At 70.1% G+C, this 56,123-nt stretch carries 48 protein-coding genes and 2 pseudogenes; 26 read left to right on the top strand and 24 right to left on the bottom strand.

Going from position 1 to position 56,123, the window contains the following annotated elements:
- Positions 1 to 146: 146 nt before the first annotated feature.
- Positions 147 to 977, bottom strand: coding sequence for a class I SAM-dependent methyltransferase (locus E2651_RS07655; protein WP_135330260.1), 831 nt, complete (start codon positions 975 to 977; stop codon positions 147 to 149).
- 53 nt (positions 978 to 1,030) lie between these two features.
- Here E2651_RS07655 and E2651_RS07650 point away from each other — a divergent pair, with 53 nt between their 5' ends.
- Both E2651_RS07650 and E2651_RS07645 read left to right on the top strand, forming a co-directional pair.
- Positions 1,031 to 1,636 carry a TetR/AcrR family transcriptional regulator gene (locus E2651_RS07650; protein WP_135330259.1) on the top strand — a complete coding sequence of 202 codons (606 nt, stop codon included), beginning with the start codon at positions 1,031 to 1,033 and terminating at the stop codon, positions 1,634 to 1,636.
- A 203-nt stretch (positions 1,637 to 1,839) separates the two neighbouring features.
- A complete protein-coding gene (locus E2651_RS07645; RefSeq protein WP_135330258.1) occupies positions 1,840 to 2,562 on the top strand; it encodes a helix-turn-helix transcriptional regulator in 723 nt (240 codons plus the stop codon).
- 60 nt (positions 2,563 to 2,622) lie between these two features.
- On the opposite strand, the gene E2651_RS07640 is transcribed toward E2651_RS07645, so the two are convergent.
- The gene (locus E2651_RS07640; RefSeq protein WP_135330257.1) at positions 2,623 to 3,648 is read right to left on the bottom strand and encodes a 6-phosphofructokinase; all 1,026 of its coding nucleotides are present in this window, start codon (positions 3,646 to 3,648) and stop codon (positions 2,623 to 2,625) included.
- Between the two features lie 270 nt (positions 3,649 to 3,918).
- Here E2651_RS07640 and pta point away from each other — a divergent pair, with 270 nt between their 5' ends.
- From pta to pyk, 3 genes are all read left to right on the top strand, one after another.
- Positions 3,919 to 6,003 carry a phosphate acetyltransferase gene (gene pta, locus E2651_RS07635; protein ID WP_135330256.1) on the top strand — a complete coding sequence of 695 codons (2,085 nt, stop codon included), beginning with the start codon at positions 3,919 to 3,921 and terminating at the stop codon, positions 6,001 to 6,003.
- 23 nt (positions 6,004 to 6,026) lie between these two features.
- Positions 6,027 to 7,265: an acetate kinase gene (locus E2651_RS07630; RefSeq protein WP_135330255.1), complete on the top strand. Its 1,239-nt coding sequence runs from the start codon at positions 6,027 to 6,029 to the stop codon at positions 7,263 to 7,265.
- Positions 7,266 to 7,351: 86 nt separating this feature from the next.
- Positions 7,352 to 8,782 carry a pyruvate kinase gene (pyk, locus tag E2651_RS07625; RefSeq protein WP_135330254.1) on the top strand — a complete coding sequence of 477 codons (1,431 nt, stop codon included), beginning with the start codon at positions 7,352 to 7,354 and terminating at the stop codon, positions 8,780 to 8,782.
- A 90-nt stretch (positions 8,783 to 8,872) separates the two neighbouring features.
- On the opposite strand, the gene E2651_RS07620 is transcribed toward pyk, so the two are convergent.
- The 4 genes from E2651_RS07620 to E2651_RS07600 all read right to left on the bottom strand — a co-directional run bounded on the left by E2651_RS07620 (position 8,873) and on the right by E2651_RS07600 (position 13,139).
- Positions 8,873 to 10,204: a hypothetical protein gene (locus tag E2651_RS07620; RefSeq protein WP_135330253.1), complete on the bottom strand. Its 1,332-nt coding sequence runs from the start codon at positions 10,202 to 10,204 to the stop codon at positions 8,873 to 8,875.
- The gene (locus E2651_RS07615; RefSeq protein WP_135330252.1) at positions 10,194 to 10,760 is read right to left on the bottom strand and encodes a DUF6114 domain-containing protein; all 567 of its coding nucleotides are present in this window, start codon (positions 10,758 to 10,760) and stop codon (positions 10,194 to 10,196) included. The genes E2651_RS07620 and E2651_RS07615 overlap by 11 nt, the downstream gene beginning before the upstream one ends.
- 132 nt (positions 10,761 to 10,892) lie before the next feature.
- Positions 10,893 to 11,510 carry a DUF6230 family protein gene (locus E2651_RS07610; RefSeq protein ID WP_135330251.1) on the bottom strand — a complete coding sequence of 206 codons (618 nt, stop codon included), beginning with the start codon at positions 11,508 to 11,510 and terminating at the stop codon, positions 10,893 to 10,895.
- 642 nt (positions 11,511 to 12,152) lie between these two features.
- Complete coding sequence (locus tag E2651_RS07600; RefSeq protein WP_135330250.1) at positions 12,153 to 13,139, bottom strand: tetratricopeptide repeat protein; 987 nt, start codon at positions 13,137 to 13,139, stop codon at positions 12,153 to 12,155.
- Between the two features lie 348 nt (positions 13,140 to 13,487).
- Here E2651_RS07600 and E2651_RS07595 point away from each other — a divergent pair, with 348 nt between their 5' ends.
- Positions 13,488 to 14,117, top strand: a complete 630-nt coding sequence (locus tag E2651_RS07595) for a TetR/AcrR family transcriptional regulator (protein ID WP_135330249.1) — start codon at positions 13,488 to 13,490, stop codon at positions 14,115 to 14,117.
- A 12-nt stretch (positions 14,118 to 14,129) separates the two neighbouring features.
- Here the strand turns inward: E2651_RS07595 and E2651_RS07590 are convergent, their stop codons facing one another.
- Both E2651_RS07590 and E2651_RS07585 read right to left on the bottom strand, forming a co-directional pair.
- On the bottom strand, positions 14,130 to 15,134 hold the full coding sequence (locus E2651_RS07590) for a GDP-mannose 4,6-dehydratase (protein WP_135330248.1): 1,005 nt from the start codon (positions 15,132 to 15,134) through the stop codon (positions 14,130 to 14,132).
- Positions 15,131 to 16,312: a UDP-N-acetylglucosamine--N-acetylmuramyl-(pentapeptide) pyrophosphoryl-undecaprenol N-acetylglucosamine transferase gene (locus E2651_RS07585; RefSeq protein WP_245238639.1), complete on the bottom strand. Its 1,182-nt coding sequence runs from the start codon at positions 16,310 to 16,312 to the stop codon at positions 15,131 to 15,133. The genes E2651_RS07590 and E2651_RS07585 overlap by 4 nt, the downstream gene beginning before the upstream one ends.
- 118 nt (positions 16,313 to 16,430) lie before the next feature.
- Between E2651_RS07585 and E2651_RS07580 the strand changes: the two genes are divergently transcribed.
- Both E2651_RS07580 and E2651_RS07575 read left to right on the top strand, forming a co-directional pair.
- The gene (locus E2651_RS07580) at positions 16,431 to 17,138 is read left to right on the top strand and encodes a response regulator transcription factor (RefSeq protein WP_135330247.1); all 708 of its coding nucleotides are present in this window, start codon (positions 16,431 to 16,433) and stop codon (positions 17,136 to 17,138) included.
- Positions 17,135 to 18,517 carry a HAMP domain-containing sensor histidine kinase gene (locus E2651_RS07575; RefSeq protein ID WP_135330246.1) on the top strand — a complete coding sequence of 461 codons (1,383 nt, stop codon included), beginning with the start codon at positions 17,135 to 17,137 and terminating at the stop codon, positions 18,515 to 18,517. The genes E2651_RS07580 and E2651_RS07575 overlap by 4 nt, the downstream gene beginning before the upstream one ends.
- Positions 18,518 to 18,553: 36 nt before the next feature.
- Here E2651_RS07575 and E2651_RS07570 read toward each other — a convergent pair whose 3' ends face one another.
- From E2651_RS07570 to E2651_RS07550, 5 genes and pseudogenes are all read right to left on the bottom strand, one after another.
- The gene (locus E2651_RS07570) at positions 18,554 to 19,651 is read right to left on the bottom strand and encodes an alpha/beta hydrolase (protein ID WP_245238637.1); all 1,098 of its coding nucleotides are present in this window, start codon (positions 19,649 to 19,651) and stop codon (positions 18,554 to 18,556) included.
- A 151-nt stretch (positions 19,652 to 19,802) separates the two neighbouring features.
- Positions 19,803 to 21,503 (bottom strand): methylmalonyl-CoA mutase family protein, encoded by a 1,701-nt coding sequence (locus E2651_RS07565; protein WP_135330245.1) that lies wholly within the window; start codon positions 21,501 to 21,503, stop codon positions 19,803 to 19,805.
- A 74-nt stretch (positions 21,504 to 21,577) separates the two neighbouring features.
- The gene (locus E2651_RS07560) at positions 21,578 to 21,910 is read right to left on the bottom strand and encodes a DUF3817 domain-containing protein (protein ID WP_135330244.1); all 333 of its coding nucleotides are present in this window, start codon (positions 21,908 to 21,910) and stop codon (positions 21,578 to 21,580) included.
- A gap of 67 nt (positions 21,911 to 21,977) precedes the next feature.
- Positions 21,978 to 22,487, bottom strand: coding sequence for a MarR family transcriptional regulator (locus E2651_RS07555; RefSeq protein ID WP_135330243.1), 510 nt, complete (start codon positions 22,485 to 22,487; stop codon positions 21,978 to 21,980).
- 10 nt (positions 22,488 to 22,497) lie between these two features.
- A pseudogene (locus E2651_RS07550) lies at positions 22,498 to 23,776 on the bottom strand (MFS transporter).
- Positions 23,777 to 23,888: 112 nt separating this feature from the next.
- Between E2651_RS07550 and E2651_RS07545 the strand changes: the two are divergent.
- Together E2651_RS07545 and E2651_RS07540 are read left to right on the top strand one after the other, a co-directional pair.
- Complete coding sequence (locus E2651_RS07545; protein WP_135330242.1) at positions 23,889 to 24,872, top strand: DUF5937 family protein; 984 nt, start codon at positions 23,889 to 23,891, stop codon at positions 24,870 to 24,872.
- 100 nt (positions 24,873 to 24,972) lie between these two features.
- A complete protein-coding gene (locus E2651_RS07540) occupies positions 24,973 to 26,010 on the top strand; it encodes a glycoside hydrolase family 6 protein (RefSeq protein WP_135330241.1) in 1,038 nt (345 codons plus the stop codon).
- 17 nt (positions 26,011 to 26,027) lie between these two features.
- Here E2651_RS07540 and E2651_RS07535 read toward each other — a convergent pair whose 3' ends face one another.
- The 3 genes from E2651_RS07535 to E2651_RS07525 all read right to left on the bottom strand — a co-directional run bounded on the left by E2651_RS07535 (position 26,028) and on the right by E2651_RS07525 (position 31,429).
- Entirely contained in the window at positions 26,028 to 27,992 is a 1,965-nt protein-coding gene (locus E2651_RS07535) for a kelch motif-containing protein (protein ID WP_135330240.1), read from the bottom strand.
- 3 nt (positions 27,993 to 27,995) lie between these two features.
- On the bottom strand, positions 27,996 to 29,801 hold the full coding sequence (locus E2651_RS07530) for a cellulose synthase catalytic subunit (RefSeq protein ID WP_135330239.1): 1,806 nt from the start codon (positions 29,799 to 29,801) through the stop codon (positions 27,996 to 27,998).
- 383 nt (positions 29,802 to 30,184) lie between these two features.
- Positions 30,185 to 31,429: a cytochrome P450 gene (locus E2651_RS07525; RefSeq protein WP_135330238.1), complete on the bottom strand. Its 1,245-nt coding sequence runs from the start codon at positions 31,427 to 31,429 to the stop codon at positions 30,185 to 30,187.
- A gap of 215 nt (positions 31,430 to 31,644) precedes the next feature.
- Here E2651_RS07525 and E2651_RS07520 point away from each other — a divergent pair, with 215 nt between their 5' ends.
- Genes E2651_RS07520 through E2651_RS07505 form a run of 4 tightly spaced genes read left to right on the top strand, consistent with a single transcriptional unit; the run spans position 31,645 to position 35,359 of the window.
- Entirely contained in the window at positions 31,645 to 32,706 is a 1,062-nt protein-coding gene (locus E2651_RS07520) for a type III polyketide synthase (protein WP_135330237.1), read from the top strand.
- A 46-nt stretch (positions 32,707 to 32,752) separates the two neighbouring features.
- Positions 32,753 to 33,970, top strand: coding sequence for a cytochrome P450 (locus E2651_RS07515; RefSeq protein WP_135330236.1), 1,218 nt, complete (start codon positions 32,753 to 32,755; stop codon positions 33,968 to 33,970).
- On the top strand, positions 33,967 to 34,503 hold the full coding sequence (locus E2651_RS07510; RefSeq protein WP_135330235.1) for a cupin domain-containing protein: 537 nt from the start codon (positions 33,967 to 33,969) through the stop codon (positions 34,501 to 34,503). The genes E2651_RS07515 and E2651_RS07510 overlap by 4 nt, the downstream gene beginning before the upstream one ends.
- 58 nt (positions 34,504 to 34,561) lie before the next feature.
- Positions 34,562 to 35,359, top strand: a complete 798-nt coding sequence (locus E2651_RS07505; protein ID WP_135330234.1) for a hypothetical protein — start codon at positions 34,562 to 34,564, stop codon at positions 35,357 to 35,359.
- Here E2651_RS07505 and E2651_RS07500 read toward each other — a convergent pair.
- From E2651_RS07500 to E2651_RS07485, 4 genes and pseudogenes are all read right to left on the bottom strand, one after another.
- A complete protein-coding gene (locus E2651_RS07500; protein ID WP_135330233.1) occupies positions 35,339 to 36,859 on the bottom strand; it encodes an MFS transporter in 1,521 nt (506 codons plus the stop codon). The genes E2651_RS07505 and E2651_RS07500 overlap by 21 nt on opposite strands.
- Before the next feature lie 134 nt (positions 36,860 to 36,993).
- Positions 36,994 to 37,377: pseudogene (locus E2651_RS07495) on the bottom strand (TetR/AcrR family transcriptional regulator); the annotation flags it as partial.
- 157 nt (positions 37,378 to 37,534) lie between these two features.
- Positions 37,535 to 37,828 (bottom strand): MTH1187 family thiamine-binding protein, encoded by a 294-nt coding sequence (locus E2651_RS07490; RefSeq protein ID WP_135330232.1) that lies wholly within the window; start codon positions 37,826 to 37,828, stop codon positions 37,535 to 37,537.
- Positions 37,825 to 38,169 (bottom strand): DUF3817 domain-containing protein, encoded by a 345-nt coding sequence (locus tag E2651_RS07485; RefSeq protein WP_135330231.1) that lies wholly within the window; start codon positions 38,167 to 38,169, stop codon positions 37,825 to 37,827. Before E2651_RS07485 ends, E2651_RS07490 begins: the two co-directional genes overlap by 4 nt.
- A gap of 165 nt (positions 38,170 to 38,334) precedes the next feature.
- Here E2651_RS07485 and E2651_RS07480 point away from each other — a divergent pair, with 165 nt between their 5' ends.
- The 4 genes from E2651_RS07480 to E2651_RS07465 all read left to right on the top strand — a co-directional run bounded on the left by E2651_RS07480 (position 38,335) and on the right by E2651_RS07465 (position 41,019).
- Positions 38,335 to 38,973, top strand: coding sequence for an AIM24 family protein (locus E2651_RS07480; RefSeq protein WP_135330230.1), 639 nt, complete (start codon positions 38,335 to 38,337; stop codon positions 38,971 to 38,973).
- 1 nt (position 38,974) lies between these two features.
- Positions 38,975 to 39,625: an AIM24 family protein gene (locus E2651_RS07475; RefSeq protein ID WP_135330229.1), complete on the top strand. Its 651-nt coding sequence runs from the start codon at positions 38,975 to 38,977 to the stop codon at positions 39,623 to 39,625.
- A gap of 8 nt (positions 39,626 to 39,633) precedes the next feature.
- Positions 39,634 to 40,422, top strand: coding sequence for an AIM24 family protein (locus E2651_RS07470; protein ID WP_135330261.1), 789 nt, complete (start codon positions 39,634 to 39,636; stop codon positions 40,420 to 40,422).
- Between the two features lie 120 nt (positions 40,423 to 40,542).
- A complete protein-coding gene (locus E2651_RS07465) occupies positions 40,543 to 41,019 on the top strand; it encodes a MarR family transcriptional regulator (RefSeq protein WP_135330228.1) in 477 nt (158 codons plus the stop codon).
- A gap of 3 nt (positions 41,020 to 41,022) precedes the next feature.
- Here E2651_RS07465 and E2651_RS07460 read toward each other — a convergent pair whose 3' ends face one another.
- A complete protein-coding gene (locus tag E2651_RS07460; protein ID WP_135330227.1) occupies positions 41,023 to 42,459 on the bottom strand; it encodes a HAMP domain-containing sensor histidine kinase in 1,437 nt (478 codons plus the stop codon).
- Complete coding sequence (locus E2651_RS07455) at positions 42,456 to 43,139, bottom strand: response regulator transcription factor (RefSeq protein WP_135330226.1); 684 nt, start codon at positions 43,137 to 43,139, stop codon at positions 42,456 to 42,458. Before E2651_RS07455 ends, E2651_RS07460 begins: the two co-directional genes overlap by 4 nt.
- A 259-nt stretch (positions 43,140 to 43,398) precedes the next feature.
- On the opposite strand from E2651_RS07455, the gene E2651_RS07450 reads away from it, so the two are divergent.
- Positions 43,399 to 44,037, top strand: a complete 639-nt coding sequence (locus E2651_RS07450) for a PepSY domain-containing protein (protein WP_135330225.1) — start codon at positions 43,399 to 43,401, stop codon at positions 44,035 to 44,037.
- A gap of 150 nt (positions 44,038 to 44,187) precedes the next feature.
- On the opposite strand, the gene meaB is transcribed toward E2651_RS07450, so the two are convergent.
- The gene (gene meaB, locus E2651_RS07445; protein WP_135330224.1) at positions 44,188 to 45,144 is read right to left on the bottom strand and encodes a methylmalonyl Co-A mutase-associated GTPase MeaB; all 957 of its coding nucleotides are present in this window, start codon (positions 45,142 to 45,144) and stop codon (positions 44,188 to 44,190) included.
- Between the two features lie 46 nt (positions 45,145 to 45,190).
- Positions 45,191 to 46,393: an acetyl-CoA C-acetyltransferase gene (locus tag E2651_RS07440; RefSeq protein ID WP_135330223.1), complete on the bottom strand. Its 1,203-nt coding sequence runs from the start codon at positions 46,391 to 46,393 to the stop codon at positions 45,191 to 45,193.
- Between the two features lie 136 nt (positions 46,394 to 46,529).
- On the opposite strand from E2651_RS07440, the gene mce reads away from it, so the two are divergent.
- The 7 genes from mce to E2651_RS07405 form a co-directional block, all read left to right on the top strand.
- A complete protein-coding gene (mce, locus tag E2651_RS07435; protein WP_135330222.1) occupies positions 46,530 to 46,970 on the top strand; it encodes a methylmalonyl-CoA epimerase in 441 nt (146 codons plus the stop codon).
- A gap of 232 nt (positions 46,971 to 47,202) precedes the next feature.
- Positions 47,203 to 51,075 carry a polarized growth protein Scy gene (gene scy / locus E2651_RS07430; RefSeq protein ID WP_135330221.1) on the top strand — a complete coding sequence of 1,291 codons (3,873 nt, stop codon included), beginning with the start codon at positions 47,203 to 47,205 and terminating at the stop codon, positions 51,073 to 51,075.
- Between the two features lie 182 nt (positions 51,076 to 51,257).
- The gene (locus E2651_RS07425; RefSeq protein ID WP_135330220.1) at positions 51,258 to 52,193 is read left to right on the top strand and encodes a cellulose-binding protein; all 936 of its coding nucleotides are present in this window, start codon (positions 51,258 to 51,260) and stop codon (positions 52,191 to 52,193) included.
- Positions 52,194 to 52,316: 123 nt separating this feature from the next.
- Positions 52,317 to 53,306, top strand: coding sequence for an ABC transporter ATP-binding protein (locus E2651_RS07420; protein WP_135330219.1), 990 nt, complete (start codon positions 52,317 to 52,319; stop codon positions 53,304 to 53,306).
- Between the two features lie 3 nt (positions 53,307 to 53,309).
- On the top strand, positions 53,310 to 54,080 hold the full coding sequence (locus E2651_RS07415; RefSeq protein WP_135330218.1) for an ABC transporter permease: 771 nt from the start codon (positions 53,310 to 53,312) through the stop codon (positions 54,078 to 54,080).
- Positions 54,073 to 54,861 carry a hypothetical protein gene (locus E2651_RS07410; protein WP_135330217.1) on the top strand — a complete coding sequence of 263 codons (789 nt, stop codon included), beginning with the start codon at positions 54,073 to 54,075 and terminating at the stop codon, positions 54,859 to 54,861. Before E2651_RS07415 ends, E2651_RS07410 begins: the two co-directional genes overlap by 8 nt.
- A gap of 108 nt (positions 54,862 to 54,969) precedes the next feature.
- On the top strand, positions 54,970 to 56,123 hold a 1,154-nt coding region (locus tag E2651_RS07405), incomplete at its 3' end, for an ABC transporter ATP-binding protein (protein WP_135330216.1).

Raw genomic sequence — 56,123 nt, 5'->3', positions numbered from 1 at the left:
CTCCGTCCTGGTCCGCGTCCTGCGACGCGGAGAGATCGCCAATCCTGCCTGTGCAGGCACGCCGAGACGATTACCTGCGAAGTAAGGCGAGCCCATCACCAAGATCTACTTTCGATACGCGCCCTAGGCCCTCAAGGTCCACGAAGTCACCCTGAGACAGGGCCAGTTCGTGTCGCGGTAACCGCCACCGTCGCGTACTCCATCGTGAATCCGCCGCCCATCGCGTCGATGGCGGACCCGACGCCCTCAAGGACCTGCGCCAGCTTGTCCGGCGGGAGCTGGGTGAGGTTGCCGTGGGTGGGCAGCTGGTCCAGCCACGCGTCCCGGCTGTAGGACCGCTCCCAGTCGAACCGCCACTGCTCCGGGGCGCTGAACCCACCCACGGCTCGCATCCCGTCGGCCGCCTTGGTGAACATGGCCTGATACACGTCCAGGGCTCGCTTCGGCAGCGCGTCGACGTTGAACGGGGAGTCCGGCATCACCCGCCGGTAGACCGCCGCCTGGGCTTGCGCCAGTTCGGGCGGAAGCTGGAACACGTGCCAGAACACCGCAAGGCGGCCGCCGGGCCGCAGCACCCGCGCCGCCACGGCCGCTCCCGCCACGGGGTCTATCCAATGCCAGGCCTGTCCCGCGACAACGGCATCGAATTCCCGCCCGGCGGGATCCCAGTCCTCGAACGTCGCCACCTCCGCCTCCACCCCGAACTGCCGCGCCAGTCCGGCCATCCGCGGATCGGGCTCGACGCCAAGGACCCGGCAGCCGGCGGCCTGGAGCTGCCGGGCGGCGATGCCGGTACCGGAGCCGACGTCGAGAACTTCAGGTCCCCCGGCGGCGATCCGGTCCACGAGAGCCTGGGGATACCGGGGCCGGGCCCGGTCATAGCGTTCGGCGTCCGAGCCGAACGACTCTGCGGTCTGCCGGTACTGATGAGGCTCGGACGCAGAGGGACGAGAGCCCTCCGAAGGTATAGTGGGCATGCGCCCACTATGAGTGGGCGCATGCCCACTCGTCAAGGAAAGTGAGACGCACGGTGCCGACAGGGGTAGCCATCCGCGACGCCCGCGAGCAGCTGTTCGAGGCCGCCGAGCGCATCCTGCTCCGCGACGGGCCGAGCGCGCTGACCAGCCGGGCGGTCACCACGGAGGCGGGCTGCGCCAAGGGCGTCCTGCACCGTCACTTCGCGGACTTCGACGCGTTCCTGGCCGAACTGGTCCTGGACCGCATCGCACAGATCGAGAGCCAGTCCGCCACCCTGCGCGAGACCGCGGGAACCGGCACGGTCACGGGCAACCTCACCACGGCCCTGACGACCCTCCTCAGCCCGGTGGCCGTGTCGATCGTCGCCCTGATCACCTTCCGGGACGACCTCCGCACCCGCCTCCGCGAAACCAGACCGGCCCCGGGCATCCCCCTCCTGACGGAGGCCTCAACGATGCTGGCCTCCTACCTGACCGCCGAGCGCGAACTGGGCCGCATCACCCCCGACGCGGACATCACCACCCTGGCCCCCACCCTGATCGGCGCCGGCCATCTCCTCTTCGCCGACCGAAAGGGCACCCCGCCGGAGGCCGAGGCGGTTCAGAAGATCGTGACCACCGTGCTGGCGGGCGCCGTACGAGGGCCGGCGGAAAGGTGAGGCCATGAATGATCTCGACCCGCTCCGTTCCTCCTCTGTTCCTCGGCCCCGGGTCCGCGGTACTTTTGCGGTGCCGATCTGGTCAACGGTGTCGCGCGTCCGGTATTCGGCGACTTCGGGCATGGTCCGACCCCGTAGCTTCCTACCAATCCGCAACCTCGTGTGAACGCACCGTAGTCACCGCCCCCGCGCGCACCTAGCGTGTGCCCGTGCAACCGAGCCAGCCCAACCAGCCCACGCCCCCGTTCAACTTCCCCGCCGCCCGTCGCCTCCGCGAGGCGCTGGGGATGGCGCACGGGCATGTCGCCTACGGGATGCGGGCGAGCTACGGGCTCGCGTACATCACGCCCGACACCATCGCCGCCTGGGAGCGCGGGCTAGCCGCGCCCACCGCCGCCGAGCTCACCGCCCTCGCCGGGACCCTGTGGTGCTCGCCCGGTGAGCTCATGGGCGCGGCGACGACCCTGCGGGAGCACCGGATCGCCCGCGGGCTCGCCCCGGAGGACGTCGCGCGGGGGTCCGGGGTCGAGATCCAGGCGTATCTGCACATGGAGGAGACCAACTCCTGGCGCGGCAACGACCGGCAGTCCGCCGCCCTGGCCGAGGTGCTGCAGCTCCCGCTGCCCGATTTCGTCACCGTCACCGGACGCGCCGACGCCCTCGCCGAGCTGTTGCGCAGCGCCGTCACCAGCCGCTGGCAGGGGTTCGTGCGGCCGGTGGGCAAGATACTGCCCGTGCAGAAGCGGCACCTGGAGGACGTGCTGCAGCAACTCCACGCCGACTATCAGTCGCGGATGGTGCGGACCCTGAGCTGGGGCGGCGGGACGGGCGCGGACGCCTCGGGAACCGCCGGGCGGGACTTCCTGGACCGGATCCTCGAGCATTTCTGGGCCCAGATCCGCGGGGCGGGGACCGGCGGGGGCTGACACACACCCCGGCGACCGGAAGACCGGCGGCCGGAAGACCGACAGCCAGAAGAGCAGAACCTAGAAGACCGACTCCGCCTCGTCCATCCGGTCCTTCGGCACCGTCTTCAGCTCCGTCACCGCGTCCGCCAGCGGCACCATCACGATGTCCGTGCCCCGCAGCGCCGTCATCCGGCCGTAGTCCTCGCGGTGCGCCGCCTCCACCGCGTGCCAGCCGAAGCGGGTCGCGAGGACGCGGTCGTACGCCGTCGGGGTGCCGCCGCGCTGCACATGGCCGAGGATGACCGGCTTGGCCTCCTTGCCGAGGCGGGTCTCGAGCTCGTACGCGAGTGCCGTACCGATGCCCTGGAAGCGCTCGTGGCCGAACTGGTCGATCTTGCCCTTGGTGTAGTCCATGGTGCCGTCGGCGGGGTGCGCGCCCTCGGCCACGCAGATCACCGCGAACTTCTTGCCGCGCGCGAAGCGCTCCTCGACCAACTTGACCAGGTCGGCGGGGTCGAAGGGGCGCTCGGGGAGGCAGATGCCGTGGGCGCCGCCCGCCATGCCCGACTCCAGGGCGATCCAGCCGGCGTGGCGGCCCATGACCTCGACCACCATCACGCGCTGGTGGGACTCGGCCGTCGTCTTGAGGCGGTCCATCGCCTCCGTCGCGACGCCCACCGCCGTGTCGAAGCCGAACGTGCGGTCCGTCGAGGAGATGTCGTTGTCGATCGTCTTCGGGACGCCCACCACCGGCAGGCCCGCGTCCGACAGCATCTTCGCGGCCGTGAGCGTGCCCTCGCCGCCGATGGGGATCAGGACGTCGAAGCCGATCTCCTTGGCGAGCGCCTGCGCGTCCTCGCAGGCCGCGCGGAACCGCGCGCGCTCCAGGCGGGACGAGCCGAGGATCGTTCCGCCACGGGCGAGGATGCCGCTGACCTCGTTGAGACCGAGGGTGCGGTAGCGGCCGTCGAGCAGGCCCGCGTAACCGTCCTCGAAGCCGATGACCTCATCGCCGAAGTGCGTCACGGCTCGGTGCACGACCGACCGGATCACTGCGTTGAGGCCGGGGCAGTCGCCGCCTGCGGTGAGAATTCCGATGCGCATCGTGCTGTGTCTCCTGCTCCCTGTTGATACTTGTGAGCCGGTCCGATTGTTCCACGGCCGAGAAGCGGTCGCCGTTCGCGGCTGCCCCGCCGGATCCTGGGGAGGAGGGCCCCGGGCCCGCCTGACAGGGCCTTTCGCCCGGCGGGCGACCTAGCCAGCCACGGAGGTATTGTCAAGGGGGCACGGCACCGTTATCGGGTCATTTGTACAACCTTGCCCGGTCTCGCCGGGACGGGTACCCAGACCGCAGCGAAGAAGGAGAGAGCACGCGTGACGCGCAGCGTGTACGTGACCGGGATCGACCGGGGCGACGGCCGCCAGGTCATCGAGCTGGGAGTCATGGAGCTCCTGACCCGTCAGGTCGACCGGGTGGGGGTCTTCCGGCCCCTCGTCCATGACGGGCCCGACCGCCTGTTCGACCTCCTCCGCGCCCGCTACCGGCTCGGACAGGACGCGGCCTCCGGGTACGGCATGGACTACCACGAGGCGTCCGCGATCCAGGCCGAGCAGGGCACCGACGAGCTGGTCTCCCAGCTCGTCGACCGTTTTCACCGGGTGGCGCGGGACTATGAGGTCGTCCTCGTCCTCGGCACCGACTTCGCGGACACCCAGCTCCCCGACGAGCTGTCCCTCAACGCCCGCCTCGCCAACGAGTTCGGCGCCGCGGTCATACCCGTCGTCGGCGGCAAGAACCAGACCGCCGAATCGGTGCGCGCCGAGACGCGCAACGCCTATCGCGCGTACGAGTCGCTCGGCTGCGACGTCCTGGCGATGGTCACCAACCGGGTCGCCCCCGCCGACCGCGCGGAGATCCACGAGCGGCTCGACGCCCGACTCCCCGTGCCCTGCTACGTCCTGCCGGACGAGGCCGCACTCGCCGCCCCCACGGTCGCCCAGATCACCCACGCGCTCGACGGCCGGGTCGTGCTCGGCGACGACGCGGGGCTCGCCCGTGACGCGCTCGACTTCGTCTTCGGCGGCGCGATGCTGCCGAACTTCCTGAACGCCCTGACCCCGGGCTGCCTCGTGGTCACCCCCGGCGACCGCGCCGACCTCGTCGTCGGCTCGCTCGCCGCGCACAGCGCGGGTACGCCGCCCATAGCGGGCGTCCTGCTGACCCTGAACGAGCAGCCCGGCGAGGAGATCCTCAAGCTCGCCGACCGTCTCGCGCCCGGCACCCCGGTCATCGCCGTCTCCGGCGGCTCCTTCCCCACAGCGGCCGAACTCTTCGCCCTGGAAGGGAAGTTGAACGCCGCCACGCCCCGCAAGGCGGAGACGGCCCTCGGCCTCTTCGAGCGGTACGTGGACACCGGCGGCCTCCTCAAGCGCGTCTCGGCGCCCAGCAGCGACCGCGTCACGCCGATGATGTTCGAGCACAAGCTCCTGGAGACGGCCCGCTCGGACAAGCGCCGCGTCGTGCTGCCCGAAGGCACCGAGGAGCGCGTGCTGCGCGCCGCCGACGTCCTCCTGCGCCGCGGCGTCTGCGACCTCACCCTCCTCGGCCCGGTCGAGCAGATCCGCAAGAAGGCCGCGGACCTCGGCGTCGACCTCACCGACGCACAGCTCATCGACCCGCAGACCTCCGAGCTGCGCGACGCGTTCGCCACCAAGTACGCCGAGCTGCGCGCCCACAAGGGCGTCACGGTGGAACTCGCGTACGACGTCGTCGCGGACGTGAACTACTTCGGCACGCTGATGGTGCAGGAGGGGTTCGCCGACGGCATGGTTTCGGGTTCTGTTCACTCCACGGCCGCCACCATCCGGCCCGCCTTCGAGATCATCAAGACCAAGCCCGATGCCTCGATCGTCTCGTCCGTCTTCTTCATGTGCCTCGCCGACAAGGTCCTCGTGTACGGCGACTGCGCCGTGAACCCGGATCCGAACGCCGAGCAGCTCGCCGACATCGCCGTCCAGGCGGCCGCCACCGCCGAGCAGTTCGGGGTGGAGCCGCGGATCGCGATGCTCTCGTACTCGACGGGCACGTCGGGTTCGGGCGCCGACGTCGACAAGGTGCGCGAGGCGACCGAGCTGGTGCGGGAGAGTCGGAGCGATCTGAAGATCGAGGGGCCGATCCAGTACGACGCCGCCGTCGAGCCCTCGGTCGCGGCGACGAAGCTGCCGGAGTCCGAGGTCGCGGGCCAGGCCAGCGTGCTGATCTTCCCGGACCTCAACACCGGCAACAACACCTACAAGGCGGTGCAGCGTTCGGCCGGCGCCATCGCCGTCGGCCCGGTCCTGCAGGGTCTGCGCAAGCCGGTCAACGACCTGTCCCGCGGCGCGCTCGTCCAGGACATCGTCAACACCGTCGCCATCACCGCGATCCAGGCCCAGGGCCCGGCCACCGCCGCCATATGACGTCTATAGAAAGCGCCGCACCCGTGACAGCCACCCGCGTCCTCGTCCTCAACTCCGGCTCCTCGTCGGTGAAGTACCAGCTGCTCGACATGCGCGACACGCAGTCGATCAGCGGCTCCGCCGCGGGGCGTCTCGCGGTCGGCCTGGTCGAGCGCATCGGCGAGGAGACCTCGCGGATCAAGCACACCCCGCTGACCGGCGGCGGCGCCGAGGAGCGGGAGCGCGAGGAGCCGATCGCCGACCACGAGGCCGCCCTGAAGGCGGTCTCCGCCGAACTGGCCGCCGACGGGCTCGGCCTGGACTCCCCCGAGCTGGCCGCGATCGGCCACCGCGTGGTGCACGGCGGCCTGAAGTTCAGCGCGCCCACCGTCATCACGGACGAGGTGCTCGCCGAGATCCAGCGGCTCGTCCCGGTGGCGCCGCTGCACAACCCGGCCAACATCACCGGCATCCGCACCGCCCAGGCGCTGCGCCCGGACCTCCCCCAAGTCGCGGTCTTCGACACGGCGTTCCACACGACGATGCCGGAGTCGGCGGCCCGCTACGCGATCGACGTGGCCACCGCCGACCAGCACCGCGTGCGGCGCTACGGCTTCCACGGAACCTCGCACGCGTACGTATCCCGCGCGACCGCCAAGCTGCTCGGCAAGGCGCCCGAGGACGTGAACGTCATCGTGCTGCACCTGGGCAACGGCGCATCGGCGAGCGCTGTGCGGGGCGGCAGGTGCGTCGATACGTCGATGGGGCTCACGCCGCTCGAAGGGCTCGTGATGGGTACCCGTTCCGGTGACGTGGATCCGGCGGTCGTCTTCCATCTGGCCCGCGTCGGCGGGATGTCCATCGACGAGGTCGACGCCCTGCTCAACAAGAAGAGCGGCCTGGTCGGGCTCTGCGGCGACAACGACATGCGGGTCATCCGGCGCCGTATCGACGAGGGCGACGAGGCGGCCGCGCTGGCCTTCGAGATCTACATCCACCGTCTGAAGAAGTACATCGGCGCCTACTACGCGGTGCTCGGCCGGGTGGACGCCATCGCGTTCACGGCGGGGGTCGGCGAGAACGCGGCGCCCGTGCGGGAGGCTGCCGTAGCGGGCCTGGAGGAGCTGGGGCTCGCGGTCGACGGAGAGCTGAACGCTGTACGTTCCGACGAGGCACGGCTCATCTCGCCGGAGTACGCACGGGTCGCCGTGGCTGTTGTCCCGACGGACGAGGAGCTGGAGATCGCGCAGCAGACCTACGCACTGGTCGGGAATCGGCCATGACCGCAACGCCTGAGCGCGCCTCCGCCCATTTGTAGTTTCCACCAGACGGAATATTCCGTAGCGAAACAAACCGATAGGATCGCCCCATGCGCCGTTCCAAAATCGTCTGCACTCTGGGCCCAGCCGTCGACTCCGAAGCACAGCTCGTCTCGCTGATCGAAGCCGGCATGAACGTGGCCCGATTCAATTTCAGCCACGGCACGCACGCCGAGCACCAGGGGCGGTACGACCGCGTCCGGGCCGCTGCCGCGAAGACCGGCCGTGCGGTGGGCGTCCTCGCCGACCTGCAGGGGCCGAAGATCCGTCTGGAGACCTTCGCCGAGGGACCCGTCGAGCTGGTGCGGGGTGACGAGTTCACCATCACCACCGAGGACGTGCCCGGTGACAAGTCGATCTGCGGCACCACCTACAAGGGCCTGCCGGGCGACGTCTCGCGCGGCGACCAGATCCTCATCAACGACGGCAACGTCGAGCTGAAGGTCATGGACGTCGAGGGCCCCCAGGTCAAGACCATCGTCATCGAGGGCGGTGTCATCTCCGACCACAAGGGCATCAACCTGCCCGGCGCGGCCGTGAACGTGCCCGCGCTCTCGGAGAAGGACGTCGAGGACCTCCGCTTCGCCCTGAAGATGGGCTGCGACATGGTCGCCCTGTCCTTCGTGCGCGACGCCGACGACGTCAAGGACGTCCACAAGGTGATGGACGAGGAGGGCCGCCGGGTCCCCGTCATCGCCAAGGTGGAGAAGCCGCAGGCCGTCGAGAACATGGAGGGCGTCGTCGCGGCGTTCGACGCCGTGATGGTGGCCCGTGGCGACCTGGCCGTCGAGTACCCGCTCGAGAAGGTCCCGATGGTGCAGAAGCGCCTCGTGGAGATGTGCCGCCGCAACGCCAAGCCGGTGATCGTCGCGACCCAGATGATGGAGTCGATGATCACCAACTCGCGCCCCACGCGCGCCGAGGCGTCCGATGTCGCCAACGCGATCCTGGACGGCGCCGACGCGGTCATGCTGTCCGCCGAGTCGAGCGTGGGCGCGTACCCCATCGAGACCGTGAAGACGATGTCGAAGATCGTCACCGCGGCCGAGGAGGAGCTGCTCTCCAAGGGCCTGCAGCCGCTCGTGCCCGGCAAGAAGCCCCGTACGCAGGGTGGTTCGGTCGCCCGTGCCGCCTGTGAGATCGCGGACTTCCTCGGCGGCAAGGCGCTGATCGCCTTCACGCAGTCCGGCGACACGGCCCGCCGGCTCTCGCGCTATCGCGCCGCGCAGCCGATCCTGGCGTTCACCACGGACGAGTCGACCCGCAACCAGCTGGCCCTGAGCTGGGGCGTCGACACCTACGTCGTCCCGCACGTGGACAACACCGACGCGATGGTCGAGCTGGTCGACGCCGAGCTGATCAAGCTGCAGAAGTTCAACGACGGCGACACGGTCGTCATCACCGCGGGCTCGCCCCCCGGTGTCCCCGGCACCACCAACATGGTCCGGGTGCACCACCTGGGCGGCGGCGACCGCGACTGACCCGCCCGTCCCGTACGCCACTGAGGGCGCCCCCTGTGAAGGGGGGCGCCCTCAGTGGTGTTGCGGCTCCCGAACGGGTCCGGTGGGAGATCAGTCGGTGATCGACTGGTGCAGGCCGGGAACCGTCAGGGTTCCGTCGAACTGTGCGGCCTGCTTGACCTTCACGTCCGTGAAGTAGATCAGCGGGAGGTTCAGCGGCGGCGGGTGCTCGGGGTCGAAGGTGATCGGGATGAGCCCGAACAGCTTCCCCGAGATGCTCTCCGTCAGCATCGTCACCGGGTTGCCGCGCATCGTGGACGTCGAGCCCTTGTCGGCGTACAGGTGGAACTTCCTGCCGCCGGGGCCCTCGGTGATCTGGTGCAGATCACCGATGTCCACGCCCTTGCTGACGACGTACTTCAGGGCCTGCTTCTTCTTGCCGCCGGCCGTCGTCAGGTTCACGACGCCCTGGTAGTCCGCGCCCTTGAGCGTCAGGGAGCTGGCTTCCAGGTCCCAGGACGCGTCGGGGATCGGCGCGGGCGTCTGCTCGTCCTTGCCGTCGACCTTCTTCTCGACGACGCACGGGAACGGCTTCTTGCCGTTCTCGTCCGGCGCCATCGGGTCCTTGGCCTCGGCGCCCTCGCCGGTGGCGTCGTCCGCCGCCTTCTCGGCCTCTTCCTTGGCCTTGTCGACGGTGTCCCCGGCCTTGTCCGCACCCTCCTTGGCGCCGTCGGCGACCTTGTCGACGCCATCTTTCAAACCATCAGATGCAGTCTCGACGGGCTTGGTGACGTCCTCGACGGTGTCCTTCGCCGTGCCCTCGGAGGACTTGCTCTCCTCCGAGGCGGAGGGCGTCGGCGTCGGCTCGGCGGACTCCTTCTCGTCGGGCGTGAAGAGGTCCTTGAGCGCGGGGCCGACACCCAGCGGGTCCAGTGGGTTGCTGGTCTCGGAGGGCTCCGGAGCGGGCTCCGTCTCCTCCTTGCCGGCGTCGTCGGACGCGGACGGCGCCGGAGTGGGCTCCGCCTTGTCCGCGCTGTCGCCGTCACCGGTCTTGGCACCGTCGGAGGTCGAAGGAGTCGGCTCGGCGGTGTCCTTGCCGGCCTCGTCCTTCTTGGCCGCTTCCTTCTCGGCCTTCTCCTTCGCCGCCTTCTCCTCGGCCGCCTTGTCGGCTTCCTTCTCGGCGTCCTTGGACGCCTCGTCCGGCGCCGTGACACACGGGCCGTCCTGGAAGGGGTTCTTCGGCAGCGGCTTGGCCTGCGCGAGCTGGGGGGTCAGTCCCATGCCCATCAGGACAGCGGTCGGCATGGCCGCGATGGCTATCGCCTTGCCCGCCGGAACGTGCAGGCGGGTGAGGAGCGGCTTTCTGGGTGCCGCGTGGCGCGGCCCGGATCTCGCGCGGGACTGGCCCGCGGAGTCCTCATGGTGCACCTCGTCAGCCGGCACGGTGCCTCCCGTTCGTCCCGTTGTCCGGGCTCGTTCCTGACAGATCGTCCGTAGTGCCGCTCACCCCGTTCGCGGCCCCCGCGGCCGCGGGCTCCGGCGCCCCGTCGTCGGAGCCGTCGCCGTCCCGTTCGGCACGTCCCTTCGCGGGCTTGGCATCGGGCTTGGCCGCCGCCCAGGAGACGCCGAGGGCGCCGCCGATCAGGGCGAGCAGGAAGCCGATGACGAAGCCGCCGAAGTTGGAGACCACCAGGGAGACCAGGGCGAGCAGAATCGCCGCGACACCCGCGAACACCCGGGAATGCGGCTGGAACCACATGGTCAGGCCGAGCACGACAAGCAGGACACCGATGATCAGTGAACCGGCACCGGCGGTCGTCGCCATCCGGATCGTCATCGTGCCGAGCGTGAGGTTCGCGTACGGGAAGTACATGATCGGGATGCCGCCGAGCAACGTCAGCAGACCACCCCAGAACGGGCGCTGACCGCGCCACCCTCGGAACGATCGGCGCATCCGGCCGAGCTTGATGCCAAGGCCCACTTGCGCTTCGGCGCTCATGTCGTACAGCTCCTCGGGGAATGGCGTTGGTTCTGTGTGTCCTGCGGATTCGGGCACGGGGACGGCAAATCCGTCGCGTCCCCGCGCCCGGCCGTTCTTCGCAACAAGTACTGAATTAAGGCGTCAATTGCCTCAGTAGCACTCGTGCTTGCCCTTCTTGACCGACATGGCCAGACCGGAGAGCTTGAAGGTGCCGGCGGTGGTCGCCCACGCACGCTGCTTGACGTCGGTGAACTTCACCGAGTCAGCCTGCTGCGCGAACGAGTCCGGGGCGTACTTGTCGCCCTTCGCCGGGCCGGGGCCCTTGGTGGTCTGGTCGACCGATACGCCGATGTCGACGTTGGTGAACGTCGCGTCGGCCTTCAGGTCATCGGCGTCGATGTAGAGCTTCTTCGCCTCGACCCTCGGGCCGCCCTTGCCGCCGGCCTTGAGGGTCATCGACACATCGCCGAAAACCGGGACCGGAACAACGACGGACTGGCAGAGGTTGGTGATCTTGGCCGATTCGAGGCCGACGACGGCGACCGGGTGGTTACCCGACTTACCGCTGTCAAGCGCCCCGTACTGGACGAATCCCTCACCGTCGAGCTGGTCGGCAGTCACCTTGAACTGCTGACCGGACACACTGAACGATGCCGCGAGCGCACCCTGGGACAGGGCGACGCCTATCGCGGCAGTAGCCGCGACGCTCGGCACCATGACTACGGCGAACCGCTTCCATCTGGTTCCGCCACGAGCCACGGACTCCATGACTTTCCTCCTTCTCGGACGTACATCTCCGGCCCTGACTGCTCCTGCGGCTCAGTCGGGCAGGGATGGGAGAAGTGCTACGTCCTCGGGAAGGAGAGCGCCCGCATCGGAGGCGCGCAACTGCGCCTTAATCACCGGCGATCACCCCCGAGCGACAACCACTGGTCGCACGCAACACGCACAACCTGCCGGACAGGCCCTGCCGGATGGCAGAGACCCCCCTGTCCAAGACCGGCGACGGGGTGTCTCCGGCCTGCTCGGTGGGGACCCAGAAACCCCGCTCCCGATTGGCTGTCGGGCTGCGGGTTATTGGACCGAGCGTCGCCGATCGTGGTGCATTCTCGCCGCCCGCACAAGGGGGTTCGTTACTCGCTAGTAACGGCGCGATAACCGATGCACGACCGCGCGGTATCGATCGGGCACGGACGGTGGCGTCAACGCGCGGAACAGACCGGGATATTGAAGGGCGCAAGCGGACAGAAGACCGGCCCGGGCTTACTCCAAGTAACAGCGGCCGCGATTACCAAGATTTGGTAAAGCGCGGCCACTGTGGCGCGTTGGCGACCAAGTTTTCACTCGGGCATCACAAGCCCCAGTGTTTAGGGACTGGTCAGCGAACGACCCGCGAGGGGTCGAACAGGGTCAGAACAGGACTCGCGCGAGCTGTGTGCGCGCGGCGGTCACCCGCGGGTCGTCCGAGCCGACCACTTCGAGGAGTTCGAGCAGCCGCACCCGCGCGGCGTCCCGGTCCTCGCCCGCCGTGCGCCGGACCGCGTCGATGAGCCGCCCGAAGGCGTCCTCGACATGACCGCCCACCAGATCCAGGTCGGCGGCGGCGATCTGCGCCGGCACGTCCGCGGGATTGTCGGCGGCGTCCTTGCGGACCTGCTGCGGGTCGAGGCCCTGCACGCGCTGCAGCAGTTCGGCCTGGGCGAGACCGAGCTTGGCCTCCGTGTTGCCCGGGTCGTCGGCGAGCACGTTCCGGTACGCCTGCACCGCGCCGCCCAGATCGCCCGCGTCCAGCGCCTCGACGGCCGCCTCGAGCAGCGCGTCGTAGGGCCCCGCGGGAACCTCGGCGGGAGCGGGCGCCTCCTGGTCGTCGCCCTGCGCGTCCGCGTCGACGGCGAGACCGGTCAGGCCGAAGCGCTCCTCGCCGACCTGGATCAGCTGGTCCAGGGTCTGGCGGATCTGCTCCACCGGGGCCGCGCCCTGGAAGAGCGGCAGGGCCTGCCCCGCCACCACCGCGAAGACGGCCGGGATCCCCTGGACCCCGAACTGCTGCATCAGCATCTGGTTGGCGTCGACGTCGATCTTGGCGAGGACGAATCGGCCGTTGTACTCCCGCGCGAGGCCTTCGAGCAGCGGGCTCAGCTGCTTGCACGGCTCGCACCACTCGGCCCAGAAGTCGATGACGACCGGGACCTCGGTGGAGCGCTGCAGGACATCGCGCTCGAAGCCCGCCTCGTCTACGTCGATGACGAGACTCGCGGGAGAAACGGCGGACACGGCGCCGCCGCCCTGCCGGGCCGCTTCGGCGCGGGCCTGCTCCGCCTTCGCCTTGGCCTCCTGGGCCGCCTTCACGGCGGCGAGGTCGACGACTCCGCTCATGGACATGTTCCGTGGCTGCATGAGTACATCCTCCCCCAAGCCGTGCGGGAACCGCGCCTGTCCGTGACCCCCCGCCGGATTGCGGGGCCACGGACGGCCGCGGCACCAAGGTCCCGAGGAGGACCGCTGGTTGTCGGTACGGAGTCCCCACCCCGTACCTCTGTTGGCGCTGTGGTTGTCGCTCTACTCTCGCTGCGGCGGACCGTGGGCTCCGAGAAGTGCCGTTCGTCTGCACCCATGATCTTTCGCTACGAGTCGTAGCGTAACCCTCCCGCGCCGCGCGTGGGTCGCACACCTGGACGATCTTCGGTGATCTCGCTCACTCGCCACCGTTCCGGCCCGATCCGTACTGGCCGGTATGGTCGCGGGATGCAGAGCCGCATCCCACCGTCCGCCCGCACCGGCGGCCGTCCCCGCAGCGCGGCGGCGGACACCGCGATCCTGGAGGCGACCCGTCAGGCGCTGGTCGAACTGGGCTGGTCCAAGCTGACCCTCGGCGATGTCGCCACGCGGGCCGGCGTCGCCAAGACGACGCTCTACCGGCGCTGGGCGGGCAAGAGCGAGCTGGTCGTGGACGCGGTGGCGGAACTCTTCGACGAGCTGGAGCTGCCGGACCGGGGCAGCCTCGCCGCCGACATCGAGGGCGTGGTCCTGCAGTTCGCGGCACTCCTCAGCCGTCCCGAGACGAAGACCGCGCTGATGGCGGTGGTCGCCGAGTCCACGTCGGACGCACCGCTGCGGGAGCGGATCCGTACGTCGATCGTGGACCGCCAGAAGCGGTTGGTCCTCGCGGGGCGGCAGCGGGCACAGCTCCGGGGGGAGCTCCCCCCGGAACCCGACCCCGACGCCGCCCGCCAGACGGCCGACCTCATCTTCGACGTGACGGCGGGCGCGGTGGTCCACCGCACCCTGGTCAGCGCGGAACCGGTCGACGAGGACTGGGCCCGCCGCTTCACGCTGCTGTTGCTCGGCGGGCTGGCGGCGACGACTCAGCCGTAGCCGGGCAAGGGGTCAGACCTGGTAGCGGTCAGCCGCGAAGAGGCGCAGATTCTCGGCGACCCAGGCCGAGGTCAGCTTGAGCCCCTCCGTCAGGGAGACCTCGGGCTCCCACCCCGCCCACTCCCGCGCCCGGGAGTTGTCCGAGAGCAGCCGCTGCACCTCGCTCCCGGAGGGCCGCAGCCGGGCGGGGTCGACAACAACCTCCGCCTCGCGCCCGGAAGCGGCGATCAGCGCCTCGGCCAGATCCCCGATCGAGATCTCCTCGCCCACCCCGAGATTCACCGCGTGGCCGACGGCCGCCTCGCACTCCGCCAGCGCGATGAACCCCCGCGCGGTGTCCGTCACGTACGTGAAATCACGCGTGGGCGTCAGCGAGCCCAGCTTGATCTCCCGTGCCCCGGAGTGGAGTTGGGCCAGGATCGTGGGGATCACCGCGCGGGCGGACTGCCGCGGCCCGTACGTGTTGAAGGGGCGGACCACCGTCACCGGCAGCTCGAAGGCGTGCCAGTGGGAGAGCGCCATCATGTCGGCGCCTATCTTCGACGCGGAGTACGGCGACTGCGGCTGAAGGGGATGGGCCTCGCTGATGGGCGCCGTCAGGGCCGTCCCGTACACCTCGCTGGTGGACGTGTGGACGAGCCGCCGCACCGAGTGCCGACGGCACGCCTCCGCGACGTTCTCCGTACCGACGACGTTCGTCTGGACGTAGGCGCCAGGAGAGTCGTACGAGTACGGAATGCCGATCAGGGCGGCCAGGTGGAAGACGGTGTCACAGCCCTCGACCGCGTCCATCACGCGCCCGGCGTCCCGGACATCGCCCGCGAGCATCTCGACCCGCGGGTCGCCGATGAGATGCGCTAGGTGGCCCTTCTCCGCGTACGGCTTGTAGTGCACGAAGGCGCGGACCTGCGCGCCCCGCTCCAGGAGCAGATCGACGAGCGTCGAGCCGATGAAGCCCTCGGCTCCGGTGACGAGGACGGTACGGCCGGTCCAGTCGAAGGTGTCGTTGCGGCTCATGCGTACTCCAAGTGCGGTGTGCGGTGAGTGAGTTGGATGACCCGCTCGGCGAGCAGATCGGCGGCGCGGGCGTGCGGCCCCGGATCGGCCGCACCGCTCATCGCGGCGAGCCGCGCCGGATCGGCGAGCAGCGGCCCGACGAGTTCCGCGAGCCGCGCCGCCGTCGTCTCGCCGTCGGAGAGCAGCAGACCGGCTCCCGCGTCGGAGAGGACACGCGCGTTGTGGGTCTGGTGGTCGCCGGGTGCGTGCGGGTAGGGGACGAGGACGGCGGGGACCCCGGTGGCGGCGAGCTCGGCGACGGTCGCCGAGCCGGCGCGGCAGACGACCAGGTCCGCGGCGGCGTACGCGAGGTCCATCCGGTCGAGGTAGGGCACGGCGCGGGCGACGGCGTCCGCACCCGCCTCCGTCAGGCGCCGCCTCGTCTCGTCGAGGGCGGCGGGCCCGGTCTTGATCAGCATGTGTACGTCGCCGCGGTGCCGCCAGCGCGCCGCGAGCCCCACGGCCGCCTCGGTGAGACGGGCCGCGCCGAGACTGCCGCCGTTGAAGAGGAGCGTCCGGGCCGCTTCCGGCACCCCGAACTCCCGGCGGGCCTCGGCCCGCAGCGCGGCACGGTCGAGCGCGGCGAGCGGCGCCGCGATGGGCATCCCGGTGGTGTGGGCGCGTTCACCGCCCGGCAGGTGCTCCCGGCTGCGGTCGAAGGCGACGGCGATGTTCGGGGTGAGCCGGGCGGCGAAACGGTTGGCGCGGCCGGGGACGGCGTTCGACTCGTGGATGAGGCTGGGAAGTCCGGCCATCCTGGCGCCGACGATGACCGGAGCGCTCGGGTAGCCGCCCATGCCGACGGCCACCTGGGCGCCCTGCGCACGGAGGATCGCCCGGCACTGGGCGCCGGACTTCACCAGCGCGGCGGGAAGGAGATACCGCTTGGCGCCGAGGGACGGATCGAAGGGGATCATGTCGACGGTGTGCAGCCGGTACCCGGCGTCCGGTATCAACCGGGTCTCGAGCCCCCGCTCGGTACCGACGAAGGAGACGACCGCGCCCGGCACGGCCCGCCGCAGGGCGTCGGCGAGGGCGAGCCCGGGATAGATGTGCCCACCGGTGCCGCCCGCACCGATGACGACGGAGAGCGGCGGCCTTGCCCTCGCCTCGGGAGATCGCATATCGGGTGTTCGCATGGCAATGGAGCATCACGAGCAGGTCTAAGAGTGTTTTAAGAGCCGCGTTTGGCACCGTGGGGTGCATGAGATCTCCAGGAAGCCGCCGCCACTGTCGTGGGCGCACAACGGACCCCGCATGACGACGCCCTCGGCCCCGGCCAAGATCCTCGTGGTGGACGACGACCCGGAAGTCCGCGCGGCGGTCGAGGACGCCCTCACCATCGAGGGCCACCACATCCGCACCGCCCCCGACGGTCAACGCGCCCTCACGGCGGTGGCCCGCTGGGAACCGGACCTGGTGGTCCTGGACGTCCTGATGCCCGTACTGGACGGCCTTGCCGTCTGCCGCCAGCTCCGCGCCCTCGGCGACCGCACCCCCGTACTCGTCCTCACCGCCCTGGACTCCGTCAGCGAACGCGTCGACGGCCTCGACGCGGGCGCGGACGACTACCTGGTCAAGCCCTTCGCGCTCGACGAACTGGTGGCCCGCGTCAGAGCCCTGCTGCGCCGCGCCGCTCCCGAGCGCACGGCCGACGAAACCGGCGGCGAGCTCACGTACGGAGACGTCACCCTCGACCCGGCCACCCGCACCGGCCGCCGGGGCCCCCGCCCGATCGAGTTCAGCCGCACCGAATCCGCCCTCCTGGAACTGCTCCTCCGCAACGCGGGGCAGGTCCTGCCCCGTGAGCTGATCCAGGAGTCGGTATGGGGCCGCGACTTCGGCCCGGACTCCAACTCCCTTGCCGTGTACGTCGGTTACCTGCGCCGCAAGCTGGAGTCGGACGGCGAGCCCCGCATCGTGCACACCGTGCACGGCGTCGGCTACCGGCTCGGCAGCCCATGAGCGCCCGCCGCAGGCTCGGCGCCCGGTGGCGGCGCCGCCGCCCGCTGCGCACCCGGCTCGCGGTGGCCGCCGCCGCGGCGGTCGCCCTCGTCGCGGTCGGGGTGTGCGTGGCCGCGTTCCTCGTCATCCGCTTCAAGCTGTACCAGCAGCTCGACCAGAACCTCGCCCAGTCGGCGACCCTCATCGCCCAGCAGCGGCACGACAGCGAGCCGGGGGTCGTCACGGGCGAATGCCGGTTCCTTGGCGCACCGGCCTGCTCGCAGATCGTCCCCGCCGACGCGGACGCCGACCCCTCCGAGCCCTACCTCCTCCCCGTCTCGTCCGCCACCCGGCGAGTCGCGAGCGGCCAACTGGCGCCGTACTACACGAACTTCACGCTGCACGGGAAGCCGGCCCGGATGTTCACCACCAGCTACGGCAAGGGCGAGGCCGTGCAGGTCGCCCTGCGGGCCGACATCGCGGACCGGGGCGTACGGCAGACCGCGTATCTCCTCTCGGCGGTGGGCGGCGTCGGCATCCTGCTCTCCGCGCTCGGCGGCTACTGGGTCTCGCGCACCGGCCTCGCCCCGGTCGCCCGCCTCACCGCCACGGCGGAACGCATCGCGGCCACGCGCGACGCCCGGCACCGCATCGAGCTGCCGCCGGGGCCGCCGGGACGCGAGGACGAGGTGACACGGCTCGCGACCTCCTTCAACACCATGCTGGCCGAGCTGGAGGAGTCGGTCACCGCCCGCCGCAGGCTCGTCGCGGACGCCTCGCACGAGTTGCGTACGCCACTGACGGCGCTCCGTACGAACGCGGAACTCCTGGCCCGGGCCGATCGCCTGACGGACGCTCAGCGCGACCGGGCATCGGGCGCCCTGACCCGCCAGCTCCGCGAAGTCACCGGCATGGTCAACGACTTGATCGAACTGGCCCGGGACGAGGAGCCACAGCCCCTCCTGGAGGAAGTGCGCCTCGCCCCCCTGGTCGCCCACGGCGTGGACGCCGCACGCGGCCACTGGCCCCAGGTCCCCTTCACGATCCAAGTAGCCCCGGACGCCTCAGAGTTGAACATCCCCGGAGTCCCGGCCCGCCTGTCCCGCCTCCTGACGAACCTCCTCGACAACGCGGCCAAGTTCAGCCCGCCGGGGACGCCGGTGGAGGTGACCCTCACCCGCACCGCGCTGACGGTCCGCGACCACGGCCCCGGCATCGCGCCGGAGGACCTCCCCTATGTCTTCGACCGCTTCTACCGCGCGGAGAAGGCCCGCGCCCTGCCGGGCTCGGGCCTCGGCCTGGCGATGGCACGCCAGATCGCGCATGCGCACGGCGCGGAGCTGACGGCGGAGGCGGCGCCGGGCGGGGGCGCACAGTTCAAACTGACGCTTCCTACCTAGTCCACTCCCACCTAGTCACTCCTACTTGGTCGACTCCTACTTGGTCCACGCGCAACTGCCGAGCGTCGCCTTGCCCTCGGAGACGAGCCGGTCCGCTTCCTTCGCGTACGGCACCTTCGTGTGCTTGCCGCGGCAGATGACCGTCCGCTCCCCCTGCCCGGCCAGGTCGACCAGGATCTGGTCCCAGTGCCGGTACTGCACGTCGTGCCCGGAGTCGGCGTACGTACGCACCTTCTCCGTGCCCGGCAGCGCCTCCTGCCAGGTCTTGAGGGTGGCCGGCGGCACGGTCGTGTCCTTCTCGCCGCCGTACAAGTACACAGGGGCGTCAAGCTTCGAAAGATCAGGACCCGGCCGCTCGCAGTACAGCTTCTGCTCATGCACCTGCGGCGCCGGATCCGCCTGCTGGCCCCGCTGGTTGTAGGTCCGCGCCCCCTCCTCGTACGCCGTGTCGGCGAAGCCGGGTATCGACTTGACGGGGCTGTCGTCGGGGAACGCCCACCACTTGCGGGGGTCCTTGATCGAGTCCTTCAGGGCGGCGGCAAGCGCCTCATCTGACAGGGCGCAGTACGCCGGCTTCGCCCCGTACGGCGGCAGCGCGGCGGCCAGATGCAGCGCCGAGATCCGCCCGGGCGCCCGCGAGGCCAGCTCCGCCGCGTACGGCCCGCCGCCGGAGATCGCGATGACGCTGACGTCATCGACCTTCAGATGGTCGAGGACCTCCAGCACGTCCTCGGCGAAGTCCTCCTTGCCGAGCTTCTTGTCGAACTCGGTGTCACCGAAGCCGTTGCGCTCCACGGAGATGACGCGCAGGCCGAGGTTCTCGCGCGTCGTACGGAAGAAGTCCGTCATGTGCGCGGCGCGGGCGCTCGTTCCGGTGCCGCCGATATAGAGGACGGGCCTGCCGTCCTTGTTGCCGGAGTCGGAGTAGTGCGCCGTCCGGCCGTCGGAGAGCTTCGCCGCGTGCACCTCGGGCCCGAGGGAATCGAAGCTGTCCTGCACCTTCGGCTCGGCCGGCGGACTGGCGCTCACCTCTCCGGAACCGCCCACCGCCAGCGCGCCGAGCAGAGTGACCGAGGCGACTCCGATGGCGGTGACAGCGGTGCGGGTGGGGCCGGGCAGGCTCACAGGTGACACAGGTGCTCCAGGGGCAGGACGAACCGACGTTCGCCGCGCCTACCCAACTACGTGAACCTGACACCCATCAGTGCGCCCCGAAGGGGCGCGGGGAACTGCGCGACAAGCCACAACGGACCCGCAGATCCCCACGCACCACCAAAACCCCGAACTAGAACCCAGGCGGCTCGGTGTAAATCCCCCACTCGGCCCGCAGGGCGTCACAGATCTCCCCCAGCGTCGCCTCCGCACGGACGGCCTCGAGCATGGGACCAATCATGTTCGACCCGTCCCGCGCGGCAGCCAGCATGGCGTCAAGCGAGGCCGCAACCCTCGCATCATCCCGCGCCCCCCGGCGGGCCCCGAGCACCTTCACCTGCTCGCGCTCGACCTCGTGGCTGACCCGCAGGATCTCCAGGTCACCGGTGACGGAGCCATGGTGGACATTGACGCCCACGACCCGCTTGTCGCCCTTCTCCAGGGACTGCTGGTACTGGAAGGCCGATTCGGCGATGTTGCCGGTGAACCAGCCGTCCTCGATGCCGCGCAGGATCCCGGAGGTGATGGGCCCGATGGGGTGCTGGCCGTCGGGGTGCGCCCGACGCCCCCGCTCCTTGATCTGCTCGAAGATCTTCTCGGCGTCGGCCTCGATGCGGTCGGTGAGCTGCTCCACGTACCAGGAACCGCCCAGCGGGTCCGCCACGTTGGCGACGCCGGTCTCCTCCATCAGGACCTGCTGGGTGCGCAGCGCGATCTCCGCCGCCTGCTCGCTCGGCAGTGCGAGGGTCTCGTCGAGGGCGTTCGTGTGCAGGGAGTTGGTGCCGCCGAGGACCGCGGAGAGGGCCTCGACAGCGGTGCGTACGACGTTGTTGTACGGCTGCTGTGCCGTCAGCGAGACGCCCGCCGTCTGCGTGTGGAAGCGCAGCCACTGGGCCTTGTCGGTCTTGGCGCCGTACACGTCCCGCATCCAGCGGGCCCAGATCCTGCGGGCCGCGCGGAACTTGGCGATCTCCTCGAAGAAGTCCAGGTGCGCGTCGAAGAAGAAGCTCAGGCCGGGCGCGAAGACGTCGACGTCCATGCCGCGCGAGAGGCCGAGCTCGACGTATCCGAAGCCGTCGGCCAGCGTGTACGCCAGCTCCTGCGCGGCCGTCGCCCCGGCCTCGCGGATGTGGTAGCCGGAGACCGACAGGGGCTTGTACGCGGGGATGTCACGCGCGCAGTGCTCCATCAGGTCGCCGATGAGGCGCAGGTGCGGCTCGGGCTGGAAGAGCCACTCCTTCTGGGCGATGTACTCCTTGAAGATGTCCGTCTGGAGCGTGCCGTTGAGCACGCCCGGGTCGATGCCCTGGCGCTCGGCGGCGACGAGGTACATGCAGAAGACGGGGACGGCGGGTCCGGAGATCGTCATCGACGTCGTGACGTCACCGAGCGGGATGTCCTTGAACAGGACCTCCATGTCGGCGGCCGAGTCGATGGCGACCCCGCAGTGCCCGACCTCGCCGAGCGAGTGCGCGTCGTCGGAGTCGCGGCCCATCAGGGTCGGCATGTCGAAGGCCACGGAGAGGCCGCCGCCGCCGGCGGCCAGGATCATCTTGTAGCGCTCGTTCGTCTGCTCGGCGTTGCCGAAACCGGCGAACTGGCGGATGGTCCAGGTCCGGCCGCGGTAGCCGGTGGGGTGGAGTCCGCGGGTGAAGGGGTATTCGCCGGGCCATCCGATCCGCTCGAATCCCTCATAGGTGTCCCCGGGCCGAGGCCCGTAGACGGGCTCGACCGGGTCGCCGGAGAGCGTCGTGAAATCCGCGTCGCGCTTCTTCGCGGTGTCGTACCGGGCCTGCCAGCGACGGCGGCCCTCATCGATGGCGTCAGCGTCCATACCCTCGAATTTACTAGGACGTCCTAGTAAATGTCGATGCCTGACCGCCACGGACCTGTCCGTGGCGGTGGAGGTTACGCCTTCGCGGTGACCGCTGAACCGTCGACGATCAGCGGCTCGACGTCCCGCACGACCTTGCGCTCGACGAAGAACGCGGCCGTCGGAATGGTGCCCGAGAGGAGCACCCAGAGCAGCTTGCCGAACGGCCACTTCGCCTTGGAGCCCAGGTCGAAGGCGAAGATCAGGTAGATGATGTAGAGGACGCCGTGCACCTGGGAGACGGCGAGCGTCAGGCCCTCACCCTTGTCGAAGCCGTACTTGAACACCATGCAGGTGCACAGAACGAGCAGCATGACGGCGGTGACGTAGGCCATCACCCGGTAACGGGTCAGCACGGTCTTCTTCATGCCTACGAGCGTATCGGCCCGATTTGCGCGATCTTCCGGCGGCCCCGCTTCCGGTTCCACCCGCCCTCTACTGCTCCTCGAAGTCCTCTGCAGCGACCCGCAAGGGCCTGAGCATCGCGAAGATCTCGCCGCACTCCTCCGCGTCGTACGCCCCGAGCCCGAAGTCCATCGCCATCAGCTCGCGGGTGGCGGCCTCGACCACCTCGCGGCCCTTCTCCGTGATGGAGGCGAGCGTGCCGCGCCCGTCGTTCGGGTTCGGGCGCTTGTCGACGAGACCGGACTTCACCAGGCGGTCGACGGTGTTCGTGACCGACGTGGGATGGACCATGAGCCGCTCGCCGATCTTCGACATCGGCAACTCGCCGGCCTGCGAAAACGTGAGCAGGACCAGCGCCTCGTAGCGCGCGAAGGTCAGTCCGTACGGCTTGACGACCGCGTCGACCTCGGCGAGCAGGATCTGGTGCGCCCGCATGATCGAGGTGATCGCACCCATGGCCGGGACGGATCCCCAGCGCTGCTTCCAGAGTTCGTCGGCGCGGGCGATGGGATCGAAGGGAAGGCTGAGCGGCTTCGGCACGCCAAAGACCTTACCCGCCGGTCATATGGTGGTCAGCCCCGTCTCGCAATTCGGTCGCCTGTTCTTGTACGTCGACCGTCCGTTCGGGACGGGCCGTGGCCCGGACCTCAAGGACCAGCAGCAGACAGCACACCGTGCCGAGCACGCCCGCGCCCGTCACGACCGTGCTCACCGCGAAGAACTCGGCGGCGAGCCCGGCGAGCGCCATGCCGACCCCCTGGATCGTCATGAGCCCGGCCGTGTGCACGGTCATGGCCCGTCCGCGCAGCTCCTGCGGGACGGCGTCGACGAACCAGCGGTCCAGGCCCAGGGTGTACGCGGACCCGGCCCCGGCGAGCGCGAGGGCGAGCATCGCCCAGACCAGGCCCGGCGTCACGGCGTACACGACGAGCGGCAGCAGCGTCACGGCGGCGAGCGGCAGGGTGATGCGGGCGCGGGTGCCCGCGGAGAGCGCTGACCCGGCGTACAGCTCGCTCGCGATCGTGCCGACGGGCAGCGCGCACATCAGCAGGCCGACGCCCGCGACGCCGGCGCCGATGTCCTCGGAGTACGGGGCGGCGAGCGCCTCCGGGGCGACCATGAACATCGGCGGCGCCCAGAGCAGGAGGAGCAGCGCCCGGATCCGGCGGTCGCCGAGGATCTGCCGCGCGCCGCCGAGGGAGTAGCGGACGAGCGCGGAGCCGCCGTCACCCCGCGCGGGCCTGCGCCGGGTGCCGAGCCGCAGCAGCAGCGCCGACGCCAGGAACGTACAGACGGTGATGACCAGTGCCCCGCGCGCGGGGACGAAGGTCAGCAGCACGCCGCCGAGGCCGAAGCCGACGAGTACGGAGCTCTGCGAGACGATCCGCAGCAGGGAGCGCCCGAGCACGAACAGATCGCCGTCCCCGAGGATGTCGGTGAGGGTCGCCATCCGCGTCCCGTTGAACACCGGCGAGACGACGGCGATGACGCACCGCAGCGCGAGCAGCACGAAGACGGGCGTCGCGGGCAGCGCCATCAAGGCCGCGCACCCGGCACACAGGAGATCGCAGAGCACGAGCACCCGGCGGGGCGGATACCGGTCGGCGATCCCGGAGAGCAGCGTCCCCCCCGATCAGGTAGGGCAGCATGCCGAGCGCGAAGGTGAGCGCGCTGAGCAGCGGCGACCCGGTGAGCGAGTAGACGAGGACGGTCAGCGCGACCTCGCTGACGATGACGCCCAGCAGAGAGAGGGAGTGAGCGAGGAAGACGGTGCGGAACTCACGGACGGCCAGGACACGGCGGTAGCCGGTGGGTTTCTCTTCGGGCATGTCCGCACCCTGCACGCGCGCGTGCCGCTCGCCCTAGAGTTTCGGCTCCAGACGAATCGAGTGATCGGGCGGACGGGCGTTCGGGTATTCGGTCGTCGTGCGGGGGGGAGCCATGCCGTATCACTTGCACTTCGGGCAGGACGACCTGCTGCGCTGCCGGTTCGCGATCTCGCCCCTGTGGGAGACGCAGGAGGCCGTACGCACCCTCAAGCGCCCCGACCGGCACGGCTACCACCCGCGGTGGCTGCGGCGGATCCGCGAGGCGAGTCAGGGGCTCGACCTCCGAGCACTGTGGCTCCTGATGCCCGAGCGCGGACACAGCCCGGACTTCATCGGGCCTCCCCCGATCGGCCCGGCGGCCACCTTCGAGGAGGAGATCGCGGCCGTGCGTGCGGCCGACCCGGAGGCCGCGCGCGACGATCTTGCGCGGGCGCTCGACTGCACGCCGGGGGCCGCGCGGTCCCCGCTGGGCCGTGCGCTGGTCGCCGATCCCGCGCGCTCCGTGCGGGAGCTCGCCGACGCCATGGAGGCCGTGTGGCACGCGCTCGTCGAGCCTGACTGGCCCCGGCTGCGCGCTCTCCTGGAGGCCGATGTCACCTTCCACTCGCGGCGCCTCGCGGAGGTCGGTCTGGGGGCGCTCCTGGCCGAGCTCGACCCGAGGTTCACCTGGGACGCGGGGATCCTCACCGTCGCGCGGCGGACCAACCACGTACGCCATCTCGACGGGCAGGGCCTGATGCTGATGCCGAGCGTCTTCGCCTGGCCCGACGTGGTCAGCGGGCACGATCCCCCCTGGCAGCCCACCCTCGTCTATCCCGCGCGCGGCATCGGCGGGCTGTGGTCCGAGCCCACGGAACAGACCTCCCAAGCCCTCGTGCGACTCCTGGGCCGCGGCAGGGCGACTGTCCTGGCCGCACTCGCCGAACCCACCACCACCTCGGCCCTGGCCCACCGCCTGGGCCTCGCGCCGTCCTCTGTCTCCGCGCACCTGGGCACGCTGCGCGACGCGGGTCTGCTGGTCTCGCGGCGGTACGGACATCAGGTCCTGTACGAGCGGACACCGCTCGGCATCGCGCTGGCGAGCGGCGGCATCTGAGGTCGGCCGACGGCATCTGAGGCCGGCCCCGGTGTCGTAACCGAACCGAATTCGACCGTTATGTAACGATTGCCGCGTCACCGTCGCCCAAGGGGGCTGGATGCACCGGCTGCTCCGTACGTTCACGGCACTCACGGCCCTCACGGCCCTCGGGCTCACGGCGGGCTGCTCTTCCGGCTCCGGATCCGGCTCCGGCTCCGGGAAGGAGAAGCCGGCCGCCGAGGCCGGAGCCTCCACCGACGCCGACCAGCCTCCCAAGAGCGCCTTCTGGGTCGACCCCCAGAGCTCCGCTGCCCGGCAGGTCGAGCAGTGGGAGCAGGAAGGCCGCACCCAGGACGCCGCAGCGCTCAAGCGGATCTCCGAGCAGCCGGTGGCGGTGTGGCCCGCGGGCGACGACCCGGCGCCCGACATCAAGGCCGCCGTCGAGGGTGCCGCGCAGAACGACCGCACCGCCGTGCTCGTCGCCTACAACATCCCACACCGCGATTGCGGCCAGCACTCCGCGGGCGGCGCGCACAGCTCCGACTTCTACCGGCAGTGGATCGACAAGTTCGCGGGGACGATCGGGGACCGCCCGGCCCTCGTCATCCTGGAGCCGGACGCGATCCCGCACATCGTGGACGGCTGCACGCCCGCCGAGCACCACGCCGACCGCTACCAACTGCTCTCCGAAGCCATCCAGCGGCTCAAGCAACAGCCGCAGGTGAAGGTCTATCTGGACGCGGGCAACCCCGGCTGGATCAACCAGGCGGCCAAGCTCACCGAACCGCTCCAACAGGCCGGGATCGACCGGGCCGACGGCTTCTCGCTGAACGTCTCCAACTTCCAGAGCGACGAGACGATCAAGGCGTACGGCCGCAGCCTGTCGGGGACGGTCGGCGGCAAGCACTTCGTGATGGACACCAGCCGCAACGGCAAGGGGCCGCTGGCCGGCGACCGCCAGGACGCCTGGTGCAATCCGCCGGGCCGGGGCCTCGGCACCCCGCCCACCGACAAGACGGGTGACGCCCTGCTCGACGCCGTCCTGTGGATCAAGCGCCCCGGCGACTCGGACGGACCGTGCCGGGGCGGCCCGGCTGCGGGCCAGTGGTGGCCGGACTACGCGCTGGGGCTCGCGCGCAACGCCAAGGACGCCTGACTCGGCACGGGGATCTGCTACTTCTGCTTCACGTGGATCCACTTCGCCTCGGACGAGGTGCCGTTCCGGTCCGTGACGAACAGCATGTACCAGCCCGGCGGCACCAGCGCGGTGTCGCCCCTGGGCACGTCCACCGTCACCGAACCCTTGCCCTTGGTGAGCCCGAGGGCGATCGACCGCTGCTCCACATCGGTCGTGTGGGTCACCGCACTCGGACGCATCAGCCGGGCCGAAACGATCTTCGCCGCGTCTCCCGTACGGAACGTCGCGCGGCCGTTGACAGCAAGGAGCTCAGGCCCCTGCCCAAGCACGGGGCGGTCCTTGCCCGCCTTGTGCAGGGTCGGCGGAGTGAAGACCTCCATGCGCTGCTCGAAGTGGCCGAGTTTGGTGTTCTCCTGATTGTCGAAGAGCGGATCCGAGCCGAACGTGACGACCCGGCCGTCGGGCAGCAGCAGCGCCTCGGAGTGGTAGTTGCGGCCCACCTTGGGCGACGCCGCCTCGCGGAAGGCGTTGGTCTTGGGGTCGTAGAACTGCGCCTTGAGGATGTTGCTGGCGCCGCGCCCCCGGTAGTCCGTGGAGCCGTTGGACGTGAACACCGAGTCGTCCGGCATGATCACGCTGTTCAAGTAGCGGGTGCCCTGCGGGAGTTGGGGCCCGGTCTTGAAGACGGGGCTGTCCTGCCTGAGGTCCACCACCGCCGTGCGCCGGGTCGCCTTCTCGGACTCGCCGACGCCTCCACCGCCCAGGATCATCACCTTCTGGTCCTGCGCCGGGGGCAGCAGCACGGACGCCGACGTCTCGGTCTGATCGAGATCGACGAGCCCGGGGATCTTCTGGAACTTATTGGTCTTCAGATCCCACAGCCCAGGGGCACGGCCCTTGCCGGCGGGGCCGTAGCCCGCGTTCGACGCCGGGTAGAAGAGCTTGCCGCCCTTGGTGAGGAAGAGCGCGGGGTACGTCGGGAAGTAGCGCTTGGGCCCGTCGGTCCACTTCTTGGTCTTCGGGTCGTAGATCTCGTTGTCGCCCGGGTCGATCATGCCCACGTCGTCGAGCCCGGAGACCGCGAGCACTTTGCCGTCGTCGAGACCGACAAGCGTCGGGTACCAACGGGCCTTCTCCATCGGCTCGACGGGGATGTACTTCTCGGCCTTCGGGTCGAACTCGTAGGCCGCCTTGATCCCCTGGAAGTCCTGCTTGTCCATGGTGATCTTCTCGGCGATCCCGTAGGCGTTGTCCGCGTCCTTGCCGGTCAGGCCCTCGATCTCGTACTGCGCGGCCTTCTCGGTGACGGACTGCTCGCCCTCCCGCACGGCCTCCACGAAGACCCGCGCCTCACTCGCCTTGACGGTCGTCTTCCAGGGCTGCATCACCCCGGACTTGGAGTACGTGATCTTGAAGTCCCGTTTGGCCTTGGGCACGTTGACGTTGAACCTGCTCACGTACTCGACTCCGGACGGCGAGCGGAAGCGGGTGCCCTTCTTCAGGACGAGCGGCTTGTCGGGGTTCTCGTTCTTGACGCGCATGCCGCCGCCGGCCCGGTCGACCTCGTCGTCGAGGAGTTCGTAGCGCGCCGTGCCGCCCGCCACCAGGAGCCGCCCGTCGGGGAGTTGGGCGTGCCCGGAGCAGAAGAAGTCGTCCGGGGTCGCGATCTTCTTGAAGGTGTCCGTCTTCGGATCCCAGAGGATCGTGTCGAACGACCCCTTGTCGAACTTCTTCTGCTCATTCCCCGAGCCCGCGACGATCAGGACCTTGCCGGTGTGCAGGAGCGCCGCGTGGATGGCATTGGTGCGGTACTCCTCAGGAATACCGATCTGCTTCCAGGAACCGTACTTCGCCTTGTAGCCGGGCTGGGCGATCTTGTACTCGTAGTACTGCTGCTCGGCGAAGGAGAGCGCCGCCGGTGCGTTGAGTCCGACGAGCAGCGCGCCCGCCCCGACTCCGAGGAGTGTCTTCTTCGTCCGCTTCGAGGGCCGGTAGGCCATGGGTCAGTTCCCTCCTGTCGTCGTACCGGTGGCGAACGCCGGCTCCGGCTCGCCGTCCGCGCCCGTGGCGATCAGACCTTCCGCGTCCTTGGCTCCGAGGCGGCGCGCCTGCTGCCGGGCCTCGGCGCGCGTCTTGCGTTCCTTGATCAGCGTGAAGCCCCAAATACTGATCGGCGCGAGCGAGATGGCCATGGCGAGTACGGCCCAGGTGCGCATCGCCACGTGGGTGTGGCCGAGCACGAACGAGGCGACCAGTGAACTGACGAGGACCGCCGCCCAGAGGAGATGGATGCGGAAGGTGAGCACCCGGTCCGGGCTCGTGTCGCCGCCCTTGGGGGTGACCACGAAGCGGCTCGGGCGGCGCAGGAGGGCGGCGCCGAGCGACTTGGCGTAGATCGGCGCGGAGAGCGCGGACATCGCCATGCCGGCCAGACCCCCGGAGCCCTCGGGTTCGTGCGGTGAGACGTTGTGCCGACGGTTCCAGAGATACAGACCGATCTGGAGCGCGGCCGCGTCGCTGTAGAGCATCAGCCACACGGACGCGGCAACCTGGGTCCCACTGGCCCCGAACCACAGGAACAGCACACAACTCAGCACACCCAGCAGCCAGTTGACGGCCGTCATCGGGTAGTAGACGAGCATCATCGTGTACGAGAAGAGCCGGCCGGGCGGCATCGTGAACGGCGCCTTCCAGTACTGCTTGAACAGCGTCTCGTACGTCCCGCGCGACCAGCGCATCTGCTGGGTGAAGAAGTCCGTCCAGGAGGCGGGCCCCTCGCCGACGGCGAGCACGTCCGGGGTGTAGACGGACCGCCAGTGCCGCCGGGTGACGGGGTTCTTGTGCCGGTGCAGCTCGAAGCCGGTGGCCATGTCCTCGGTGATCGAGTCGTACAGACCACCGATCTGGCGGAGGGCCGAGATCCGTACGACGTTGTTGGTGCCGACGAACATGGGGGCGCGGTAGCGGTTGCCGGCGCGCTGGATCAGTGCGTGGAAGAGGAACTGCTGGGATTCGGCGGCTTTGGTGACGGGGGTGTCGTAATTCCCGTAGACCTGGGGCCCGACGACGAACGCGACGTCTTGATCCCGGAAGTAACCCATCATCCGCTCAAGGAAGTTGGGGAGCGGGACGTGGTCGGTGTCCACGGAGGCGAAGAAGTCGTAGCCGCCGCCGTGCATCGCGATCCAGGCGTTGTAGTTGCCGTGCTTGGTGCGGGCCTTGTGGACGCCCTTCTCGCGGTTCCACTCGGGCACGCCGTTGCGGGTGAAGTGCCGGACGCCGAGTTCGGAGCAGAGAGCCTTGGCCTCGTCGTTGTCGCCCTCGTCCAGGAGCCATATGTCGAGCGGTCCTGTGTGGCGTATCCGGGTCGCGCCCTCGAGGGTGGCGCGGACCATGGCCAGGGGTTCCTTGCCGGGGACGTACGTGGTGAGGAAGGCGACCCGCGTGCCCGGTTCGGGGACGACGGGTATCGGGTCCCTCGCCACCATCGTCGCGTGGGCGATGGAGATGACGTTGACGAGCATGAAGAGCTCGATGAGGCTGATCGCCACGAGCATCGTGATGTCGAGGCCGATGAGCCAGCTGTCGGCGCCCTCACGTTCCGTCCAGTGGGTCGGCCAGACGAGATAGACGAGGAGGAGGCCGGTGAGGACGGGGGCGAGCGTCATGAGCAGGACGGCTCGTATTCGGTGCGGCTCGCTGGAGAGGAGCTTGGTGTACTGCACCCGATAGCAGTCGTCGCCGTCCGGCTCGGTGAGTGGGCCGGCGAGTGTGCTGTGGGTGTCGTAGTTGTAGCCCTCCGGCCGCACAGCGCCTCCAGGTCTTCGGTGATCTTGCTATGGCAGGTTCTGGTGCGAACAAGCCAATACCCATACAAAAAAGGAGATTCCTCAGGGTGTCGAACCGGGCGCGTCCGTGTGAGCGGTTTTGGGGCGAGCGGTTTCGCCGGGGTTGCGGAGCGGGGCCGCTCCTGCGTGGGGGCGTCAGTGGGGAGGGCGCGCCTGCCGGGAGCGCCAGGAGTGCGCCGGGACATGCGGCGGTTTGTGGTCCCACCCGGCGCGACGGGAACCAGTGGTGTGCGGGTTGCGGAGGATGCAGGCACCGCGCATCAGCGCCATGAAGACCGCCGTGAGAGCAGCCAGTTCCAAGTGGTTCGGGCTGCCTCCGACGACCTTGATCGGATGGCGGTGTATCACCAGGACACCGGCAGGGACTTGGGCCCGCGGATCAGGCCACCCGTCTGCCACTCGATCCGCTCGGGCGGCACCGCAAGGGCGAGTGCGGGGTAGCGGTCGAGCAGAGTGGCGATGATGATCTCGGATTCCATCCGGGCCAGCATCGAGCCCACGCAGTGGTGAGGGCCGTTCCCGAACGCCACATGGGCGATGGGCCCCCGGTCGAAGTCAAGCGTGTCGGGGTTCGGGAAGGCCTCGGGGTCCCGATTGGCCGCCAGGTACGAGGAGTAGACCGCCTCGCCGGCTCGGACCACGACACCGGCGATCTCGACGTCCTGCGAGGCGATCCGCGGGAGGCCCACCCCGCTGCGGTGCGGGATGTAGCGCAGCAGCTCGTCGACGGCCTGCGGAATCATGTCCGGTTCGGCGCGCAGCCGTTCCAGCTGCTGCGGATGGGTGAGCAGGGCGTAGACCATGTTGGCGCTGTTGTTGCGTACGGCGTGTGCGCCGCTCACCAGGATGGCGGTGGCCAGGGAGATGGCCTCCGGCTCCGTGATCTCACCGGCGTCGGAGGCTGCGGCGAGGACCCCGGCCAGGTCGTCGCCCGGCTCTTCGCGACGCCGGGCGAGCAGACTGACGACGCACTCACGGACGGTCTTTCTGGCGTCGCTGCTCCGCTCGGGGGCCGGGCCGGGAGTCATGATCAGGTTCGCCCAGGACGTCATGTCCCCCCGCATGTCCTGATCCATTCCCAGCAGGTCGGCGACGGCCGCGAGCGGGAAGGGGCCGTGCAGGTGCTCCACGAGGTCCGCCGGTGAGCCGTGCCGCTCCATCGCGTCAAGCAGGCTGTCGGCGGTGCGCTGCGCGGACGGCCTGAGCTTCTGCATGCTCTTGCCGGTGAACGCTCGCGCCACCACGCGGCGCATGTCGTTCAGGCGTGGCGGGTCGGCGTAGTTGAGGGACGCCTGCTGGGAGGCGATCGCGTGCGGGGAGGAGCTGGTGACCGTACGCCCGACCAGCTCCTCCCTGCTGAAGCGCGGGTCGGTCGTCGCCGCCTTGACATGGGAGTAGCGCGCCATCAGCCAGGCGCTGCCCTCGCCGAACGGCAACTGGATCCGAGTGGCCTGCTCGTCCCGCAGCCGGTCGCTGAGGAAGGGGTCGAACTCGAGGCCCTCCAGGTCGTCAAGGCCCCAGCAGTGCACCGTCTCGTCCGAAGCCGGTTCCGTCTGCGGCCCGAGGGCCGTGCGCGGGTCTGACGTCATGCTTCATCTCCCTGCTTCGCTGTCAGCTTTCCTGTCGTCCCCAGCGGTCGATTCCATGGGATATCGACTGCGGCATGCCTTCCCTCCCGTCGCTCGATCCGCCGCCCGCGGCGCCCAGCTTCACCGGAATGGCCCCCGTCACCGGCGGAACAGTCCCGCGCGCGCATCGCGCACGGGTCCGTGAGGCTTTGTCGGAACAGGAAAGGAGAGCCACCGTGGCGACTCTGTGCAGACCAACGGTGTCCGTGCCCGAACACGTGATCACCATGGAGCAGACCCTCGACCTGGCCCGGTACGTCCATCCGGACCATCCGCAGCTCGAACTGGCTCTGCGGCTGATCGAGAACACCGGCGTCGCGAAGCGGCACTTGGTGCGCCCCATCGAGGAGACGCTCGCACACCCTGGCTTCGAACAGCGCAACGCCGTGTACGAAGCCGAAGCCAAGGCACGGGTACCGGCGGTAGTGCGTCAGGCGCTGGCCGACGCGGAAATGCGGCCGGTGGACATCGACCTGATCGTGTACGTGTCGTGCACCGGCTTCATGATGCCGTCCCTGACCGCGTGGATGATCAACACGCTGGGGTTCCGCACCGACACACGGCAGTTGCCCATCGCCCAGCTGGGGTGCGCGGCGGGCGGGGCGGCGGTCAACCGCGCGCATGACTTCTGCACCGCCTACCCCGAGGCGAACGCCCTGATCGTCGCCTGTGAGTTCTGCTCCCTGTGCTATCAGCCGAGCGACTTGGAGGTGGGAAATCTCCTCTCGAACGGCCTTTTCGGTGACGGTGTGGCTGCCGCCGTCGTCCGGGGCCGCGGCGGCACCGGCATGGAACTGCGGCGCAACGGCTCGTACATCATTCCCCGGACGGAGGATTGGATCGCGTACGAAGTCAAGGCCACCGGGTTCCACTTCAGGCTCGACCGACGCGTTCCCGGCACCATGGAGCCGCTCGCCCCGGTGCTGAAGGAGCTGGCCAAGGCGCATGGATGGGACGCCGCCGCCTTGGATTTCTACATCATCCATGCCGGTGGCCCACGCATCCTCGACGACCTCAGCAAGTACCTCGGTGTGGCATCCAATGCATTCCGCTTCAGCCGGGCCACACTGACCGAGTACGGCAACATCGCGAGCGCCGTCGTCCTGGACGCGTTGCGCCGGCTCTTCGACGAGGACGGCACCCCCGACACCGCGCGAGGCCTCCTGGCGGGGTTCGGCCCTGGCATCACCGCCGAGGTCTCACTGGGCAACTGGACCACGGGGCGAGAAACCACATAGGCGAGACCACTCAGGCGAGAGACCGCGTCACGGAGGAATCGGAACGATGCTGAGGGACGGCCCCGACACCTCACAGCCACCCATCACGCACTGGCCAGCCCTGAGCCTGGACGGGGTCGACTTCGACCCCGTCCTCGCCGAGCTGATGCGGGCAGGGCCGGTGACACGCATCAAGCTTCCCAACGGAAGCGGGTGGGCCTGGCTCGTCTGCCGGTACGACGACGTACGGATGGTGACCAACGACCCCCGGTTCAGCCGCAAGCTGGTCGTCGAGCACGATGTCACCCGTCTGGCCCCCCACTTCATCCCCGCCCCCGGCGCGGTCGGCTTCGAGGACCCGCCCGACCACACACGACTGCGTCGCGCCGTCGCCGGGGCCTTCACCGCCGGCGGTGTGGAGCGCCTTCGTACGCGGGCGCGGGCGATTCTCGGCGAAATCGTCGACGGGATGCTGCTCGACGGACCGCCCGCGGACCTGACCGAGCGCCTGCTCGCGCCCTTCCCTCTCGCCGTCGTATGCGAGCTGATGGGCATTCCGGAGGCCGACCGTCCCACGGTGCACTCATGGACCGCCCTGATCCTGTCATCGGCCCAAGGGGCGCAGCGCAGCGAGCAGGCCAAGACGGACATGCTGGCCTACCTCGGCGAACGCCTGCGCGAGGGGCGCGGAACGGGCGGTGACACCGTCATCGGGCTCCTCGTCAAGGCCGTCGAAAGCGGAGAGGTCACCGAGGAGGAAGCCACCGGCCTGGCCCTGCTCATCCAGATCGGTGGCGAGGCCGTCACCAACAACGTGGGCAACATGGTCTACATCCTGCTCACCCGGCCGGACCTGCTCGAGCGGCTGCGGAACACACCCGCGCTGCGGCCCTCGGCGCTCAACGAACTCCTGCGCTACATCCCGCACCGCAACGCCGTCGGGCTCTCGCGGGTCGCCCTCGAAGACGTCACGATCGCCGGCCACCGCATCCGCGCGGGTGACGCGGTATACGTCTCCTACCTCGCCGCCAACCGCGACGCGGAGGTATTCCCGGACCCCGACGAGCTGCGGCTCGACCGCAGCCCCAACCCGCATGTCTCCTTCGGTTACGGACCGCACTACTGCCCCGGCGCCGTGCTGGCCCGACTGGAGTCCGAACTGCTCATGGACGCGGTGCTCGACCGGTTCGCGGAGCTGCGGTTCACCGTCCCCCCGGACGAACTGCGCTGGCGCCCCGGAGCACTCATCCGAGGGCCCGAGGGACTCCCTGTGACCTGGTCATGACCGCGCACCTCGCCCGTCCGGGACTGCTCGTCCCCCCTGGCCACGGCCGGACCCTGACCACCGCCGCCCAGCAGGTCACCTTCAAGGTCACCGGGGAGCACTCCCGGGTGAGCTCCAGCTTCGAGGTCGTCGTACCGCCCGGCTTCGATGTCGGGGCGCACCTGCACACGCGCAGCGAGGAGCTGTTCTACGTCCTCGAAGGCGAACTCGACGTGATGGCGTTCGAGCCGCGCGTCCGCACCGGGGACGACTGGCGGCACTGGCGGGCACTCGACGGCCGCCAGGTCGTCCGTGCGACTCCCGGAACCGTCATCGTGGTTCCGCCCGGCTGCCCGCACGCCTTCGCGAACCCCACGGGCGAACCGGCCCGCATGTTCTTCCAGGCCTCACCACCACCGGATCACGAACGGTACTTCGAGGAACTCCTCACCCTTCTCGACACCGGCGACCCACCGGACCCCGCCGCGATCCAGGAACTGCGGGCCCGCTACGACATCGAGCAGCTCACTCCGCTGCGCCACGACCTGTCCTGACCACCGGGACACCCTCACCCCACCACATCCCACCCCATTCTCATGCTCGGGAGATTCCATGCTGTGCACTCGCCACACACTTCGCACCGCCCTGTGTGTCCTGCCCACCGCGGTACTCGTCACGGCCTCTTTGGCCATGGCGCCGGCCCGCGCCGCCGCCTCCCTGCCGGCCCACTGGTGCGCCGTCAACGGTGAGGAGGCCCCGCCCGGCGCGAAGGTGACCGGAACGCCGGGCCCCGACACGATCCTGTGCGAGGGGGACGTCGAGAACGTCATCGTCTGGGGCGGCGGCGGCGACGACAACATCCGGGTCAAGGGCCTTGTCGTCGACGCGTCGGTCCTCGGTGGCGAGGGCGCCGACACGATCCAGGTCAACAACCTCTACCCCCGCAACGGCGACTCGATGGTCCGGGGCGGCGGCGGCAACGACACCATCATCACCGCGCTGGTCGCGGGGACGGCCGAGCACGGCGCCACCGTCCACGGCGACCACGGGGACGACAAGATCACCACGGGCGCCGTGCAGGGCCAGCCCGGCACGTACCAGCGCGGCGGAGGCCAGGTGTTCGGCAACGACGGCAACGACGTCATCCACACCAGTGCGGTCGACCTCGGCGGCCGGGTCGTCGGCGGCAGCGAGAACGACATCATCGAGCCCAAGGCGGTGGGCGCCGAGTCCTCCGGGACCATCCAGGGCGGACCGGGCGAGGACACGGTCCAGGGACAGCAGGGCAAGGTCCTGACCATCGGACCGGGTTGGGCTCTGGTCGACGGAGGTCCGGGCACCGACAAGTGCAAGGTGAAGCACGCGTCGACCGGCGACCGGATCCGCAGCTCAATCGCGAGCTGCACCTGAGGGACGGCGGGCCGGGTGTGCGCCATGGGCGCGCTCCACGGACAGGCCGCCGGGAAGCAGGAAGAACGTGAGCACGGCTCCGGCGACGAAGATGCCCGCCGATGCCGTGAAGACGGTGTGATAGCTCGCCAGGGCGGCCCGCGCCTCGACGTCGGGCGTGGGCCGCCTGCCCGCCAGGTAGGCGGCTGCGGAGCCGGCTGCGAGGGTGCTCATGAGCGCGGTGCCGACCGAGCCGCCGATCTGCCGCATGGCGTTGACCGTGGCGGAGCCGACACCGGCGTCCTGGGGGTTGATGCCCGCGGTGCCGAGGTTCATGGCGGTCGCCGTGATCAGGCCCATGCCGAGGCCGGTGGCGACCTGAGCCGGCACGATGTCGACGACGTACGCGCTGTCCGGCGAGAGGTCGGTCATCCATGCCATGCCGGCCGCCGCGAGCAGCATGCCGCCGGTGATGCGTGGACGGGCGTCGAGTCTGCGGAACAGGCCCGTGCCGCTGCCGATCGCGCTGAGCACAATGGATCCGGACATGGGCATGAAGGCCAGACCTGTCTTGCCGGGGCTGTATCCGCGGGTGTGCTGCAGGTAGTACGTGAGGAACAAGAAGACGCCGAACATTCCCGTTCCGGTGATGAACACGGCCACCAGAGCCGCACCACGGACGCGGTCGAGCACGATACGCAGGGGCAGCAGCGGATGCGGGGCCCTGCCCTGCCACCACACGAACGTGGCGATCAGCACGGCAGCGGCCGTGAGGAAGCCCCAGCTGTCCGGGGACGTCCAGCCGTGGGCGCCGGCTTCCGCGAGGCCGTACACCATGCAGAAGACCCCGGACGAGGCCAGTGCGGTGCCGGGCAGATCGAGCCTGGGAGGAGCGGTGGGCCGCTGCCTCCTGAGCAGCAGTGCGCCGCCGGTGACGGCGACGGCGGCGAAGAGGACATTGACGTACAGCGTCGAACGCCAGCTCAGGTGCTCGGTGAGCAGGCCGCCCAGGAGCAGCCCCACCGCGCCCCCCGAGGCGGCGAGGGCCCCGAACACGCCGAACGCCCTGCCGCGTTCGGGGCCGACGAATGTCGTGGTGAGCAGGGCGAGGGCAGCGGGGGCAAGGAGGGCCGCGAACAGCCCTTGCAGGGCGCGGGCCGTCACCAGGACCTCGAAGGTGGCCGCGGCGCCGCCCAGTGCGGAGGCGGCGGCGAACCCGGTCTGACCGATGAGGAAGGCTCGCCGGCGCCCGCACAGGTCGGCCACCCGTCCGCCGAGCAGCAGGAGGGTGCCGAAGACCATGGCGTACGAGGTCACCACCCACTGGCGCCGGCTGTCGGAGAACCCGAGGTCCGCCTGCGCGGAGGGCAGGGCGATGTTCACGATGGTGGCGTCGAGGACGACCATGAGCTGGGTGAGGCCGATGACCGCGAGGATCTTCCAGCGGCGCGGATCGGGCGGCGGTGCGGCCGCCGGGCGCCCGCGGCCGGTGCTGGTTCCGCCTGTGGGTTCCGTTGTCATGGTGGTACTCCGTGACGTGCGCGGTTCTGCCTGCCTGAGACCCATCTGACCTGCTGCGGCCGCGCACCGCATCTGGGAGGGAGGGCTTGTTCGCCCCCGCCCGACGGGGCGAGGCCCCGCGGGTGCGAGTCCGGTCAGGCGTCCCGGGGCGAGGTTCTGCGGAGGCGGTGGCGGACGGCGCGCTGTGTCAGCGGGCCGAGGTCTTCAACTGCCGTCAGCAGGAGGGACAGTTGCTCCAGGGCGTCCAGCGCCCTGTTCGCCCCGGCGGCGTCCACACCCTCGTACAACTCGATGCCTACGAAGGACGCCGCCAACGCCCTGGCAAGACCGGACGGATCGGCGAACTCCCCCAGGGGAGTTGTCGAGAGGACCCTTGTCAGGACCTGCTCAATCTCCTCGATCCAGAGCGCCAGGCCCGCCGCCGTCGCGGGGGCGAGACGGGGCTGCGTCTGGGCCCCGGCAAGCAGCTGGCCGAGGACGGCCACATGACCACCCGCCCGCTCCTCCTCGTGCATCTCCGCGTATCCCCCTGGTCAGTGCTTGTTTGAGCGACTGCTTAAACAGACCGCACTGTGATTTGAGCAGTCGCTCAAGCCCGCTGCCCGTGGGGTGCGCGAACACGAAAGAGCCCCCGCCGGCAACGGCAGGGGCTCTCAGGAGTGGTGCGTGCGGGGCTTACTGCGAAAGGTGGCGCTCCACCGTCTCGACCTTCGACGTCATGCCGTCCGTCACCCCGGGGCGGATGTCCGCCTTCATGACGACGGAGACGCGCGGCGCACGCGCCTCGACCGCCGCGACGGCGCGCTTGACGACGTCCATCACCTCGTCCCACTCGCCCTCTACGGAGGTGAACATCGCGTCCGTCCGGTTGGGCAGTCCCGATTCGCGGACGACGCGGACCGCGTCGGCGACGTACTCGCCCACGTCCTCGCCGACGCCGAGCGGTGTCACGGAGAAGGCGACGATCATGCGCTGACGACTCCCTCGCGGCGGGCGCGCGACGCGATCACGGCGGCCTCGGCCTCACGCTTCAGCTTGCGCTCGGCGAAGAAACCGCCGGTCGGCAGGACGGAGAGGACGAAGTAGAGGGCGGCCGTCTTCGCGTTCCACTTCGTGCGGTTCCAGGCGTCGAGCCAGAAGAGCACGTAGAGGACGAAGAGCACGCCGTGGATCATGCCCATGGCCGGCACGGCGTTGAAGTCCGTGGTCCGCTTGAGCACCGAGCAGACGAGCAGCAGCAGGAAGGAGACGGCCTCGGGGGCCGAGACCAGGCGGAGGCGGCGGAGTGCGGATGCGGTCTTGATGTCCACGGATCACCTTCGGGGGAAGACGGAGGGGGCGAGGGGCGGGCCGCTCGCCGCGATCTTGTGAATGCGCGCACAAGCGACCCCCATTGTGACATCGGGGTGTTTTCGGGGTTCGGTCAGGGGCCGTTGCCCTGTTCCGACCGTATATCCGACGGCTACCGTCGATACGTGGCAACGTTCCGACTGCAAGGCAGCAGGGTGCTCGCCGTGGACATGTCCGGCGACGCCGTCAAGGCGAAGAACGGCTCGATGGTCGCGTACGACGGCCAGATGGCCTTCAAAAAGATGTCCGGCGGCGGCGAGGGCATACGGGGCATGGTGACCCGCCGCCTCACCGGCGAACAGATGACGGTGATGGAGGTGAAGGGGCACGGCACCTGCTGGTTCGCCGACCGTGCCACGGAGATCAACTTGGTCGCGCTGCGCGGCGAGAAGCTCTTCGTGGAGTCGAGCAATCTGCTCTGCACGGACGCGGGCCTGCACACGGGCACCACGTTCACGGGGCTGCGCGGCGCCTCACAGGGCAACGGTCTGTTCACGACGACGGTCGAGGGCTCGGGCCAGGCGGCGATCATGTCCGACGGGCCCGCGGTGGTCCTGCGGGTCAGTCAGCAGTACCCCCTGACCGTGGACCCGGGGGCGTACATCGCCCATCAGGGAAACCTCCGCCAGAACCTCCAGTCGGGCGTCACGTTCCGTACGTTCATGGGAGAGGGCGGCGGCGAGGCCTTCCAGATCCGCTTCGAGGGCGACGGCCTGGTCTATGTGCAACCCAGTGAGCGAACCACGATCGCGGGGGACGTCTGACATGCCCTTCCGAGAGATCAACTCGAAGGTCGTCGAGGCCACGGTCCTGCCGGGCCAGAAGCTGTTCAGTCAGCGCGGCGCCATGCTCGCCTACAAGGGGGACGTCTCCTTCACGCCCAACATCCAGGGCGGGCAGGGCGGCCTCGCGTCCATGATCGGGCGGCGGGTCGCGAATGAGGCGACGCCCCTGATGACCGTCGAGGGCAGCGGCACGGTCCTCTTCGGGCACGGCGGGCATCACATCCAGGTGATCGGCCTCTCCGGAGACACCCTGTACGTGGAGGCGGACCGGCTGCTCGCCTTCGACGGGACGCTCCAGCAGGGCACGATGTTCATGGGCTCGCAGGGCGGCGTCATGGGCATGGTGCGCGGCCAGGTCACCGGGCAGGGACTGTTCACGACCACCCTCAAGGGACAGGGCGCGGTCGCCGTCATGGCGCACGGCGGGGTCGTCGAGGTGCCCATCACCCCGCAGCGCCCGGTGCATGTGGACCCGCAGGCGTATGTCGCGCACCACGGCGACGTGCGCAACAAACTCTCCACGGCGCTCGGTTGGCGCGACATGGTGGGGCGGGGCTCGGGCGAGGCGTTCCAGCTGGAGCTGTCAGGGAGCGGTGCGGTGTTCGTCCAGGCGTCGGAGGACAAGTTGTGACCCCCTCAATGCCCGCGGGCGGACCCGCGATCTTCGACCCGATGACGCTGCCGAGCGACGACAGCGTGAACGCGTACACGTTCTGCGTGGAGCTCAAGGGAAGCCAGTGGTTCCTGCAGAAGGGGAAGATGATCGCCTACTACGGGTCGATCGACTTCAACGGCATCGGGCACGGCCGCCTGGACCGCCTGGTGCGCACGAGTTTCCATTCGCCACTGCACGCGAGCGACTGGGTCGTGGCGGAGGGCCAGGGCAAGATGCTCCTCGCCGACCGGGCCTTCGACGTGAATTCGTACGACCTCGAGGACGGCAATCTGACCATTCGCTCAGGCAACCTCCTCGCTTTTCAGCCAACTCTCGCCCTGAAGCAATCAATTGTTCCGGGCTTCCTGACCCTGATCGGAACCGGAAAGTTCGTGGCCGCGTCGAACGGTCCGGTGGTGTTCATGGAGCCGCCGATCCGCGTCGATCCGCAGGCCCTCGTGGGCTGGGCGGACTGCCCGTCACCCTGCCATCACTACGACCACGGATACATGACGGGCGTCATGGGGGGCATGCGGGCACTGACCGGGATCGGCGGGACCTCGGGCGAGGAGCACCAATTCGAGTTCGTGGGGGCGGGGACGGTGCTGCTGCAGTCCTCGGAGATGCTCATGCCCGACCAGGCGACGGGCGCGGTGCCGCACCAGGCGGGAGTGCCGGGTGCCGGGGGCGCACCCGGTCAACACGGACAGCAGCCGGGGCAACCACGCCTTCCCGGACAACTGGGGGACCTCCAGCGTCGCTTCGGCCTGTGAGCGGTAGTCTGCGGAGTGTGACGACGAACGCCTGTACCCCTCCGTCACCTGGAGGGTGAGAGGCGCGTGTCACACGCCCACATTCGTTCACCTTTCAACTTCTTAGGTAGAATCGATTTCATGGAGACCGATACGGCCCCGCAGTGGCTGACCAACGAGGAACAGTGCGCCTGGCGCACCCACGTAGAGGTCAACAGGATGCTGACATACCAGCTCGAGAAAGACCTCCAGCCGTTCAACCTGACCATGAACGACTACGACATTCTCGTGCATCTCTCCGAATCGGACGAGAAGCGGATGCGTATGAGCGATCTCGCGGCCGCCACGCTGCAGTCCAAGAGCCGCCTGTCCCATCAGATCACCCGCATGGAGAACGCGGGCCTGGTCCGCCGGGAGAACTGTGAGTCCGACCGGCGCGGCCTCTACACCGTACTCACGGACGAGGGCATGGAGACCATGAAGAAGGTCGCCCCGCACCACGTGACCTCGGTCCGCCGGCACTTCGTCGATCTGATCTCGCCCGAGGCGCTCGGCGAGCTCCACAAGGCACTGACCCCGATCGCGGAACACCTGCGCGCGCAACGGGGCAAGCCCTGACGCTCAGCCGGCCGGCGGCGCGAGGGGCACTCTGAGTTCGAAGAGCGCTCCCCCGCCGGGAGCCTCCCGGACCGTGAGCGTGCCGCCGTGCCGCTCGGCCACGTCACGCGCGATGGCGAGGCCGAGACCCGCTCCGCCGTCATCACGGGTGCGTGCGTCGTCGAGCCGGACGAAGCGCTCGAAGACGTGCTCGCGCTCGCTCTCCGGCACACCGGCCCCGTCGTCGGATACCGCAAGGACCGCCCAGGTCCCTTCGGTACGGGTGGCGACCGTGACGTGGGTGCGGGCGTGGCGCTGCGCGTTGTTCACGAGGTTGCCGAGCACACGCGCCAACTGGCCGCGTGATCCGGCGACTTCGACGCCCCGCAGGTCGGTCCGCACCTCGACGCGGTTCCTCGTCCGCTGGGACAGCTCCTCGCGGGCGAGGGCCGCCAGGTCCACCCGCGTCGCGCCGGGCTTCTCCCCGGCGTCCAGGCGGGCGAGCAGCAGCAGGTCGGCGGCCAGCTCCTGAAGGCGCACGGTGTCCTCGACCGCGCCGTCCACATCCAGCAACTCCGGGTGTGCCGCGCCCACTTCGAGCTGGGTGCGCAAGGAGGCGATGGGGCTGCGCAGTTCGTGCGAGGCGTCGGCGACGAAGCGGCGCTGGCGTTCCACCGACGCCTGCAGGGCGGCGAGCGTCTCGTTCGTGGTCCGGGCCAGGCGGGCGACCTCGTCGTGCGTGTCCGGCTCGGGCACGCGCCGCGCGAGGTCCTCGGAGGCGGTGATCGCCGCCATCTCGGAGCGGATCGCGTCCACCGGGCGCAGTGCGCGCCGCGTGACCAGCCAGGTCACCACGGCGATCACGGCCAGGAGCAGCGGGAAACCGATGAGAAGGGACGTCAACGCCGTTGACATCACGCTCTGTTCGGACTCGAGCGAACCGCCCGCGTACACGGTGAGATCGCCCTTCTTCTCGACGTTCACCTCGACCTCGGCGAAGAGGTAGTCCTCCGTCTCGCCGTCGACGGTCGCCGAGCCGTCGTGGAACGTCTTGTCGTCGGACAGCTCACCGAGTTCGAGCGAGCCCTCCGCGCTGTCCTCGTCATCGTCATCGTCGTCGCCGGGCGTGGGCGACACCTGCTCGGGCTTGACCGCGCCGATGCCCGTGCCGCTGATGCGCTCCAGGTCCTCGCTGGCCGCGACGAGACGGCCGTCGGCGTCGACGATCTGCACCGGGTTGTCCTCGCCCTCGGGCAGATCCAGCTTGTCGTACGCGATGTTCGGGGTGATCTGCGAAGCCACCCGGCGGGCGGCCGAATCGGCGTCCGCCTCCGCCTCGCCGATGAGGCTGAACCGCAGCGACAGCAGCACGGCGGCGCCCGCCGCGACCAGCGCGACCGCGACGACGAGGCTCGCGCCGAGGGTGGCTCTGGCCCGGACCGAACTGAACCAGCGCCTCATCGCGGGGCCTCCAGGCGGTAGCCGGCGCCGCGCACCGTCTTGATCAGGGGCGCCCCCAGCTTGCGGCGCAGGGCGCTCACGTACACCTCGACGATGTTGGGGTCCCCCTCGTACGCGAAGTCCCAGACGTGCTCCAGGATGTCGCCCTTGGAGACCACCTCGCCCCGGCGCAGGACGAGCTGCTCCAGGACCGCGAACTCCTTGGCGGTGAGGGTCACTTCGTCGCCGTCGCCATCGCCGTCGCCGCCACGGAAGACGCGGCGCGCGGCGGTGTCGACCCTCAGGTCGCCGAGCGTGTGGACCGGGGACGGGCCCGCGTTGCCACGACGCCGCAGCAGCGCCTTCACGCGGGCCACGAGCACGACGTACGAGAAGGGCTTGGTGAGGTAGTCGTCGGCGCCCGTGTCCAGGCCCTCCGCCTCGTCGTACTCGCCGTCCTTGGCCGTGAGCATCAGGATCGGTACGTCGTGACCGGCCGCACGCAGGGTGGAGCAGACGCGGTAGCCGTTCATGCCCGGGAGCATGATGTCGAGGATGACCAGGTCGTACGTTCCCTCGCTCGCGCGGTGCAGTCCGTCCACTCCGTCGTGGACGACGTCGACGGCATAGCCCTCGGCGGTCAGGCCCTTGGCGAGGGACAACGCGAGGCGCTTTTCGTCTTCCACGATCAACAGGCGCATGCGTCAACAGTCGCAGAGTGGACCTGAAGAGTTCTTCAGCAGAACCTCGCGTGGAACCCCGGGTGTCCCGTGTCATCGAACCTTGAGTGTGCAGCACCACACCCAGTGGCGCCCGCTGTGCAAGCCCGCCACTCTAGCGGCGGGTCGGTGACGCCGGCTTCAGCGTCCCTTCAGGATGGCTCAGGCAGATTGTTCCTCATCGAAGACGAACGGCAGCGGCCCACCGGCCGCACGGCCACCGACTCGGGAGGAACCCCTCATGAAGCGCAACATCGTCATCGCCACCGTCGCCGCCGTGGCCCTGATCGGGGGCGGCACGGCGACGGCGCTGGCCGTCACCGGCGACGACGAGTCGTCAGCAGCCGCCAAGAAGTCCAGCGTTCAGCTGAAGGACGACCATCGGGACGACGCCAAGGAGAACAGCGCCGAGGTGAAGGCCGCGAAGGTGACGGCCGCCGACGCGATCAAGGCGGCGCTGGCGAACCAGTCCGGTACGGCGGTGTCCGCCGAGCTGGACGACGAGGACAACGGCGGCCTGATCTGGGACATCGACATCCTCGGCAAGGGCGACACCTGGCACAGCGTCCAGGTCGACCCCGGCACCGGCAAGGTCCTCGGCTCGCACACCGAGCAGGACGAGGACGGCGACGCGAGCCGCGTGTCCGCCGCCCTGAAGGACGCCTCCACCACGGCCGGGGACGCGGCGAAGGCCGCGGCCGCCAAGGGCACGGTGACGTCCGTGGACCTGGACGACGACGGCACGGCCGCCGCCTGGGACGCGGAGACGGTCGCCTCCGGCGGGACCGAGTCGGACTGGCACGTGGACCTGCGGTCGGCCGCGGTGAGCCCCGACCGCGGTGACAGCGCCGGCCACGACGACTCGGCGCAGGACGACTGACGTCGCACCAGCCGCTTGAACCACGGGGCCCGCGCTCTCTCCCCCGGAGGGCGGGCCCCGTTCGTGCTCCGCGTGCCGCGGAACCGCGGGGAAGCCCTCGGCGCCCGCCCGGCTCAGGGGCAGCCCAAGCTCAACCCCGCGCCGGCGCCCTCAGCCCGAGGTCAGCCCCGCGACCAGTTCATCGGCCGCCGCATAGGGATCCAGCTCGCCCGCGACGATCCGCTCCGCCAGCGCCGAGAGACGCCGGTCGCCGTGCAGATCGGCGATGCGCTCCCGCAGGGCCGTCACCGCGATGGTCTCCACCTCACGCGCCGCCCGTGCCGCCCGACGCTCCGCGAGGACCCCCCGCTCCTCCATCCACGCCCGGTGCTTCTCCAGGGCCTCGACGACCTCGTCGATCCCCTCGCCGCGCGCGGCCACCGTCTTCACGATGGGCGGGCGCCAGTCCCCCGCGCCGCGGGACTCCCCGAGGCCCAGCATGTGGTTCAGCTCGCGCGCCGTCGCGTCCGCGCCGTCGCGGTCCGCCTTGTTCACGACGTACACATCGCCGATCTCCAGGATTCCGGCCTTCGCCGCCTGGATCCCGTCGCCCATGCCGGGGGCCAGAAGCACCACCGACGTGTCCGCCTGCGAGGCGATCTCCACCTCGGACTGGCCGACACCGACCGTCTCCACCAGGATCACGTCGCAGCCCGCGGCGTCCAGGACGCGGATCGCCTGCGGCGCCGACCAGGCGAGGCCACCGAGGTGGCCGCGCGTGGCCATCGAGCGGATGTAGACGCCGGGGTCGGACGCGTGCTCCGACATCCGCACCCGGTCACCGAGCAGCGCGCCCCCGGAGAAGGGGGAGGAAGGGTCGACGGCCAGGACCCCGACCCGCTTCCCCGCCCTGCGGTACGCCGACACCAGCGCCGACGTCGAAGTCGACTTGCCGACACCCGGTGAACCGGTGAGGCCCACCACGTACGCATGGCCCGCCAGCGGGGCCAGCGCCGCCATGACCTCACGGAGCTGCGGTGACGCCCCCTCGACCAGTGAGATCAGCCGGGCAACCGCCCGCGGCCTGCCCTCGCGGGCCTGCGCCACCAGGGAGGGGACGTCCTGCATCACAGCTCCGTTCCGAGACGTAGAAAAGACACGTGAAGGAAACGCGTCAGGCCTTGGCCACCTTCACGATCAGCGCGTCGCCCTGACCGCCGCCACCGCACAGCGCCGCCGCGCCCACGCCGCCGCCGCGCCGCTTCAGCTCGAGGGCGAGGTGCAGCACGACCCGCGCGCCGGACATCCCAATCGGGTGACCCAGGGCAATGGCCCCGCCGTTGACATTCACCTTTTCCGAGGACACCCCGAGGTCCTTCATTGACTGCACCGCGACCGCGGCGAAGGCCTCGTTGATCTCGATCAGGTCCAGGTCCTCGACCGCCAGGCCCTCCTTCTTCAGGGCGTGCTGGATGGCGTTGGACGGCTGCGACTGGAGCGAGTTGTCCGGGCCCGCCACGTTGCCGTGTGCCCCGATCTCCGCGATCCAGGCCAGGCCCAGCTCCTCGGCCTTGGCCTTGGACATGACCACGACCGCCGCGGCACCGTCGGAGATCTGCGATGACGTGCCCGCGGTGATCGTGCCGTCCTTGGCGAAGGCCGGGCGCAGCTTGCCGAGGGACTCGGTGGTCGTCTCGGCGCGGATGCCCTCGTCCTGCGAGAACAGGACCGGGTCGCCCTTGCGCTGCGGGATCTCGACCGGGGTGATCTCGGCCTCGAAGATGCCGTTCTTCTGGGCGGCGGCGGCGCGCTGGTGGGAGGCGGCGGCGATCGCGTCCTGCTCGGGCCGTGCGATGCCCAGGCGGGTGTTGTGCTTCTCCGTGGACTCGCCCATGGCGATGTCCTCGAAGGAGTCGGTCAGACCGTCGTACGCCATCGAGTCGAGCATCTCGACCGCGCCGTACTTGTAGCCCTCGCGGGACCTGGGGAGCAGGTGCGGGGCGTTGCTCATGGACTCCTGGCCACCGGCGACCACGATGTCGAACTCACCGGCGCGGATCAGCTGGTCGGCGAGCGCGATCGCGTCGAGCCCGGAGAGACACACCTTGTTGACGGTGAGCGCGGGGACGCTCATGGGGATGCCCGCCTTGACGGCGGCCTGGCGTGCCGGGATCTGCCCTGCCCCGGCCTGGAGCACCTGCCCCATGATCACGTACTGCACCTGGTCGCCGCCGATGCCGGCCCGGTCGAGCGCGGCCTTGATGGCGAAACCGCCCAGATCGGCGCCGGAGAAGGACTTGAGGGAGCCGAGCAGTCGGCCCATGGGCGTGCGCGCGCCCGCGACAATCACTGAGGTGGTACCGGTCGTTCCAGCCATGTGGCACGGCCCCTTGGGAGGAGAGGTTAATGAGGGTTTACTTGAATGTACTGAGCGGTACGGCGTGCGTCATCGGGCCTCGGGTGTGATCGCGCGCACGTTGCGTAATCGCCGCCGGAAGGGCTGCACTTAAACCATGCTGACGCGAATCGATCACATCGGGATCGCCTGTTTCGACCTCGACAAGACCGTCGAGTTCTACCGGGAGACTTACGGCTTCACGGTGTTCCACACCGAAGTCAACGAAGAGCAGGGCGTGCGCGAGGCCATGCTCAAGATCAATGAGACGAGTGACGGCGGGGCTTCCTACCTGCAACTCCTCGAGCCCACCCGCGACGACTCCGCCGTGGGCAAGTGGCTGGCCAAGAACGGCGAGGGCGTGCACCACATCGCCTTCGGCACCGCGGACGTGGACGGCGACGCCGCGGCCATCAAGGACAAGGGCGTACGCGTCCTTTATGAGGAGCCCCGAATCGGGTCCATGGGATCCCGCATCACCTTCCTGCACCCCAAGGACTGCCACGGCGTCCTGACCGAACTCGTCACCTCGGCAGCTCAGGAGTCACCGGAGCACTGACCTCCGCATACTTGGGCCGGTAGGGTTGGGGGCGGCCGTCCGAAGTCTGGGCGGCCGGTCGTCCGTACGCTGGGCGGCCGCGTGCCGGGGTCCGGGTTTCGGGGGACGAGCGTCGGGGCAGCAGCCCAGGCTCCGCTGTTGATCTGACACCATTCCCCGGGGGCCCCGTTCGGCGGATGGACAGGGCTCGTACGTCAGAGACTTGCGACCAGGGGACGGATGGGACCGCGCAGTGCGGGGCTACGAACGCCAAGAGAACTCGCGGACTGAGACGGACAGCCTTTCGCGGTTCGAGGCCGAGATGGACCGGCTGAAGACCGAGCGGGAGAAGGCCGTCCAGCACGCCGAGGACCTCGGCTACCAGGTCGAGGTGTTGCGCGCCAAGCTGCACGAGGCGCGCCGCAGCCTCGCGTCCCGCCCTGCCTACGACGGCGCGGACATCGGCTACCAGGCCGAGCAGTTGCTCCGTAACGCCCAGATCCAGGCCGACCAGCTGCGCCAGGACGCCGAGCGGGAGCTGCGGGACGCCAGGGCGCAGACCCAGCGCATCCTCCAGGAGCACGCCGAGCAGCAGGCCAGGCTCCAGTCCGAGCTGCACTCCGAGGCGGTGTCGCGCCGTCAGCAGCTCGACCAGGAGCTGTCCGAGCGCCGCCAGACCGTCGAGGCGCACGTCAACGAGAACGTGGCGTGGGCCGAGCAGCTGCGCGCGCGTACGGAACAGCAGGCACGCCGCCTGCTCGAGGAGTCCCGCGCCGAGGCCGACCAGGCCCTGGCCGCCGCCCGCGCCGAGGCCGAGCGCGTCGCCGAAGAGGCGCGGCAGCGCATGTCGAGCGACGCCGAGTCCGCCCGCGCGGAGGCCGAGTCGATCACGCGCCGGGCCCGCACCGACGCCGAGCGCCTCCTGAACGCCGCGTCGACGCAGGCCCAGGAGGCCACCGACCACGCGGAGAACCTGCGCTCCACCACGGCCACCGAGTCCGAGCAGGCGCGCCGCCAGGCCACCGAGGCGAGCCGGGCCGCCGAGCAGCGGATGGCGGAGGCCGAGACGGCGCTGCGCGAGGCGCGTGCCGAGGCGGACAAGGTCCTCACCGAGGCCAAGGACGCCGTGGCCAAGCAGCTCTCGGCCGCCGAAGGCGCCAACGAACAGCGCACGCGTACGGCCAAGGAGCAGGTCGCCCGTCTTGTCGGCGAGGCCACCAAGGAGGCCGAGGCCACCAAGTCCGAGGCCGAGCAGGTCGTCGCCGACGCCCGCGCCGAGGCCGAGAAGCTGATCAAGGACGCCGCCGAGAAGGCGCGCACGATCACCGCCGAGGAGACCGCGGGCCAGCTCGCCAAGGCCGCCCGCACCGCGGAGGACGTACTCGACAAGGCGTCCAAGGACGCCAAGGAGACGACGAAGTCCGCCACCGAGGAGGCCGAGCGGATCCGCTCGGAGGCCGAGGCGGAGGCGGACCGGCTGCGCGGCGAGGCGCATGACATCGCCGCGCAGCTCAAGGGCGCGGCGAAGGACGACACCAAGGAGTACCGCGCCAAGACCGTCGAGCTGCAGGAGGAGGCCCGCCGCCTGCGCGGCGAGGCCGAGCAGCTGCGGGCCGACGCGGTGGCCGAGGGCGAGCGGATCCGCGGCGAGGCCCGGCGCGAGGCCGTCCAGAAGATCGAGGAGGCGGCCAAGTCCGCCGAGGAGCTGCTCGCCAAGGCGAAGGCCGACGGGGACGAGCTGAAGTCGGCCGCGGCCACCGAGAGCGAGCGGGTCCGCACCGAGGCCATCGAGCGCGCCACGACCCTGCGCAAGCAGGCCGAGGAGACGCTCGAGCGCACCCGTGCGGAGGCCGAGCGGCACCGCGGGGAGGCCGCCGAGCAGGCCGAGGCCACGAAGTCGGAGGCCGAGGACGCCGCGCGGGCGCTGCACGACGAGACCGAGCGGGCGATAGCGGCACGGAAGTCCGAGGCCGCCGACGAGCTGACGCGCCTGCACACGGAGGCCGAGGAGCGCCTCGCCGCCGCCGAGCAGGCGCTGACCGACGCCCGTGCCGAGGCCGAGCGCATCCGCAAGGAAGCCGCCGACGAGACGGACCGGCTGCGCACGGAGTCCGCCGAGCGGATCCGCACCCTTCAGTCGCAGGCCGAGACCGAGGCCGAGCGGCTGCGCACCGAGGCCGCAGCCGACGCCTCGCAGGCCCGCGCCGAGGGCGAGAGCGTCGCCGTACGCCTGCGTTCGGAGGCCGCAGCCGAGGCGGAGCGGCTCAAGTCGGAGGCCCAGGAATCCGCGGACCGGGTCCGCGCGGAGGCCGCCACCGCCGCAGAGCGCATCTCCACCGAGGCCGCGGAGGCACTCTCCGCCGCCCAGGAGGAGGCCGCCCGGCGCCGCCGCGAGGCCGAGGAGACCCTCAGCTCCGCGCGCGGCGAGGCCGACCAGGAGCGCGAGCGGGCCCGCGAGCAGAGCGAGGAGCTGCTCGCCTCCGCCCGCAAGCGCGTCGAGGAGGCGCAGGCCGAGGCCGTCCGCCTCGTCGAGGAGGCCGACCGCAGGGCGACCGAGATGGTCTCCAGCGCCGAGCAGACCGCGCAGTCCGTACGGGACTCCGTGGCCGGCCTGCACGAGAGCGCACAGGACGAGGTCGCGGGCCTGCGCAGCGCCGCCGAGCACGCGGCGGAGCGTACGAGGACCGAGGCGCAGGAGGAGGCGGACCGCGTGCGCGCGGACGCCTACGCCGAGCGGGAGCGCGCCACCGAGGACGCCAATCGCACCCGGCGCGAGGCCACCGCGGAGTCGGAGGCCGCCAAGAACCTCGCGGAGCGCACGGTTTCGGACGCGATCGCGGAGGCCGAGCGGCTGCGTTCGGAGGCTTCCGAGATCGCCCAGCGGTCCCGTACGGAAGCGTCGGACGCGATCGCGTCGGCCGAGCAGGACGCGTCGCGCACGCGTGCCGACGCCCGCGAGGACGCCAACCGCATCCGCAGCGACGCCGCGAACCAGGCCGACCAGCTGATCGGCGAGGCGCGCAGCGAGGCCGAGCGGCTGCAGACGGAGACGACCGCCGAGGCCGACCGGCAGCGCACGGAGTCGGTGGCGAAGGCCGAGAAGCTCATCTCGGACGCCACGGGCGACGCCGAGCGGCTTCGTGCGGACGCCGCCGAGACGGTGGGCTCGGCCCAGCAGCACGCCGAGCGCATCCGGTCCGAGTCCGAGCGCGTCAAGGCGGAGGCCGCGGCCGAGGCCGAGCGGCTCACCTCGCAGGCGCGGGAGGAGGCCGAGCGCACCCTGGACGAGGCGCGTCAGGCCGCCAACAAGCGCCGCTCGGAGGCGGCCGAGCAGGTCGACACGCTCATCACGGAGGCGGCGGCCGAGGCCGAGAAGCTGACGTCCGAGGCCCAGGAGAAGGCGCTCAAGGCCACCACGGACGCGGAGGCGCAGGCCGACACGATGGTCGGCGCCGCCCGCGCGGAGGCCGACCGGCTCGTCTCCGAGGCGACGGTCGAGGGCAACTCGCGGGTGGAGAAGGCCCGTACGGACGCGGACGAGCTGCTCGTCGGCGCCCGCAGGGACGCGACGGCCATAAGGGAGCGCTCCGAGGAGCAGCGCGACCGTCTGACCGCCGAGATCGAGGAGCTGCACGAGCGTGCGCGCCGCGAGTCCGCCGAGGCGATGAAGTCCGCGGGCGAGCGCTGTGACGCCTTGGTGAAGGCCGCCGAGGAGCAGCGTGCCGAGGCCGAGGCGAAGGCCAAGGAGCTGGTGTCGGACGCGAATTCCGAGGCCGGCTCGGTGCGGATCGGTGCCGTGAAGAAGGCCGAGGCGCTGCTCAAGGAGGCCGAGGCGAAGGTGTCGGGTCTGGTGCGCGACGCCGAGCGGGTCAAGGCGGAGGCGGAGGCCGAGGCCGAGCGGATGGTTTCCGAGGGCAAGCGCGAGCTCGAGGTCCTGGTCCGGCGCCGCGAGGACATCAACGCCGAGATCTCCCGTGTCCAGGACGTGCTCGAGGCGTTGGAATCTTTTGAGGCCCCACCGACCGGCGCGAAACCGCCGTCGAACGGCGGCTCCGGCGCGGGGGGCGTCAAGGCCGGTGCGGCGGCGGGGTCAACTCGATCGGGTGGCAAGACGTCTGAGGGCTAGCCAAGGAGCATTTGCCGTGCTTTGAAAGGACCTTCGGCACTGTCCCTGGCAAGTGCTCTGGCGGTTAGCCACTCAAAAGGGGTGTCATTCTCCAGATCAAACGGGCATCTGCTCGATGACACGCCGCTTGGACCCCTAGGATTCCCTCTATCACCTCACCGGTCTCATTCGACAGGAACCCCATGAGCGACACTTCCCCCTACGGCTTCGAGCTTGTGCGGCGTGGGTACGACCGCGCTCAGGTGGACGAACGTATCTCCAAGCTCGTCTCCGACCGTGACAGCGCTCTTGCTCGTATCACTGCTCTGGAAAAGCGCATCGAGGAGCTGCACCTCGAGACGCAGAACGCCCAGGCCCAGGTAGCCGACGCCGAGCCGTCGTACGCCGGTCTCGGTGCCCGCGTCGAGAAGATCCTCCGCCTCGCCGAGGAGGAGGCGAAGGACCTGCGCGAGGAGGCCCGTCGCGCAGCCGAGCAGCACCGTGAGCTCGCCGAGTCGGCGGCCCAGCAGGTGCGCAACGACGCCGAGTCGTTCGCCGCGGAGCGCAAGGCCAAGGCGGAGGACGAGGGCGTCCGGATCGTCGAGAAGGCCAAGGGCGAGGCGGGTACGCTGCGCACCGAGGCGCAGAAGGACGCGCAGCAGAAGCGCGAGGAGGCGGACGCCCTCTTCGAGGAGACCCGCGCCAAGGCCGCCCAGGCCGCGGCCGACTTCGAGACGAACCTCGCCAAGCGCCGCGAGCAGTCGGAGCGTGACCTGGCCTCGCGTCAGGCCAAGGCCGAGAAGCGCCTCGCGGAGATCGAGCACCGCGCGGAGCAGCTTCGCCTCGAGGCGGAGAAGCTCCGCACCGATGCCGAGCGTCGCGCTCGTCAGACGGTGGAGACGGCTCAGCGTCAGGCCGAGGACATCGTCGCCGATGCCAATGCCAAGGCTGACCGGATTCGCAGCGAGTCGGAGCGGGAGCTCGCCGCTCTGACGAACCGTCGTGACTCCATCAACGCTCAGCTGACCAATGTGCGCGAGATGCTGGCCACGCTTACCGGTGCGGCCGTGGCCGCCGCCGGTACGCCTGCCGAGGACGAGCCGATCTCCCGCGGGGTGCCTGCACAGCAGACCCGCTGAGGTCGTGGGGATCTGACGGTCCGCTGTGGCTGGTCGCGCAGTTCCCCGCGCCCCTTCGGGGCGCTCCTAGAGCCCCTTGCCGCTCCGGTGGCAGGGGGCTCTGTCCCGTTTTAGCGTGGCCGCATGATCGAGCTCGAGGGGCTGACCAAGCGGTACGGCGAGAAGGTCGCCGTCAACCATCTGACCTTCACCGTGCACCCGGGCATCGTCACCGGCTTCCTCGGTCCCAACGGCGCGGGCAAGTCCACGACCATGCGGATGATGCTCGGGCTCGACAACCCGTCGGCGGGGAACGTCCGGATCGACGGCAAGCGGTACGCGCAGCTGAAGGACCCGCTGAAGTACATCGGCGCCCTCCTCGACGCCAAGGCCATGCACGGCGGGCGCAGCGCCTTCAACCACCTTCTCTGCCTCGCGCAGAGCAACGGCATCCCGCGCGCCCGCGTCCATGAGGTCCTGGACACGGTCGGCCTGACCCAGGTCGCCAAGAAGAAGGCCAAGGGCTTCTCGCTCGGCATGGGCCAGCGGCTCGGCATCGCGGGGGCGCTGCTCGGCGACCCCGAGATCCTGATGTTCGACGAGCCGGTCAACGGGCTCGACCCCGAGGGCATCCACTGGATCCGGAATCTGATGAAGTCCCTCGCCTCACAGGGGCGTACGGTCTTCGTCTCCTCGCACCTGATGAGCGAGATGGCGCTGACCGCCGACCATCTCGTCGTCATCGGCCAGGGCAGGCTCCTCGCCGACACCTCCATGTCGGACTTCATCCAGCAGAACTCACGGTCGTACGTCAGACTGCGCTCCCCGCAGCGCGAGCGGCTCCTCGACGTGCTGCACCAGGAGGGCGTCACCGCCGTCGAGGCGGGCAACGGCAGCCTTGAGGTCGACGGCACGCCCGCTGAGAAGCTCGGCGAACTCGCCGCCCGGCATCAGCTCGTCCTCCATGAGCTGAGCCCCCAGCAGGCCTCGCTCGAGGAGGCGTTCATGCGGCTCACCGCCGAGTCGGTGGAGTACCACGCGCACGCGGACCACGAAGGGCCCGGCGCCCCGCCGCCCCCGCAGCGGGCCGAAGGCTGGGGCGACAGCTGGCAGCAGCAGAAGAAGGGGGCCTGAGCGATGGCCGCGGCGCAGGTCCTGAAGTCGGAGTGGACGAAGATCCGCTCGGTCGCGTCGACCGTGTGGACGCTGGGTCTCGCCGTGGTCGTCACGGTCGGGCTCGGCCTGCTGATCAGCATCCTGGCGAAGAACGACTACGACAGCCTCAACGCCCAGGACCGCAGGGTCTTCGACCCGACCTTCACCAGCTTCGCCGGGATGAGCCTCGGCCAGCTCGCGATGATCGTCTTCGGTGTGCTCGTCGTCTCGAACGAGTACAGCACCGGAATGATCCGCACCTCGCTCTCCGCGGTGCCACAGCGCGGCACCTTCATGTTCAGCAAGGTCATGGTCGCCACCCTGCTCTCCCTGGCGGTCGGCATCGTCACGAGCTTCATCGCGTTCTTCGTGGGGCAGGCGATGCTCGGCGAGCACAGGGCGGAGATCGGCGATCCCGGTGTGCTGCGCGCGGTCATCGGCGGCGGGCTCTACATGGCGCTCATCGCGATGTTCTCGATGGGCGTCGCCACGATGCTGCGCAGCCCCATGCTCTCGCTCGGCATCCTGATGCCGTTCTTCTTCCTGATCTCCAGCATCCTGGGCAACGTATCGGCCACCAAGAAGGTCGGCCGCTACCTCCCCGACCAGGCCGGAAGCAGAATCATGCAGGTGAAGACTCCGCTGGACGACGACACTCCGTACGGGCCGTGGGGCGGGCTCGCGATCATGGTGGCGTGGGTCGTGGTCGCCCTGATCGGCGGTTACGCACTCCTGAAGAAGCGGGATGCCTAGCCTCACGGCTCTCGGCCTCGACGAGGTGCCCGCCCTGCGGCCGCTGACGTATCCGGGGCGTCCCGTCCCCTGGCCCGCCCTCCTGGCCGGCGAGGAGCTGCTCCCGCTCGACGTACGACCGCTCCCGCTGGGTCGGTGGTCCGTCGGCGGGCGGACGCTGGACGAGACGCTCGGCGGGCTCGGCCAGGCGGTCACCGGCGACCGCACGCCGGTCGTCGCCGTCGGCTCGAACGCCGCTCCCGCGCAGGTGGCGTACAAGCTGGGACGGCTCGGCATCTCGTCGGCCGTGCCGATGGTGCCGGTGACCGTGCGCGGCATCGCGGTGGGCTGCTCGGCGCACATCGGGCGTGCCGGGTACGTGGCGGCCGCCCCTTACCTGGACCCGGCGGCCGAAACCTCCCTCGTCGTGAGCTGGCTGGATCTGGACCAGCTCCGGGCGGTCGACGACACGGAGATCCCCAACTACCGGCGCGTGCTCCTTCCCGGCGGTGACTTCGCGATGACGATGCCGTCCGGGGACCGGCTCGACGGCGCGTTCGCCTACGTCAGCTCGTACGGAGTGCTCGCCTATCCCGGCACCGGCCTGCCCCGCCCCGGCGGCGGCGACCAGGCGGCACTGCTGGCCTCGCTGATCGAGGCGTCAGCACGCCTGCGGGAGCTGCTCGGGCCCGATCCGGCGAGCTGGGTGCGGAGGGCGGCCGGCGACCGTGCGGTGCGCGAGTCCGGGGCGCGTGTCTTCGCCGAGGAGGGCTGGGTCGTACCGCAGCCGGGCTTTCCGTGACGCCGCTTTTTACTCGGTCTTGGCTGGAACCGTCAGCTCGGCTATATCCTCCTAACCCTTACGGGGGCGTGTGCCCCGACGTCCTGAACCATTCGATGGGTGCGGAGAATGATCGAGGCAGTCGGCCTGACGAAGCGCTACGGCGCCAAGACAGCCGTGTACAACCTTTCCTTTCAGGTGCGACCCGGCACCGTCACCGGCTTCCTGGGCCCCAACGGCTCCGGCAAGTCGACGACGATGCGCATGATCCTCGGGCTCGACCAACCCACCACGGGCCAGGTGACGATCGGCGGCTACCCGTACCGCAAGCTCCCCAACGCCCCCCGCCAGGTCGGCGCCCTGCTCGACGCCAAGGCGGTGCACGGCGGCCGGCACGCGCGCAACCACCTCCTGTGCCTCGCGCAGCTCTCCGGCATCCCGGCCCGCCGGGTCGACGAGGTGCTCGGCGTCGTGGGCCTCCAGGACGTGGCGAAGAAGCGCTCCAAGGGCTTCTCGCTCGGCATGGGCCAGCGCCTGGGCATCGCGGCGGCGCTGCTCGGCGACCCGCAGGTGCTGCTCTTCGACGAGCCGGTCAACGGCCTCGACCCCGAAGGCATCCTCTGGGTCCGCAACCTGATGAAGTCGCTCGCGGCGGAGGGGCGCACGGTCTTCGTGTCATCCCACCTGATGAGCGAGATGGCGCTCACCGCCGAGCACTTGATCGTGATCGGCCGCGGGCAGCTCCTCGCGGACATGAGCGTCAAGGACTTCATCTCGCACAACTCCGCCGACTTCGCCCGCGTGCGTACGCCGGACAGCGAGCCGCAGCAGCGCGAGAAGCTGACGGCCGCGCTGACCGAGGCGGGCGGCCAGGTCCTGCCCGAGCAGGACGGCGCGCTCCGGGTCACCGGCCTTCCGCTCCCCCGCATCAGCGACCTCGCGCACGGCGCGGACGTCCGCGTGTGGGAGCTCTCCCCGCACCAGGCCTCGCTGGAGGAGGCGTACATGCGGATGACGCAGGGCGCCGTCGACTACCGCTCCACGGTCGACCAGCGCGCGGGCCTGCAGCAGCCGGTGCAGCCGGGACAGCCGGGTGCGATGCCCGGTGGCATGCCGCCGCAGGGCCAGCTGCCCGTGCCCGGCCAGGGCCAGCCCGGGTGGTACGCACCGCCGCCGCCTCAGCAGGGCGGCCAGCCCTTCGCGATGCAGCAGCCGCAGGACCCGTCCGGGACGCCGAACCCGTACGCCGCGGCGCCCCAGGCACCGGCCGCCGCCCCCGCCCC

It is taken from the genome of Streptomyces sp. MZ04, from assembly GCF_004684775.1.
GTDB lineage: Bacteria > Actinomycetota > Actinomycetes > Streptomycetales > Streptomycetaceae > Streptomyces.
This window is presented reverse-complemented; position numbering and strand designations above follow the sequence as displayed.

Coding starts and splice junctions, on each gene's coding strand:
- E2651_RS07420 (WP_135330219.1), top strand. CDS start 52,317: ATGATCGAGCTCGAGGGGCTGACCAAGCGGTACGGCGAGAAGGTCGCC.
- E2651_RS07585 (WP_245238639.1), bottom strand. CDS start 16,312: ATGCGAACACCCGATATGCGATCTCCCGAGGCGAGGGCAAGGCCGCCG.
- E2651_RS07425 (WP_135330220.1), top strand. CDS start 51,258: ATGAGCGACACTTCCCCCTACGGCTTCGAGCTTGTGCGGCGTGGGTAC.
- E2651_RS07490 (WP_135330232.1), bottom strand. CDS start 37,828: ATGATCGTCGCCTTCTCCGTGACACCGCTCGGCGTCGGCGAGGACGTG.
- mce (WP_135330222.1), top strand. CDS start 46,530: ATGCTGACGCGAATCGATCACATCGGGATCGCCTGTTTCGACCTCGAC.
- meaB (WP_135330224.1), bottom strand. CDS start 45,144: ATGCAGGACGTCCCCTCCCTGGTGGCGCAGGCCCGCGAGGGCAGGCCG.
- E2651_RS07450 (WP_135330225.1), top strand. CDS start 43,399: ATGAAGCGCAACATCGTCATCGCCACCGTCGCCGCCGTGGCCCTGATC.
- E2651_RS07415 (WP_135330218.1), top strand. CDS start 53,310: ATGGCCGCGGCGCAGGTCCTGAAGTCGGAGTGGACGAAGATCCGCTCG.
- E2651_RS07515 (WP_135330236.1), top strand. CDS start 32,753: ATGCTGAGGGACGGCCCCGACACCTCACAGCCACCCATCACGCACTGG.
- E2651_RS07560 (WP_135330244.1), bottom strand. CDS start 21,910: ATGAAGAAGACCGTGCTGACCCGTTACCGGGTGATGGCCTACGTCACC.
- E2651_RS07465 (WP_135330228.1), top strand. CDS start 40,543: ATGGAGACCGATACGGCCCCGCAGTGGCTGACCAACGAGGAACAGTGC.
- E2651_RS07580 (WP_135330247.1), top strand. CDS start 16,431: ATGACGACGCCCTCGGCCCCGGCCAAGATCCTCGTGGTGGACGACGAC.
- E2651_RS07510 (WP_135330235.1), top strand. CDS start 33,967: ATGACCGCGCACCTCGCCCGTCCGGGACTGCTCGTCCCCCCTGGCCAC.
- E2651_RS07540 (WP_135330241.1), top strand. CDS start 24,973: ATGCACCGGCTGCTCCGTACGTTCACGGCACTCACGGCCCTCACGGCC.
- E2651_RS07600 (WP_135330250.1), bottom strand. CDS start 13,139: ATGCAGCCACGGAACATGTCCATGAGCGGAGTCGTCGACCTCGCCGCC.
- E2651_RS07595 (WP_135330249.1), top strand. CDS start 13,488: ATGCAGAGCCGCATCCCACCGTCCGCCCGCACCGGCGGCCGTCCCCGC.
- E2651_RS07545 (WP_135330242.1), top strand. CDS start 23,889: ATGCCGTATCACTTGCACTTCGGGCAGGACGACCTGCTGCGCTGCCGG.
- E2651_RS07410 (WP_135330217.1), top strand. CDS start 54,073: ATGCCTAGCCTCACGGCTCTCGGCCTCGACGAGGTGCCCGCCCTGCGG.
- E2651_RS07500 (WP_135330233.1), bottom strand. CDS start 36,859: ATGACAACGGAACCCACAGGCGGAACCAGCACCGGCCGCGGGCGCCCG.
- E2651_RS07640 (WP_135330257.1), bottom strand. CDS start 3,648: ATGCGCATCGGAATTCTCACCGCAGGCGGCGACTGCCCCGGCCTCAAC.
- pyk (WP_135330254.1), top strand. CDS start 7,352: ATGCGCCGTTCCAAAATCGTCTGCACTCTGGGCCCAGCCGTCGACTCC.
- E2651_RS07475 (WP_135330229.1), top strand. CDS start 38,975: ATGCCCTTCCGAGAGATCAACTCGAAGGTCGTCGAGGCCACGGTCCTG.
- E2651_RS07565 (WP_135330245.1), bottom strand. CDS start 21,503: ATGGACGCTGACGCCATCGATGAGGGCCGCCGTCGCTGGCAGGCCCGG.
- E2651_RS07470 (WP_135330261.1), top strand. CDS start 39,634: ATGCCCGCGGGCGGACCCGCGATCTTCGACCCGATGACGCTGCCGAGC.
- E2651_RS07590 (WP_135330248.1), bottom strand. CDS start 15,134: ATGAGCCGCAACGACACCTTCGACTGGACCGGCCGTACCGTCCTCGTC.
- E2651_RS07535 (WP_135330240.1), bottom strand. CDS start 27,992: ATGGCCTACCGGCCCTCGAAGCGGACGAAGAAGACACTCCTCGGAGTC.
- E2651_RS07460 (WP_135330227.1), bottom strand. CDS start 42,459: ATGAGGCGCTGGTTCAGTTCGGTCCGGGCCAGAGCCACCCTCGGCGCG.
- E2651_RS07505 (WP_135330234.1), top strand. CDS start 34,562: ATGCTGTGCACTCGCCACACACTTCGCACCGCCCTGTGTGTCCTGCCC.
- E2651_RS07610 (WP_135330251.1), bottom strand. CDS start 11,510: ATGGAGTCCGTGGCTCGTGGCGGAACCAGATGGAAGCGGTTCGCCGTA.
- E2651_RS07525 (WP_135330238.1), bottom strand. CDS start 31,429: ATGACGTCAGACCCGCGCACGGCCCTCGGGCCGCAGACGGAACCGGCT.
- E2651_RS07440 (WP_135330223.1), bottom strand. CDS start 46,393: ATGGCTGGAACGACCGGTACCACCTCAGTGATTGTCGCGGGCGCGCGC.
- E2651_RS07615 (WP_135330252.1), bottom strand. CDS start 10,760: ATGAGCGCCGAAGCGCAAGTGGGCCTTGGCATCAAGCTCGGCCGGATG.
- E2651_RS07455 (WP_135330226.1), bottom strand. CDS start 43,139: ATGCGCCTGTTGATCGTGGAAGACGAAAAGCGCCTCGCGTTGTCCCTC.
- E2651_RS07655 (WP_135330260.1), bottom strand. CDS start 977: ATGCCCACTATACCTTCGGAGGGCTCTCGTCCCTCTGCGTCCGAGCCT.
- E2651_RS07575 (WP_135330246.1), top strand. CDS start 17,135: ATGAGCGCCCGCCGCAGGCTCGGCGCCCGGTGGCGGCGCCGCCGCCCG.